A 57,671-nucleotide genomic window follows, 5' to 3' on the forward strand; every position below is an offset into this window, starting at 1 on the left:
ACTGCGCCTGTTTGGCTGCAAAGGATAGTGCATCTGCTGCAATAAAAAAATCTTTAGGCAGAATATTCACTTTTAGCCCATCAATCGCGCATGAAAATCCGGCTAAATTAGCACTTAAATAAATCTGATTAAAGCCACTCTGAGCAAAGCTAGCCTTAATTTGGCTAATCCGTGCCGCTTTAGCGGCCGCCAAATAAAAAAAGCTATCGCTCTGCGCAAAGCGCATATATTCACTGACCTGCTGGGCAGGTAAATCAGGATTAGCGATGCCAGCAAATAATTGCGCAATTGGGTTCAATTTTTAGCCTTTTAAGTTATAAATGATTACACAAAAGCGCCCCAGCGTCCTTATACCTCCTCGCCGTATTACACACACTGTCTGCGTCGGTACGCCTTGCTAGAAAACTTTTGCATAAGTACTTATCATCAATAAATTTTTGCATCGTTATCGGCGATTTCTTTCTTAAAATAAGCAATGGTTTCTTTTAAGCCATCTTCTAATGAAACCTGCGGCACCCAATCTAATTTTTCTTTAACCAAATCAATATCAGGCTTACGCTGACGTGGATCATCTGTAGGCAGAGGCTTATAAATTAATTTAGATTTTGAATGCGTAAGGCGTAATACCGTTTCGGCCAGGGCCAACATGGTAAATTCGCTAGGATTACCCACATTCACTGGCCCCGTAAAATCAGCAGGCCCTTCCATCATGCGCAGCATGGCTTCAATTAAATCATCCACATAACAAAAGCTACGTGTTTGCTGCCCATCGCCAAAAATCGTAATATCTTCGCCCTTTAATGCTTGAACAATAAAATTGCTCACTACCCGCCCATCATTCGGATGCATTCTTGGGCCATAGGTATTAAAAATACGAATCACTTTAATATCTAGCTTATGCTGGCGGTGATAATCAAAAAATAAAGTTTCTGCACAGCGTTTTCCTTCGTCATAACAGCTACGAATACCAATTGGATTAACTCTGCCCCAATAGGCTTCTGGCTGAGGATGGACTTCCGGGTCGCCATATACTTCGCTAGTGGAGGCTTGCAAAATACGCGCTTTCACTCTTTTAGCCAGCCCCAGCATATTAATTGCACCATGCACGCTGGTTTTAGTGGTTTGCACCGGATCACGCTGATAATGCACCGGGCTGGCAGGGCAAGCTAAATTAAAAATCTGATTCACTTCCACATAAAGAGGGAAAGTCACATCATGACGCATCATTTCAAAATGAGGGTGGGTAAATAAATGGGCAACATTTCTTTTGCTACCCGTATAAAAATTATCTACGCACAGCACATCATCACCACGGGCAATTAATCGATCACATAGGTGAGATCCTAAAAAACCTGCGCCACCCGTTACTAATACTTTATTCATAACCAGCCCCTATTTAGCGATTTATTTGATGCACGATTAGCCCGCGCTTTGCCCATTTAAATAGGGATTGGTATCTGTTCTTAAAAAACGCCAGCCGGGGTTTTGCACGGCAAGTAAATCAAATAGCTCTGCAGCCACCGTGTTTTTAAAAAATACTGCCTGCACATAATTGGGCTTTACCATGCCCTGGCTCACGGCCAGATCGGCTTCAGCGGTTTTTGCCTGTGTTTCCTCCCAGATACGATCACCTTCTGTGCAAAAAGCAAATTCACAATCAGGAATATAAACATCCACCATATGCTTAGTCGCTATCCCTCTGATATTTAAGCCATAGGCAATTTTCTCTAGCTCTCGGCTTGAGTATTGATAAACATAATTGCCTACAGATTCATAATGTGGGCTGGTTGCATCTGAGCGGCTAGGGAAATCAAGCCAGGGGTCTTGCGGCTCAATAATAACGATGCCATAGCGAGCTACGCGAAAGAACTCATAAATAGCCGCATAGGGGCGGCTCATATGGTGTAACGCTTCTTTGCATAAAACAAAATCAAATGAATCATCTGCAAAACTTAAAGCTTCTGCATTTTCTATACAGAAATCAGCAATATGCCCTGCGGCCTTGGTTTGCTTTAAAACGGTATCGTCTAAATCACTGGCCATGACTTCACGAAAACCTGCTTGCAATAAACGCCAAGCATCGGTGCCCGCACCATCCCCTACCGTAAGCCAAGAATGGTTCTTTAAACTGGCTAATACTTCTAGCACAGGAGAAAGCAAGCGTGTATGCCGCCAATAATTCACCGTGCCGGGTGTCCACCACGAGTCATACAGGGTGCGATGATGTGAATCAGCCATAAACTCAGACCAATGTTTTTCATGAATTTCATTCATCGACATCGTTATGGGCGCCTTATATGGTTTATTGCTTTTTTTCTAAAACAAATAAAATGCCACTATGCCCAAAGTCTTTTCTACCTGGGTAGCGTGCTTGCAATTGTGTTTTAACCTGCTCAGGCACAACGATTTCAAAAATAGGCTGGGCTTGCTGTATAACAAAGCCGCTGCGTTCAACCATTTCAATATAATCATCAAGGAAAAAACGATTGATATGCGGGGAGTTATAAACAAAATATACAATTTCTTTTGCTGTTTCCTGATCCATTTTAGAGCAAAGCAGATCATACAATTCTATGGGCCTAAACAGTAAATGTCCCCAAGGGGGAACAGGCGAGTTGCCAAAACTCCAATGCTCCCCTGCTGCATCCACAACTTCAGGTAAATGATGGCCATTATAAGAAGACCAGATGGGGGCAAACATTGAAAATAATTTTCCGCCTGGTGCCAAGGCCAACTTCATTTTTTCTAATGCCAACGGCAAACGGGCAATATGCTCAAATGCCGCGATAGAGAATATCAAATCAAACTGGGATTCCATTGCTGCGGGTAAATCTTCGATATGCCCATAGAAAATATTATAGGGTTTATTTAAAAGATGCGGCTCAGCCTGAGCAAGTAATACTTTTTCATTATTTTCTACTGGAGGAGTGCCTAAAACATAACCTGTGCTTAATGTTTCCGCCCAGTAATCCAGCTCCTCAAGCGCAGTCCATTGCGCGGCCCCAAGCTCTTCTAATACTAGCCTTGGAGGCAAACTTCCTCCAACTTCTAATACTCGTTTACCTTTAAATCCAATGATTTCTTGAGCAAAGGCAGCATAATTTATATGATAGCTGAGTCCAAACTCTTCTTGTAAGGCCTTCGTTTTTTCTGCATCCATACAGCCCCCTTAAAAAGATGAGTCTTATTTAAAGATCACAAATACGAATAAACATCCAAGCAATCCCAGCTATATTTATGCCCCCATTAACACATAGAAAACATTAATAATTATTGACTTGGCAGCTCTACTTTTTGTAAAACAGTGAGCAAATGTGGGCCGCGCCATTCCTGTAATTTAATTTCAAATGCGCCATTAAACCCATAACCTGCGGCCCAGCGATTTACATTATCAAAATAGGCTTGAAATGTTTGATCGGTAATAATATTAACGTGGGTTGGATCGCGAAAAGCTTCGGGGTGAGGATAGGCAGGGGTAAACGATAAAAACTGCCCGCCTACTTTAAGCACCCGATAAATCTCGTTCATTAATTCAACAAAGGCATTTCTGCGATGTGGCGCGTAAATAATTCGGGGGATATGTTCTAAAAAATCATGCGCGGTTACGTATTCAAAATAATCGCTTTCAAAGGGAATAGGCTCAATCACCAGATCTGCGCGTTTTATATTGGCATCTAAATCCTCCCTCACATCAATTCCGAATAATTCATCGGCATTAAATGGATTTTTGGGTGCAGGCCCGCAGCCCAGATCTAAACTTCGTGTCATATTCTCCCCTTTGCTTGCGCGTATTCTTTCACTATAGGATCTGCATGGGCTGATGTCATTTAATTGACAGCCCTAGTTCATCATTAAATGCGCCAAGCTCTTGAGTCCTCCACATCGAGATGTAAGCACTCTCCAGATTAAGGCAAAGCCTTTCAGTATCAAACAAAGCAAAGCTGGCTTTGTTGGCCCTAATTCGGGCTTTAAAGGCAGCCAATCGTGCAGGCTCAGTTGCCAATTGCAGCGCCAGCGCCTCATATGCAGCTAAAGAATCGGTAATCAGCTCTGGCACGCCCATGGCATTGAGCACGCTGCCCGCTACTCGAGATGGGAAGGAATTCCCCATATAAGTTACCACAGGCAGGCCAGCCATCAGCGCATCGGCGGCGGTAGTGTGGGCATTGTAAGGATGAGTATCTAAAAAGAGATCTGCCTGCCGGTAGCGTGCCAGATGGTCTTCTACCAGCGGCACCCGGCTGGCAAACACCAGCCGATCAGGATTCACACCTCTTGCCTCAGCTTCTTTACGTAAATTACGTTGTGATGCGTCGCCACGCGACATCAGCCATAGCACGCTGCCCGGCACTTGTGTAAGCAGCCGCATCCACACATCAAATACGGTGGGCGATATTTTGTAATCGTGGCTAAAAGAGCAAAACACAATGCCGCTATCAGGCAAGCCGCACTCACTGCGTGTGGGGGTACGATCAGAAATTTGCACGCTACTATCAGTAGGCAGATAAGTATCTGGCAGGTAAACCACTTTTTCGGTGTAATACTGCTGCTGCTCGGGCGGAATGATATAGCGATCGGCAATAATATAATCAATATAATCAGCGCCCATTGTGCCGGGGTAGCCTAGGTAATTCACTTGAATAGGGGCAGGCCTAAAGGCCAGAATATCGCTGCGGGTATCCGACGTATAGCCACCTAAATCAACGATGATGTCAACTTCCATATCGCGCAGCATTTGCGCTACTTGCTCCGAACCCATATCCCGCACATCAATAAATTGATCAAATGCTTTAATCATCCGCGCGCGTAAGCGGCTTTCATCATCAATACCCAACGAAATCGCAATCGTTTCAAAACGGGATTGATCATGATGCTCAAATACACCCGCCATTAAATGGCCAACAGGGTGCTCACGCAAATCGGGGGATAGATAAGCCAATTTAATTTTTTTATGCCGATATCGCTCACCCAGCCACAGTGATTTAGCGTTTTTAGGGCAGTATTGATCGGCAAATATTTTAGCTGCCAATAAATGATCGGCCGCATTATCAGAGGCCGACATAAAGGCCAGCGATTTACAAGTGCGCTCGCCTTTTCTGATTCCCTCAACAATGCGCTGGGTCATCACATCAAAGTCTGTCCAGTCGCAAATATGCATGCGCTCGTAAAACAATAAGCCCAAACCATAGTTATACGTAGGATCAAGTTGAATAAGCCGCTCAAAAATAGCAATGGCCTGCTCGCTCTGCTTGAATTCGGTTAGCAAAATACCGCTATTGCCTAAGGCTGCCACGTGATCTGGATTAATTCTTAATATCTGCTGAAATCTTTCCAGCGCTTCCAAATGCCGGTACATGCTTCTGAGTAATACACCGCTATTCAGTAATACACTGACATCATCAGGCTGCATCTCTAAAGCAAGATCAAAGCTTTTTAATGCATCCTCCCTATTACCCATACTTTGTAAGACAGAGCCATATAAATACCTGAGCGGTGCAAATTTTGGGGCCGCAGCGATTCCGCGCCCGCTTAATTGCAATGCCAGCGGCTGATCGCCCGAATTAAGCGCAATTAAACCCAGAGAATAAAGCGCAGCGGCATTGTTTGGATCTTCATCGAGAATCTCAATAAATAACTTGCCTGCAGCGGCTATCTCACCTTGATTTTGTAATTCAATCGCATGGATCAATTTATCAGCAACAGGCATTTTTATGCTCTTTTTAGCAAGATCAATAAAGCGAAATACATCATTAAGGCTCTCTGATTGCTTCTTCCATCGCCTTAGTCAGCGGCCAGATCAGATAGGAAATCACCGATCGTTTACCCACTACAATTTCTGCAGAAACCGTCATGCCAGGTAATAAACGCGATTTCCCCGTCATCATTTTTAGTTTATTCGGCCCTAAATTGATATGGGTAATATAAAAAGCATCTGCACCACGTGGGGCGGTTTCATTGCGAAATGAATCTTCACTGATGGTGCGCACTTTTCCTTCCAGCATGCCGTGCTTTTGAAAAGGAAAAGCATCTAATTTCATATGCACCGGATCGCCTTCTTTAATATAGCCAATATCCAGTGAATCAATTTTTGCCTCGACCTCAAGCACAGCGCCCAAAGGAACCAGCGTAAACATTTGCTCTGCTTCTTTTAAAATAGAGCCTTGTGACAACTTAGCAATATCCAGCACAACCGCATCCACAGGAGAAACCAGCGAAACCATTTTTCTGCGTTTATCTGATTTTTGTAATTGCTCATTCAAGCCATCGCGCTCCCGCGTGGCCGCCAGCATGTCTTCCATTACTTTTTGCCGCCAGCCTTTGGAAAAGGCCATTTTCTCGGCCTGTAAAGCGCCCTGCTCTTTTAATATTTCGTACTCTTTATTTTGCACTAGGCCTAAATCACGCTCGATTTCTAAACGCCTGTCTCTTACCTCCAGCAGGCGCAGCTTGGAATCGTATTGCTGTACAACCGCTTTTTCCTGCATCGATTCAATTTCAACCATCGATTTAAGCCGCTTAGATAACACTTGAAAATCATGGCGGTTCGATTGCAGCGACGCGCCTAAGCGGGCGAGATTCTGATCTATTTTGGCGGCTTGTGCCCGAAAATTAGCTTGCCGCTCACCTAAAATTTGCGCCTGCAAAATCGTATCTGCATCGGTATTGGCATTACTTCTGGCTTTACCGCTCAGCTCGGATTGCAAGCTCGCAATTTGCGTTTCCAGACTTTGTAAACGGGAGCGCAGCTGGGCGTCATCCGCCTGGGCAAAAGTAGGATCAAGCGTGGCCAGCAATTGCCCTTTGCGCACCACTTGGCCAACGCGCACTTCAATACGCTGAATAATCGATGTTTCAAAAGGCTGAACCACAATATTGGGGGAAGGATTAACCAGACGCCCCTGCGCCACCACCACTTGCTCTACTTCAGAAAAATTGGCCCATAGCAAAAAACTAACAAAGGAGAGCAATAAAACCAGCATGGTGCTGCGCACATAAAACGGCAGCTGCCTCTGCTCGATTTCATCGGCATCAGGCAAAAAATCAACCGCAGCTGAATCCTTTTTGCCTTTCTTTTCTACAGGTGGCTTGTTTGCTGATGCCATAGATGTTGGTATGTCTCGCAGCGGGTTAAGAGTTCTTCATGGCGGCCGCTATCCATCAGTTGGCCCTGCTGCATCACCAGAATAGTGTGTGCATTCACCAAGGTAGAGAGGCGGTGAGAAATCATGATCACCGTTCGCCCCACCGCAATTTTGGATAGGTTGCGGATAAAAATCGCTTCGCTTTCTGGGTCCAGCGCGCTGGCTGCTTCATCCAGTATCAAAATACGGGGCTTTGCAAGCAGCGAGCGTGCAATCGATAAACGCTGCTTTTGCCCGCCGGATAAATTAGATGCGTTTTCTTCCAGCATGGTGTCGTAGCCCTGCGGCATACGCTCGATAAACTCGTCTGCGCCAGCGGCTTCTGCTGCGGCTACAATTTCTTCAAATGAGGCATCGGGCTTGGTCACAATTAAATTTTGCCGCACCGTGCCACGGAACAAAAAGTTCTCCTGCAATACAACGCCAATTTGCCGACGTAAATGCGGCAATTCAATTTCACGCGCGTCCATGCCATCAAAGCGAACAATCCCGCCCTGCAAAGGATAAAGACCTTGAATAAGCTTGGTCACCGTGGTTTTACCCGAGCCACTGCGCCCCACAATCCCCACCACCGCACCAGAAGGAATCGTAAAACTGGCGCTATTTAAAGCCGTGGCAGTGGCACCGGGGTAGCGAAAACTCACTTCATCAAACACAATTTCACCGACCAGCTGCGGCCGTAAACCGCCTGCCCCAACCCGGCCTTCTGATGGGCGATTCATCACCTCACCCATCATTCGCACCGATAGCGCGGTTTCTTGGTATTCATTTACCAAACCAACAATGGCAATCAAGGGCTGCACCACCCGGCTAGACATCATTTGAAATGCAATCAGCGCACCCACTGTCAGCGTTTGATCAAACACATCCTGAGCACCAATCACAATCACCACCACCGGCAAGAGTTTGCCTAGAAAATCAGTAATTGCATTACCAATAATCGAAATCTGCCCCACTTTAAAATGTAAGGTAATGGCTTCAGCCGAAAGCTGATCCCAAGTGCGGCGCTGTTTTGGCTCAATCGCCAGCGCTTTTACCGTGCGCATACCGTGAATAGTTTCGACCATCATGGCTTGCCGCTGGCCTTCGGCAGAATAAAGACTATTTAAGCGGCGCTGATAGGTCGGCACCATTGCCGCAACCACACAGGTAATCAAAGCGGCAAACAACAAAACAATCATTGATAATTTGCCCGAATACGAAAATAAAATAGGCAAGAAAATAAGCAATGACATCAAATCAAGCGCAGTAAAAAACAATCGGCCAGTAAGAAAACTACGAATTTTCTCCAGCTGCTGCATATGCCGGGAAACCACACCGGCCGAATTGCTTTCAAAATAGTCAATCGGTAAAGAAAGTAAATGCCCAAATACACGCCGGGTAAGCCGCATATCTATTTTATTGGTTGCGGCTAAAGTCAGAATCTGGCGTAAAAAACCAAATGCAGTATCAAATAAAAGCGCCAGCACAATCCCTGCGGCAAGCACCCAAAGTGTAGACAGGCTTTGGTGAGTCAGCACTTTATCAATCACCAGCTGAAAGAAAATCGGCGACGCAAGCGATAAAAACTGCATCACAATCGCGGCAATAAAAATATCGCGAAAAGCACTTTTTTGCTTGGCAATTTCCGGAAGAAACCAGGTTAATCCAAAGGGTTGATCAGGGTCTGCCAGCTTATGCTCTCGCTTGGCAAAAAACACCTCACCAGCCCAGCGATTACAAAATGTGGCCTCGTCTTCCAATATCACCGCAGATTGGCTGGCCATCGGATCGATCAGGGCAACTTTCACCCCTTCCTCGCCATCAGAGCGAACCCCCACCACAATCACAGCATGATCAAATGCCGTGCGGGCAATCAGTGGAAACACCCCACCTTGAGCAATTAAGCCTGCCCAGGTGAGCTTATCGCTTCTAGCCTTTAGGCCAATATCATTGGCAATACGTAATAAAACAGGATTACCGGGTTCTTCATTACCCAAAGCATATTCATCAATCAAACGCTCAGGATTAATCTGTAAACCATGATGCTGAGCAATGGCTGCCAAACATTGGATCACAGTATGCAGTGGCTTTTCTGACATTATAAAAGGGTGTCTTTATATAAAATGGGCCAATCAAACGAAGATATCGTTATTTTTATCATAAAGGCGCTAAACGCGTTTTTCCTGCAAAGTACGCTTTAAAGGCCCGCGCTGCGGGCACCATAAAAGACGTAGCGATATGCAAGGAGTTTTTATATTAATACTTATAGCGTCTTAATCAGTATAACGTAGCAAATGCGGCATAGCCTTTATTTTTAGCGCCATTAAATATTTAGCAACAGATACAAATAAAAATATTAATCCACATAAAAAAACGGGCAGGACCATTGCGGCCTTGCCCGTTTTTTAGCAGCGAACCGCTCGTTTACTTGATGGCCAGAATACCGGCATCCGCAGCACTCGCCAGACCATTCAGGCGTAATCTCTGCTCAGCAGAAACCAGAGAATCACCCGCAGATTCGATCAGCTTGCCATTAGCGTCAAATTGCTTCATTAGATCGCTCATTTGGCCAATATGATCTGCCCCCGCATCGGCCAAGCCAAGCTCTGCAGTAAGATGAACCTGTAACTTACTTACATCAGCAACTGCGCCTTGTTTTTCATTTTCCTCAAAGGCAGAAATGGCCTGTACCAAATCAACCACTCTTGAGCGCATATCCGGCTCGGCCACCGTGGCAGCAGCAGGATTATCTGCCACAAACCAAACATCCGCCGCGGCATGACTTGTTCCATCGGTGCGTTGGTAAGTCGATTTCAGCCCGATAAAGTTGCCGTTATCTTTCTCTGCCGTCTTGCTCACATCCAGATTCAACTTGGCAATATCAAGCGAGGCTAAGGTCTTCAGCTCTGCAACCTGGCTGACCCCATCGGCATTTTCATCCAGCCATACACGCAGATCATTGAAGCCATCATCGTGAAGATCAACCGTGCCATCCTGATTACTATCCAGCTCGGCCAGAGCGGCATAACCATCGGCGGCCTTGTCCCCGCTGCTGAGCACCGTGGATGTACCAAACAGCTCTTTACCGTCGTTAATCGTGCCATCCTGATTACGATCCATCACCAGCAAGCCGTCTCCTTTGCCAACCCAGCCAGTATTGGTTTTATGGCCAGTTGCGTACAAGTCAAACTGAACACCGTCCGCAATGCTTGCCGTACTGACCCCATTACCATCCAAGTCCAGAATCAGCGGGCTACCTAAGGCCAGATGAGAAATCTGCTCGGTTGTAAACGCCCCAATCTGGGAAGAAGTCATCACCATCACTTGCGTGGTGGTCATGGCGGCAACCTGATCCGTTGTAAACGCCTGAATCTGGGTGGTTGTAAATTCCACAATCTGCACGGTCGTCAGCGCAGCAACCGCACTCGTCTTCAGGACAATCAGATCTGTTGTTTCAAGCGCAACAATGCCGCTCGTTGTTAAGGCTTTAATCTGCGTTGAGGACAAGGTAGCCGTCTGTGCTGTTGTCAGCGCCACCACCTGTGCTGATGTCAGCACATTGATTTGCTTAGTCGTCAAGGCAGAGAAGGCCGTTGTGACAAGAGCAGCAAAGTCTGTAGTTTGCAGCGCAGCAACATTATTAGTCGACAAGGCCGCTACCTGATTCGAATTCAATACCGCAGCCTGCACAGCAGTTAAGGCCACAATTTGATCGGTTGTAAAGCCTGTTGCAAAGCTTGCGGCTGTTAATGCGCTCACCTGATCGGTTGTGAAATTAGCAACCTGTGCAGTAGTCATGGCATTCACTTGCGCAGTGTTCAGGGCGGCAATGCCGCTCGTGCGCAATACCACCACATCGCGAGTTTCAAGCGCTGCCACACTGGTCGTTGAAAGCGCTGCAATTTGTGCCGAAGACAGCGTTGCAGCCTGATCGGTCGTAAGTGCAGCAGCCTGATCGGTGGTAAATACCCGCACCTGCGCCGTGGTCATGGCCGCCACTGCCGTAGTGGTCAATACAGCCAGATCGCGGGTTTCCAGTGCAGCAATATTGGTGGTTGAAAGGGCTGCCACTTGCCTTGATGTCAGCTCAATGGCTTGGGCAGTGGTCAGCGCCGCTGCTTGATCGGTCGTCATGCCCACCAAAGAGCTGGTCGTTAAGTTAATCACCTGATCCGTCGTCAGTTTGGATACTTGATCGGTGGTCAGTGCTTTGACTTGTGCGCTGGAGAGTGCAGCAATGGCCAGCGTGCTGATCACGGCCAAATCGCGAGTTTCAAGGGCTGCGATATTGCTGGTCGATAGTGCAGCCACCTGACGGGAAGTCAGCACTGCGGCCTGCGCCGTTGTCAGGGCTTCTGCCTGATCAGTCGTTAATCCCAGCAAGGAACTGGTTGCCAAGACCACAACTTGATCCGTCGTAAGATTCGCCACTTGTGCCGTAGTCAGTGCTTTAACTTGATTACTTGAAAGCACAGCCACTGCCGCTGTGCTCAATACGGCCAAATCACGCGTTTCCAGTGCAGCGATATTGTTTGTCGACAAGCCAGCCACCTGGCGGGTGGTCAGCACAGCGGCTTGTGCCGTAGTCAGCGCAACCACTTGCTCAGAGGTCAAACCACTGGCTACCGCTGCGGTACTCAACACAATCACCTGATCGGTGGTCAGGTTATTCACTTGCGCCGTGGTCATGGCATTCACTTGTGCTGTGTTCAGGGCGGCAATGCCGCTGGTTTTAAGCACAATCACATCACGGGTTTCAAGCGCTGCCACACTGGTCGTTGAAAGCGCTGCAATTTGTGCCGAAGACAGCGTTGCGGCCTGATCGGTCGTGAGTGCAGCAGCCTGATCCGTGGTGAATGCCCTCACCTGGCTGGTGGTCATGGCGGCCACGGCAGTGGTCGTCAATACAGCCAGATCACGCGTTTCCAGCGCGGCGATATTGGTGGTTGAAAGGGCAGCCACTTGCCTTGAAGTCAACTCAACCGCTTGAGCCGTCGTCAGGGCAACCACTTGATCCGTGGTCATGCCCACCAAAGAGCTGGTCGTTAAGTTAATCACCTGATCGGTGGTCAGCTTGGACACTTGATCCGTCGTCAGTGCTTTGACTTGCGCACTAGAGAGTGCAGCAATGGCCAGCGTGCTGATCACGGCCAGATCGCGGGTTTCAAGGGCGGCAATATTGGTGGTACTCAACGCCGCTACTTGGCGAGAGGTAAGCACTGCCGCTTGCGCCGTGGTAAGTGCTGCAGCCTGATCGGTGGTTAAGCCGAGCAAGGAACTAGTAGTCAGAACCAGTGTTTGATCGGTGGTCAGATTAGCGACTTGCGCCGTTGTCAGTACTTTGACTTGATTACTTGAAAGCACGGCCACTGCCGCTGTACTCAATACGGCCAAATCACGTGTTTCCAGTGCGGCAATATTGTTTGTCGACAAGACCGCCACCTGGCGGGTGGTCAGCACAGCCGCTTGCGCGGTAGTCAGCGCAACCACTTGTTCGGTCGTTAAGCCACTTGCTACCGCTGCGGTACTCAACACAATCACCTGATCAGTCGTCAGATTATTCACCTGCGCCGTGGTCATGGCATTCACTTGCGCGGTATTCATAGCGGCAATGCCGCTGGTTTTAAGCACAATCACATCACGGGTTTCAAGCGCAGCCACACTGGCGGTTGAAAGCGCTGCAATTTGTGCCGAAGACAGCGTTGCAGCCTGATCCGTCGTAAGTGCAGCAGCCTGATCCGTGGTGAATACCCGCACTTGGCTGGTGGTCATGGCCGCCACTGCCGTAGTGGTCAATACAGCCAGATCGCGGGTTTCCAGTGCAGCAATATTGGTGGTTGAAAGGGCTGCCACTTGCCTTGATGTCAGCTCAATGGCTTGAGCAGTGGTCAGCGCCGCTGCTTGATCGGTCGTCATGCCCACCAAAGAGCTGGTCGTTAAGTTAATTACCTGATCGGTGGTCAGCTTGGACACTTGATCGGTGGTCAGTGCTTTGACTTGCGCACTAGAAAGTGCAGCAATGGCCAGCGTGCTGATCACGGCCAGATCGCGGGTTTCAAGGGCTGCGATATTGCTGGTTGAAAGGGCTACCACCTGACGAGAAGTCAACACTGTGGCCTGCGCCGTTGTCAGGGCTTCTACCTGATCAGTCGTTAATCCCAGCAAAGAACTGGTTGCCAAGACCACCACTTGATCCGTCGTAAGATTCGCCACTTGCGCCGTAGTCAGTGCTTTGACTTGATTACTTGAAAGCACGGCCACTGCCGCTGTACTCAATACCGCTAAGTCGCGGGTTTCAAGGGCAGCGATATTACTGGTCGACAAGACCGCCACTTGGCGGGTGGTCAGCACGGCGGCTTGTGCGGTGGTCAGCGCCACCACTTGTTCTGTCGTTAAGCCGCTGGCAACCGCTGCCGTGCTCAGTGCAATCACCTGATCGGTGGTCAGGTTATTCACCTGCGCCGTGGTCATGGCATTCACTTGCGCAGTGTTCAGAGCGGCAATGCCACTGGTTTTAAGCACAATCACATCGCGGGTTTCAAGCGCAGCCACACTGGTCGTTGAAAGTGCTGCAATTTGTGCCGAGGACAGCGTTGCAGCCTGATCGGTCGTAAGTGCAGCAGCCTGATCGGTGGTGAATACCCGCACCTGCGCCGTGGTCATGGCCGCCACTGCCGTGGTGGTCAATACAGCCAGATCACGCGTTTCAAGAGCCGCAATATTGGTAGTTGAAAGCGCGGCCACTTGCCTAGAGGTCAACTCAATCGCTTGGGCAGTGGTGAGCGCCGCTGCTTGATCGGTTGTCATGCCCACCAAAGAGCTGGTCGTTAAGTTAATCACCTGATCCGTTGTCAGTTTGGACACTTGATCGGTGGTCAGCGCTTTGACTTGGGCGCTGGAGAGTGCAGCAATGGCCAGCGTGCTGATCACAGCCAGATCGCGAGTTTCAAGGGCGGCGATATTGCTGGTTGAAAGGGCTGCCACCTGACGAGAAGTCAACACTGCGGCCTGCGCCGTTGTCAGGGCTTCTACCTGATCAGTCGTTAATCCCAGCAAGGAACTGGTTGCCAAGACCACAACTTGATCCGTTGTGAGATTTGCTACTTGTGCCGTAGTCAGTGCTTTCACTTGATTACTAGAAAGCACGGCCACTGCAGCTGTGCTCAATACGGCCAAATCACGCGTTTCCAGTGCGGCGATATTGTTTGTCGATAAGACCGCCACCTGGCGGGTGGTCAGCACGGCGGCTTGTGCGGTGGTCAGCGCAACCACTTGTTCTGTCGTTAAGCCGCTGGCAACCGCTGCCGTGCTCAGTGCAATCACCTGATCGGTGGTCAGGTTATTCACCTGCGCCGTGGTCATGGCATTCACTTGCGCAGTGTTCAGAGCGGCAATGCCGCTGGTTTTAAGCACAATCACATCGCGGGTTTCAAGCGCAGCCACACTGGCGGTTGAAAGCGCGGCAATTTGTGCCGAAGACAGCGTTGCAGCCTGATCGGTCGTGAGTGCAGCAGCCTGATCGGTGGTGAATACCCGCACCTGCGCCGTGGTCATGGCTGCGACAGCTGTAGTGGTCAATACCGCCAGATCACGCGTTTCCAGCGCGGCGATATTGGTAGTTGAAAGCGCGGCCACTTGTCTGGATGTCAACTCAATGGCTTGGGCAGTGGTGAGCGCCGCTGCTTGATCGGTCGTCATGCCCACCAAAGAGCTGGTCGTTAAGTTAATCACCTGATCCGTTGTCAGCTTGGACACTTGATCTGTTGTCAGTGCTTTGACTTGTGCGCTGGAGAGTGCAGCAATGGCCAGCGTGCTGATCACGGCCAGATCACGGGTTTCAAGGGCTGCGATATTGCTGGTTGAAAGGGCTGCCACCTGACGAGAAGTCAGCACTGCGGCCTGCGCCGTTGTCAGGGCTTCTGCCTGATCAGTCGTTAATCCCAGCAAGGAACTGGTTGCCAAGACCGCCACTTGATCCGTTGTGAGATTCGCGACTTGTGCGGTGGTCAGTGCTTTCACTTGATTACTTGAAAGCACGGCCACTGCAGCTGTGCTCAATACGGCCAAATCACGCGTTTCCAGTGCGGCGATATTGTTTGTCGACAAGACCGCCACTTGGCGGGTGGTCAGTACGGCGGCTTGTGCGGTGGTCAGCGCAACCACTTGTTCTGTCGTTAAGCCGCTGGCAACCGCTGCCGTGCTCAGTGCAATCACCTGATCGGTGGTCAGGTTATTCACCTGCGCCGTAGTCATGGCATTCACTTGCGCGGTATTCATAGCGGCAATGCCGCTGGTTTTAAGCACAATCACATCGCGGGTTTCAAGCGCTGCCACACTGGTCGTTGAAAGCGCTGCAATTTGTGCCGAGGACAGCGTTGCGGCCTGATCGGTCGTGAGTGCAGCAGCCTGATCGGTGGTGAATACCCGCACCTGCGCCGTAGTCATGGCCGCCACTGCCGTGGTGGTCAATACCGCCAGATCACGCGTTTCCAGCGCAGCGATATTGGTGGTTGAAAGCGCGGCCACTTGCCTTGATGTCAACTCAACCGCTTGAGCCGTCGTCAGGGCAACCGCTTGATCCGTGGTCATGCCCACCAAAGAGCTGGTCGTTAAGTTAATCACCTGATCGGTAGTCAGCTTGGACACTTGATCGGTGGTCAGTGCCTTCACTTGCGCACTGGAGAGCGCGGCAATGGCCAGCGTGCTGATCACAGCCAGATCGCGGGTTTCAAGGGCGGCAATATTGGTGGTACTCAACGCCGCTACTTGGCGAGAGGTAAGCACCGCCGCTTGCGCCGTTGTCAGGGCCGCAACTTGTTCGGTGGTTAAGCCAAGCAAGGAGCTGGTCGTCAGTACAAGCGCCTGATCTGTCGTGAGATTCGCGACTTGAGCGGTGGTCAGTGCTTTCACTTGATTACTTGAAAGCACGGCCACTGCGGCTGTGCTCAATACAGCTAAGTCACGCGTTTCCAGCGCGGCGATATTGTTAGTCGATAGCACGGCGACTTGGCGGGTCGTCAAGACTGCTGCCTGAGCGGTTGTCAAGGCAACGACTTGATCAGAAGTTAAGCCGCTGGCAACCGCTGCCGTGCTCAGTGCCACCACCTGATCGGTGGTCAGGTTATTCACCTGCGCCGTAGTCATGGCATTCACTTGCGCGCTGTTCATTGCCGCAATGCCACTGGTTTTAAGCACGATTACATCACGAGTTTCTAGCGCTGCCACACTGGCGGTTGAAAGCGCTGCAATTTGTGCCGAGGACAGCGTTGCAGCCTGATCGGTCGTGAGTGCAGCAGCCTGATCGGTGGTGAATGCCCGCACTTGGCTGGTGGTCATGGCGGCCACGGCGGTGGTGGTCAATACAGCCAGATCACGCGTTTCCAGCGCGGCGATATTGGTACTTGAAAGCACGGCAACTTGCCTTGAAGTCAACTCGATCGCTTGTGCTGTGGTAAAGGCTGCAACCTGGTCTGTGGTCAGACCTGCTAATGACCCGGTTGAAAGATTGATCACTTGATCGGTGGTTAAGTTTGCCACTTGATCTGTTGTAAATGCTTTCACTTGCGCGCTGGAAAGCGCCGCAATGGCCAGCGTGCTGATCACGGCCAGATCGCGGGTTTCGAGTGCGGCGATATTGCTGGTCGAAAATGCAGCAACTTGGCGGGAAGTCAGCACTGCCGCTTGCGCTGTAGTGAGGGCAGCAATTTGATCTGAAGTCAGGCCCAGCAAGGAAGTCGTTGTAAATTGAACGGCTTGCTCAGTGGTTAAATTAGCCACTTGCGCGGTAGTCAGCGCTCTGACCTGATTGCTGGAGAGCACAGCAACGGGCAAGGTCGTAATCACCGCCAAATCACGGGTTTCAAGGGCTGCCACATTATTGGTCGACAACACAGCCACCTGGCGCGATGTCAACACAGCGGCTTGTGCGGTGGTCAGCGCAACCACTTGTTCGGTCGTTAAACCACTGGCGATCGCTGCCGTATTCAGAGCCACCACCTGATCGGTAGTCAGATTGGCCACTTGCGCCGTTGTCAGCACACTCACCTGAGCCGTGTTCAGCACGGCAATGCCGCTGGTTCTCAACACCACCACATCGCGCGTTTCAAGTGCTGCCACACTGGTGGTTGAAAGCGCGGCAATTTGCGAGGAGGACAAAGTGGCGGCCTGATCGGTAGTCAGCGCCACGGTCTGATCTGTTGTCAGTACCCGCACTTGGCTGGTGGTCATCGCCGCCACAGCTGTGGTGGTCAGCACAGCCAGATCACGGGTTTCAAGGGCGGCAATATTGGTGGTTGAAAGCGCGGCGACTTGCCTTGATGTCAGCTCAACAGCCTGCGCCGTCGTCAACGCCACAGCCTGATCTGTCGTTAAGCCACCCAGTGCTGTTGTATTGATATTAATGGTCTGGTCGGTCGTTAAATTTGCCACCTGGCTTGTGGTCAGCGCCCTGACTTGCGCGCTGGATAAAACGGCAACGCCCGAGGTGCTGATCACTGCTAAATCACGGGTTTCCAATGCCGAAACACTATTTGTAGAAAGAGCGGCAACTTGGCGAGTGGTCAAAACAGCAGCCTGAGCGGTCGTCAGGGCCGCCACCTGATCTGTTGTCAGCCCACTACCGACGACAGTCGTTGTCAATACCACGACCTGATCCGTAGTGAGATTATTGACCTGAGCGGTGGTCAGTGCCCTGCTTTGCGTGCTCGACAATACGGCAATGCCTGCTGTACTCAGCACAATCACATCGCGTGTTTCAAGCGCGGCAACATTATTAGTAGAGAGTGCAGCCACCTGACGTGTAGTCAGCACGGCGGCTTGTGCCGTGGTCAGTGCCACTACTTGCTCGGTGGTTAAACCACTGGCTACCGCTGCAGTGCTGAGCGCCACCACTTGATCGGTCGTTAAGTTGGCAACTTGTGCCGTGGTCATGACGCTCACTTGCGCGGTATTGAGTGCGGCAATGCCGCTGGTTCTCAGTACAATCACATCGCGTGTTTCAAGCGCGGCCACGCTGGTGGTTGAAAGTGCTGCAATTTGCGCCGAAGACAACGTTGCAGCCTGATCGGTCGTGAGTGCAGCAGCCTGATCGGTGGTGAATACCCGCACCTGACTGGTCGTCATGGCCGCTACGGCGGTGGTGGCTAATACAGCCAGATCACGCGTTTCAAGGGCCGCTATATTGGTGGTCGAAAGCGCAGCGACTTGCCTGGATGTCAGCTCGATAGCCTGCGCTGTCGTCAACGCCACAGCCTGATCAGTCGTCAATCCACCCAGAGCCGTTGTGCTGATATTGACAGCTTGATCGGTGGTGAGATTCGCCACCTGATCGGTCGTCAACGCTCTGACTTGGGCGCTAGATAAAACAGCAACGCCCAGCGTACTGATTACCGCCAAATCGCGCGTTTCCAAGGCGGCAATATTACTGGTCGATAGCGCAGCCACTTGGCGTGAAGTCAGCACAGCGGCCTGTGCAGTATTTAAAGCCGCCACTTGATCTGTTGTCAGTCCGCTACCGACTACGGCCGTTGTCAGCACCACCACCTGATCCGTTGTCAGATTGGTGATCTGAGCGGTGGTCAGCGCCCTGCTCTGCGTGCTGGATAAAGCGGCAATACCCGTCGTGCTCAGCACAACCACATCACGTGTTTCTAAGGCGGCGATATTAGCGGTAGATAGAGCAGCCACCTGGCGAGTAGTCAGCACGGCCGCCTGTGCGGTGGTTAGCGCCACCACTTGTTCCGTAGTTAAACCACTGGCTACCGCTGCCGTACTCAAGGCAATCACCTGATCGGTGGTCAAGTTATTCACTTGCGCCGTGGTCATCGCATTCACTTGCGCAGTATTGAGCGCCGCAATGCCACTTGTGCGTAATACCACCACATCGCGTGTTTCAAGTGCTGCCACGCTGGCCGTTGAAAGTGCTGCAATTTGCAAGGACGATAAAGTAGCCGCTTGATCGGTAGTCAGCGCAGCCGCCTGATCGGTGGTCAGCGCTCTGACTTGGTTGGTTGACATTGCGGCCACGGCCGTCGTGGTTAATACAGCAAAATCACGGGTTTCAAGGGCCGCGATATTGGTGCTTGATAAAGCCGCCACCTGACGGGAAGTCAGCTCAATAGCCTGAGCGGTGGTCAAAGCCGCCACCTGATCGGTCGTCAGCCCTGTTAATGAAGAGGTCGTTAAGCTGATTACCTGATCGGTGGTCAGCTTGGCAATCTGATCCGTGGTCAGCGCCTTGACTTGCGTGCTCGATAAAGCGGCAATACCCAAGGTGGTGATTACGGCTAAATCACGGGTTTCCATTGCGGCAAGATTACTGGTCGATAAGGCGGCCACCTGGCGGGAAGTCAGCACCGCAGCTTGCGCCGTGTTTAAAGACACCACCTGATCGCTGGTCAGACCGCTGCCCAGCACCGTAGTGCTGAGGGCAATCACCTGATCTGTTGTTAAATTATTAAGCTGTGCAGTGGTCAGCGCTTTTGTTTGCGTACTGGATAAAGCCGCAATACCCGCAGTACTGAGCACAATCACATCGCGTGTTTCTAAGGCGGCAATATTGCTGGTCGTAAGCGCTGCAATCTGCCGTGTGGTGAGCACGGATGCCTGAGCGGTAGTGAGCGCCGCAATCTGATCCGTATTCAGCCCTCTGTTCACTTGTGCCGTAGTGAGGACAACGATCTGGGCGGTGGTTAATGCCGCAAATTGACTTGTAGACAGCTCCGCAATATCAGCAGTACTAAAGCCGGAAACTTGCTGGGTAGTCAGCGCAGCAATCTGACTCGTATTCAGACCCGTGATATAGCTCATTTTGTTCTTCCTGAAGAGTGACTACAAACAGCGATTGCAGACATGATCACCAGCAGATGTCATTACATTCTGACGAATATTCTTACAAGAAATTTAATTTACTTTTTAATTAAAATATGATTTTTATTAAAATAAACTCAATAATCTCTTGATTCACAACTATCGACAAAAAGAAAGGTAACTTTAGCACAAGAATATACTTATTTTATCACGCATTTTTTTTGAAAAACAAATGACTTCCACGCGCTATGCTTCTGATTTTGCGCCAAAAATAAAGCAAAACTCAAGCAAGACGCCAAGTCGATCAGATCGGTGGCAAAGAAAGTGAGCAAGATCACATCACACTTCCGATGTCAGTTATTTCTTACAAAATATTACACCAATGTAATAAATTCCAGCTCTGCTGAAGGCGTATTACCTGCAAATGCGGATCTGGATTAACCACATAAGCGTGGCGAACAACAGACAGTAGCGGCACATCATTTCTTGAGTCGCTATAGCCACTGCTACCCACCAGATTTTCCCGCTCTTTTTGCAGCCAAGCCTCTAATCGCAGCACCTTACCCTGCTGATACGTCAGCACACCTCGAGTCTGCCCCGTATATAAACCATCCTGACTATCTAACTCAATGGCGAGGTAATCTGCCACGCCTAAAAAGCGCGCAATAGGCCCAACGATATGATCCCCGGTTGCAGAAATAATCAGCACCCTATCGCCTTGAACGCGATGCTGTGCAATCACCTGCCGTGCCTCTGCAAATACAATAGGGGCAATCATTTGCTCAATAAAATCAGCGACCCACTGCCCCACCTCATCAATCGAGCGCCCTTTTAAGGCTTGCAGCGTAAAAGACATATAGTCTTCCATTTGCAAAAGCCCCTGATGGTAGGCCTGCATCAACTCAGCTTCTTTGGTCAGCATGCTGGCGTCGGCGAGGCCTTTATTCACTAGAAATTGTAAAAACAGGCTGGCGCTATCGCCCTTAATTAATGTGTCGTCTAAATCAAAAATTGCTAATGCCATTACTTATCCTTGCTCCGCCATTGAGTGGCTTGGGGTGATTGGTTTAATAAAAAATCGATGGGCATCAAATGATCGTAGGGCGGGTGAAACCCGCGAGCAATGCTAAAAATACGCGGGTTGCACCCGCCCTAAGATGGGGTACGCCCTGCACACTCTATAAATTTAGGCTTTATCAGACTTACCCGCAGCAGCAGCAAAGCCCGCCAGCTTGCAATCCAGCAACCAGGGTTGCGCACCTTTGTCTTCAGCATTTTCTTTGCGGCGAATGGCGTTTCTCACCATATTGGCCCCTAGCCAGCGTATGGGCTCTGGCGGAAAAAAGCCCCTAGGGCCAGTAACGAGCGGACTGCGCGTCCATTCATTATCTGCATTCAGCACGAGGGAAGATAAAATCTGCCCGCCCAGATAAGTTGGCCCCACCCCATTGCCCGAATAGCCAAAGCCATAAAAAATGCGTGGGTGCTGATTAAGCACGCCGAAAAAAGGAATGCCCGTTACCGATCGATCAGAAGGACCATTCCATGAGGCGGCAATCGCCACATCTTGCAAGGCGGGGAAGAATCGTCTCAAAGTATCCGTGAGCGACTGCTGATAAGCGCTCGGCTGATCAAAAGCGGCCAGCATCCGATTACCATAGGCAAAGGTATTACCGCCCTTGCCCAGCATTAATCGCCCATCTGCGGTACTGCGATAGTAATTCACAAAAATACGCGAATCGCACACCGCCACACCCCGCGTGAGGCCTGTGCGCTGCAATAAATCAGGGCAAGGCTCAGTGATAATCATATCGGATGAAACCACGGCAATGCTGCGTGATAGAGCAGGAAACATCGTCGCCATCGAGGCATTCAACGCCAGCACCACGCTGCCCGCGCTGATCCTGCCATGCGCCGTCACCACCACCGGTTTGGCGCTTTCGATCAGGCGCTCCATAGGCGTGGCTTCAAAAATCTGCACGCCCATTGCTCTTGCCACCCGCGCCAAACCCCGCACCAACAAGCCCGGCTGCACGCTGCCACCTACTGGTGAAAAAGCCCCTGCAATATGCAGATCCGAACCTGCCATCAGTTTGACTTCGTGCTCGGGCAAGCCCACCCAAGTTGAGGCCTGATGCCGCGCCAGCTCGTCCATCACGCCATCCATACTGCCCAGCTGAGCGGCATTGGTGGCGGTATAGAGCGTGCCATCGACCCGCACTTCGGCATCAATCTGATGATCGCGGCAAAATTGTGTAATCTGATAAACCGCGTCTTCCGAAGCTTTAACGATACGCAGCGCTTCTGCCTCGCCAAACAGCCTTTTCAGCGTCAAAAACTTGGTCGCCAAAGTGAGCAGACAGCCGCCATTACGGCCCGATGCTCCGCTGCCGCAAAGATCTTTCTCGATGATGACCACGCTTAATTCCGGCTTAGCCATTTTGAGCGAAATCGCAGTCCATAAGCCGGTATAACCGCCACCCACAATGCACACATCTGCCTGTAAATCCTGCTTGAGCGGCGCGGCTGGCTGCGGATTCTCTTTAATCAAAGCCTGCTCAAACCACCAAGGGCGAAATTCACTCATCAGAGCCTTCCCAATATATAAAACATCAAATTTCAGCGCGTCTTTTGAGGGGGCTACGTCTTTAAGCACAGAGGACACAGAGAGCACAGAGTTTCACAGAGGAAAGCACTTTTTTAATAAACGCCTAGTGCATTGAGAGGTTTTCTCTGTGGACTCTGTGTCCTCGTTTTACTCTGTGGTTCAAGATTTAACTCAACCCCAAACATCACCAAGCAAAATCAAGGACGCTCAGACCGGGCCATGCGTGCTTCAATATCGGCCAGTACCGGCAGCAGATCAGCAATACTGTCGATCACATAATGCGCCCCCGCCCGTGACAACGTATCTACCGCCACGGCGCGTTTTTTAGCTTGCTCGGCAGGGCTTAAATCGGCCCATTCTGCGGCAGTTACGCCCACTTCATTGCCGGTTACCGATAGCCCTACCGTCCACATACCGGCATTTAAGCCTTCATCAATCCCCACGGCGGTGTCATCGACTTTGACACAAGCGGCCACATCGCTCACGGCCAGCTCGATCACATTTTGCAATGCCATCCACGGCCCCGGGCGGGCGCCTGCTTTTAGATCATCGGCAGCCACCACGCAATCCGGTGCGTAGCCGCGCTCACGGGCAATCGGCAGCAAGGCTTTCATCACTTGGCGCGGGTAGCCGGTGCAACTGCCAATTTTGATACCCTTGGCACGCAGCGCGGCCATCACATCGAGCGCACCATGAATCGGCAAGGAATACTGGCCCACTTTAGCAATCTGCAAAGGCATAAACGCCGCGTAAAGCGCATCCACATCGGCATCCGTCATGCTGCGATCAAACTTCGCCTGCCAGCGTGCGGCCACCGTCGGCAACTGGCCCAAAGCCTTGATGTGATCCCATTTCGCCATCCCCATCGGCACACGGGCCTCGGCAAGGGAAATCTCGATGCCAAAGCCCGCAAAGGCCTCGATCAAAACCTGAGTCGGCGCAAAAGAGCCAAAATCCAGCACAGTGCCAGCCCAGTCAAAAATCACAGCCTGAATCGGGCCAAGATAAGCGCGGGTGTAACGATAGTTCATGGTTATTCCTTGATTAATTGTTCTGATGAGTAAGATTCTTCAGTGAGTTTTGATACAGAGCTAAATCTTGAACCACCGAGGGCACAGAGAGCACAGAGAAAATAAAGTGTCGAATAGTTTTCTCTGTGGCCCTCTGTGTCCTCGTTTTACTCTGTGGTTCAAGGTTTAGCTCACGCAAACTTGCGCCCCTTAATCAGCCCACCCCAGCTCCGCCAACACCTCAGCAATCACCGCTATGGCTTGCTGGATTTCAGCCTGATCAATCGCCCCAATGCAGCCCACGCGAAAGGTTTCTACTTCGGTGAGTTTGCCCGGATAAAGTAGAAAGCCTCGGGCACGAACGGCTTGGTAGAAACGCTGAAAATCGTACTCAGGGTGATTCGGCGCCAAAAAGGTATAAATAATTGGCGCTTGCAAATCAGCGGGTAAAAAGGATTGCAGGCCGAGTTTTTTCATCCCAGCAAGCAGCGCATCGCCATTGGCTTGATAACGGGCCAAACGTGCAAGCTGGCCGCCTTCTGCCCAATATTGATCGAGCGCCACCCTGAATGCCGCTACCACATGAGTTGGCGGGGTGAAGCGCCATTGGCCAGTTTTTTGCATATATTCAAATTGATCGCATAAATCCAGCGATAGCGATGGACTTTGCCCCTGCACCAAGGCCGCTTGCTTCACAAGCACAAATCCCATGCCCGGCACGCCTTCCAGGCATTTATTGGCCGAAGAAATCACCGCATCCACCGGCAAACCATCAACTGGCAAAGCGCCAAAAGCCGACATCGAATCCAGAATCAAAGCCCGCCCGGCGGCCTGCACCACGGCGGCCACTTCTGCCACGGGGTTGAGTAGGCCCGTCGCCGTTTCGCAATGAATCATGCCCACATGCGAAATCGCCGGATTGGCCGCCAGTGCTTCGGCCACGGCAGCGGCGCTGACTGGTGTGCCATCGCTGACTGCCAGTACGCTGACCTTGCGCCCCATTACGGTAGCGATTTTGGCCATTCTTTGCCCGTAAGCACCGTTGACCAGCACCAGTATTTCGCGATCTTTGGGCACCATGCTGCCAATGGCCGCCTCCACCGCAAAGGTTCCTGATCCTTGCAAAGGCACGCAAACATAGCCGTCCCCCAGATTGGCAATACGCAGTAAATCGGCGCATACACTGGCCGTAAGTGTATTAAATTTGGCATCCCATGAGCCCCAATCAACCAGCATGGCGGCTTTAGTTGCCAGCGAGGTGGTCAAAGGGCCTGGCGTTAATAAGATCGGTTCACGCATGATTACTCCAATCATCTAGATGAATTTTTTGATACAAAAAAATGGCAAAAGCCAAAATAGATAAATTTCGCAGAGTGGGCAACGACACTTCAGCTACCTTGATAGAGCGTTAAACCTTGAACCACAGAGTAAAACGAGGACACAGAGCACACAGAGAAAACCATTAAATCCTTCGACTCCTCTGTGGAACTCTGTGCTCTCTGTGTTCTCTGTGGTTCAAGATTTAGCTCCCTTAGCTTTAAACAGAAGTATCGTTATAACTAAGAAACACTTTATCGCACCAACCTACCTTCTCCACGCTTGCGAGCGCTTGCCCAATAGGGCCGAGGCGATGGCGAATAGCAGGCACACTAGTGCCGAAGTCATAACAATCAGAGTGGCCATTGCTGCTGCAGCGGCGGTGTCGCCTGCGTCGTCCATATTTAGCACCGCCAAGGAAGAGAGCACGGTGTCTGGCGTGTAAAGGAAAATCACGGCAGAGACGGTGGTCATAGCGGAGACAAAATAATAGCGGGCGATATCTAAAATTGCGGGCAGGCAAACCGGCACGGTGACGCGGCTAAAGGTGGTCCAGAACGGTACTTTGAGCGAGGCGGCGACGGCTTCAAATTCAGTATCCATCTGCTTAAGTGCGGTCGTGGCGGTGAGGTGTGCCGTGGTATAAAAATGCGTCACGGTACAGAGCACCAACAGACCCATCGTGCCGTACAGGCTGTGCATCGGGTTTTGCGGGTGATTAAAAAAGAACACATAGCCCAAGCCCAGCACCAAGCCCGGCACCGCCATCGGTAACATCGCCAAGACGCGCAAGATGGCCAGGGCCAGCGGCGCTACTTTTAGCTTTTCATTTAAATACGCGCCGATAAATACCAAAAGCACGCCGCAGATCGCCGTCCAGAAAGCGAGCTTTAAGCTATTAAAATAAGCCAGCCAACCACCGCCATCCATTTGCTCAAAATCAAAATGCGCCAGCGTCAGGCTCAAGTTATACGGCCAGAGCGTGATTAAAGACGCCGCCACGGCCACGCCCAGCATCACCAACAGCCACAGAGAAATCGTGCAGCAACACAGAAATGCGGCGGCATCTCTAAGTACAGAAGGCTTCGCCACTAAAGGCTGGGCACGCGCCGTCAGCAACGCCTTCTGCTTTTTTTGTACAAAGTAATCAACCACAAACGACAGCAAGGCCGGAAAGAGCAGCAAAAGTCCAATCACCGCGCCCTTAGGGAAATTCTGCTGACCAATCACCTGCTTATACGCCTCTACCGCCAGCACATTAAACTGCCCACCGATCAGCTTAGGCACACCAAAATCGGTCATCACCAGCGTAAACACTACAAACGCCGCCGAGATCAGGCCGTAACGCACCGCAGGCAAAGTTACGGTAAACCATTGCCGCACCCGCCCTGCCCCCAGCGAAGTCGCTGCCTCATAAAGCCGCGTATCGGCAATCGCCAGTGCGGTGAGCAAAATCATTAGGGCGTGCGGAAAGGTATAAAACACCTCGCCTAGCACGATGCCCAGCGGACCATAGATGCTGACTCCCAATGGCAGCCAGCTTTTAATCAGGCCTTGATTGCCAAATAAATAAACCAGTGAAATGCCCGGCAACAGGGAAGGTGCCAAGAGCGGAATCAAGGCCAAATAGCGAAATACCGCCTTGCCCGGCATGGCGCTACGGCTAAGCGCGGCGGCAAAAACATAGGCCAGCGGCAGCACAATCGCCGTAGTCAGCGCCGACACCCACAGGCTATTGCCCACCGCAGACCAAAAGCCTGCCACATTGGTGATTTCAATAAAGTTACTTAAGCCAGTGAACTCACCGCTTTGCGCGAGTAACGATTTGCCCAAAATCGCCAGCAACGGGCCAGCTACACCAATCAGCAAAAATGCCGCAATCAGATAGCTAATGCTGCCCGCCATTCTTTCCCGAATATCAAGCTTTAAAGTGAGACCCGCGCTCATTCTGCATCCTTGCTACAAAAAACCCGCAGCTGATCGTGCGGCAGAGAAACAGGGATGCGCTGGGTTAATGAAGGCTGGTAAAGGGCGAGCTGATCGCGGCTGAGATCGACGATTAAATCGCTGTTCCATACCGGCACATGCAGGCTAATACGGTAAAAGCTGCCTAATAGCTCAATCTTGCTGACATCGGCCAGCGCGGTATTCGGCTCCCTCAAGAGAGCCACATCCCAGGTGGCGTGCAGGCGCACCGCTTCTGGGCGGATAAAGAGTTCCACTTCCTCACCCTGCGGCAAAGGCGGCAGATGTAGAGCGTAAAGCTCGGCATCTGCGACGCTCAGGCATTGATTGCCGGTCACGCGGGCCTTAATCCAATTCGATTTGCCAACAAACTCGGCCACAAAACGGCTTTGCGGATGGCTGTAGATTTCTTCAGGCGTGCCGACCTGCTCGATCACGCCGTGGTTCATCACCACAATGCGATCGGCCATCGTGAGCGCCTCATCCTGATCGTGTGTCACCAAAATCGTGGTAATGCCCAGGCGTTGTTGCAGGTTGCGAATTTCGCAGCGTAAGTGTTCGCGCACGCGGGCATCCAGCGCAGACAGCGGCTCGTCTAATAATAAAAGCCCAGGAGACGTGGCCAAAGCGCGCGCCAAAGCCACCCGCTGCTGCTGGCCACCGGATAATTGCGCTGGATATTTGTCTTCAATACCGGCAAGGCTTATCAGCTCAAGCAAGCTGGTGACGCGCACGGCCTTGTCACTACTGCGCCCTTTCAAGCCGTAAGCGATATTGTCTGCCACATTTAAATTAGGGAATAAAGCGTAGGACTGAAACACAATGCCGTAATCACGCTTGGCGGCAGGCAGGCAGGTGATGTTTTTGCCCTCAACCCTGATTGCGCCCGCGTCGGCAAACTCCAGCCCCGCAATCATGCGCAGTAAGGTGGTTTTACCGCAGCCCGACGGCCCAAGCAGGCAAAGCAACTCGCCTTTTTTAACATTCAGCGAGATTTGCTTTAAGGCCACAAAAACACCAAAGCGCTTCGCTAGGCCTTCTATCGATAAGTAATCAGCGCTGGCTACAAGGGGCAATTCAATATTTCTATTCATTAATCAGGCCTGAAGCGGTAAACGTTTTGGAACAAGTGATGAAGTTTTGCTTGAGCGGATAAAGCGTGTTGCCCGCTCAAGAAAACTACAAAGCTTTTTTAGTGCCTTCGGCACCTTGATTTTGGAGCGGTAGCCACCGCGGGGGCGTTCTTTTCTTGAACGGCCAAGAAAAGAACCAAAAGAAGGCCGCCCCGGCCAGCACGACATCCCCTCGCTGCGGACAATCGAGGTGGCGTCAATTCAACTCGCTTCGCTCAAACACGAATTGACGACTGCCCCACCCCGCTTGTTCCTCGCTCGGCGTGCTTCAAGGGGAGATTTAAGCCCTGTCCCACGAATCACAACAACAATTCATATAACTGAGTTTGATAATATTTAAAATCTAAAACAAAAAACTCAATTTAAACCTCATTTTTCTCCGTGAAACTCCGTGTTCTCTGTGGCCTCCGTGGTTCAAGATTTGGGTTTTACTCTGCATATCATCAATGACTTTATTTACAGCGCCAAAAACCGGTCCACCTCAGGAGGCAAGCCGGTCTGTGCAGCGTTTTTTATTTCTTTGCTTCAGACTTTGCGTCGTAACGACGTGTCCATTCGGCCAGGATTTTGTCGCGGTTTTGTGCAGACCAGCGCAGGTCTTGCTTAATCAGCAATTGCTCGTAGTTAGCAGGGATATGCGTGTTGGGTTTAGCCACGCCAGGATAGGCCACCACGGCGAAGTTTTTCTCATAAAGCTCATTTGCGCTTTTTGATGCGGCCCAATCCGCCAGCTTTTTAGCGGCATCCAGATTTTTGGTGCCCTTCATGATGGCGGTGGCTTCTACATCCCAACCCAAGCCTTCCTTAGGGAAGACCAGATCAATCGGCGCGCCGCCTTCTTTTAGCTTGGCTGCACGGTATTCAAAAGAGATACCAATCGGGAATTCGCCTGCAGCGGCTTGTTTGCAAGGCTTGGAGCCTGAGTGCGTGTACTGCGCCATGTTTTCGTGCAGCTTGTCCATAAAGGCCCAGCCTTCTTTCTCGCTGCCAAACACTTTCAGCCATGCAGTGACATCAAAATAACCTGTGCCGCTGGATGCCGGATTAGGCATCACAATTTTGCCTTTGTATTCAGGCTTGGTCAGATCGCGCCAGCTTTCTGGTTTTTTCAGGCCCAGCTTGGCCGCTTCTACCGTGTTAAAACAAACCGTCGCACCCCAAACATCCATCCCTACCCATGCAGGTGGATTGCTGTCGTCAACGTATTGCTTGGAAAGCTTCTCAACACCCTTGGCCGCATAAGGCTGCAACATGCCTTCTTTTTCCATCACCAACAGGCTGGAAGCCGCCACGCCCAACACCACATCGGCTTGCGGGGCGTTTTTTTCTGCCAGCAGTTTAGCCGTGATAATACCGGTTGAATCCCGCACCCATTTCAGCTTGATGCCCGGGTTTTGTTCTTCAAATTGCGCTTGATAAGGCTTGAGCTGATCCGCTTCAAGCGCGGTATATACAGTCAGGGAAGTGTCAGCAAAAGCGTGTCCGGCAAGCAGCGCGGAGAGCAATACAGCAATACGTGTCATTCTTCTATCCTTTCACGATCGGTAAAGTAGCAAGGGAGCGTGAAGGATTGTAGGAAAACAACATTACACAGGCATGACGTCTAGACGAATTTTATATGACGATAAGGGAAGGTTGCTGAGGGCGGTATGGCGAGCACTTCGTAGGAGCGGCTTTAGCCTCTTCTTATAAGCATCACTAAAAACAAAAAATAACACAAAGGCTGATTTTTCGTAGGGTGTGCAAGTCGATTTTCTTGCGCACCATCCTTCGATGCATAACGACTCCGTCGTTTCACACCCTACGAAATGACGGTTTTAAATGTGGAATCTGATTACCTTAATGCTTATAGGAGCGATGAGGCCGTGTCTTTTATCGCCAGCAAGGGCCTGGTTAAATCAGACAAAGCCAACCGCTGCCGCCCTGCTTCATCAAAATTATCTGCCGACAACCATTGAGCAAATGCCTCTTCAAGCGCTGGCCACTCCTGATCCAGCACAGAAAACCACGCCGTATCACGATTGCGCGCCCTATTTACCGTGGCTTGGCGGAACACGCCTTCAAAGCTAAAACCCAAACGCTGCGCCGCCTTGCGCGAAGGCAGATTCAAGGCATTGCACTTCCACTCATAGCGCCGATAGCCCAGCTCAAAAGCATTTTTCATCATCAGCAGCATCGCCGCCGTAGCAAGGCGCGTGCCTTGCAATGCAGGAGAAAAATGCAGCCAGCCCACTTCAATCGCCGCTGCGGCCGGATCAATCCGCAAATAAGCAGCCAGCCCCAAGGCCTTGCCACTGGCCTCGTCCACAATGGCGTAAAACTGCGGATCAACCCCGCTACTTACCCTATCCAGCCAGGCATTAAAAGCCTGCACATCGGCAAAAGGCCCGGACGTTAAATAAGTCCACATCCGGCCATCGTCCGCCGAAAAAGCCTGCCATAAAGCGTCAGAATGCCGTGCTAAAGACAAAGGCTCCACCTGACAGCCCCAGCCATTAAGTACCTTAGCAGGAGGAAAAACAGGGGGAATCCAGTCTTGCAACAGCAGGCCAACAGGCTGGCCGAATTGGTTTAGTTCGTAGTCCATACAAGTTCCTCAAATTAATAACTGATGCCGCGCAACGGAAACCCAAATCTTGAAACACTTCGGCCCCAGAGAACACGGAGTTTCACGGAGGAAAATAGGTATTAACGTAAGTTGTTTTTGATTGGGTTTTTAGTATTTTAAAACCTTAAAAATTTGGATTCATATTGCAGCTCGTGGCACGGGGCTAAAATCCCCCTTGAAGCACGCCGAAGCGAGGAATAAGCGGCTCGGGGTTTCGGAAAAGGGGTAGCGGGCTTGCTCCCGAGCAGCCTTTTTCGCCGAGCCGATTATCCGCAGTGAGGGGCCTTCGTGTTTTGAGTTTGTGGCTTGGCTTCGTTTCTTGGCCACACAAGAAAGGAAGATCCAGCGGGACGCCCGCACCTAAATTAATGTGCCGAAGGCACTAAAATGATCTTTTTGATTTAGATCTTTTATATTTTCTTCAGAGCACATAGCCCCCGCCCTCAACAATCACACTCAATCTTCCCGCCTACCAACGTCCCTGCCTCTTTCCCAATGGCAATCGGATGCCCATCCCGCTGCCAAAAATCTAGGCCACCAATCAGCTCTTTCACCGTAAAACCAAGGCTGGCAAGCTTATAGCTACCCCATGTCGAGCCATTACAGCCTATGCCATCGCAGTAGCACACATAAACTTTGTTGCGATCAAGCTGCGCCGTGCTTGCTTCGCTCATTAAGCGATGTGGAAATGAGATGGCACCGGGGATATGGCCGCGCTCATAAGTCTCACTACTGCGGGTATCCAGCGCAATAATTTCCGGATGCTGTGCATACAGATCGCTGACTAAATCGGCCACATCGGTATAAAAACGCAGTTTCTCTGCCAAATACGCTGCGGACTCAGCTGGGCTAGCCAAGCCACTACTTTTAACTACAGATTGATCGCTCATCACACTCTCCGAATTAATTGTTCACCGCACTAATTTAAAGGTAAATTGGCCTGCTGCTACCTACCAATTTAGCCACCATGAGCAAACCACTTTCTGCGCCAGTCTGGCCGACCCTTTTTGCTGCAAGCGCCAGCATAGGGATGGGAATTCAAGCACAACTGATCCACACCCTGCGTAAAGCCTTGCTTGCCGGGCGATTACCTCAGGGCAGCCGCTTGCCAGCCAGCCGAATGCTCGCCAAAGGTTTAGCCATTTCTCGCAGCAGCGTAGAGGCCGCTTATGCGCAGCTGGAGGCTGAAGGCTATCTTGAGCGGCGGGCGGGTGCAGGAAGCTTTGTTGCATTTACGCCGCAAGCGCGGCCCGCAAAAAAAGCCACCAGCGCAGCAGCAAAGCTCTCACTGAGGGGGCAAGGAATTGTGGATGCGGGCGGCTGCCGGGATAGCACGCTGCCAAGCCTCGCTTTTAATGCAGGCCAGCCCGACGCCCTCGCGTTTCCGCATGCCTTGTGGCAAAAGCTGATGCAACAGCGCTGGAGTAAAAGCAGCGCAGCACTCGCCAACTATGGCCCTGCACAGGGCTTGCCGGAGTTGCAATCGGCCATTGCGGGCTATCTGGCGCAATCTCGCGAGGTGGATTGCCAGCCAGAGCAGATCATGATTTTAAATAGCTCGCAGCAAGCCTTACAAATGATTGCCCAACTGCTGATTGATCCGGAAGACACCGTCTGGCTGGAAGACCCCGGCTATCTAGGCGCTAGAAACGCCATGCTGGCGGCAGGCGCGCAGATTGTGCCGGTGCCGGTAGACCAAGAAGGTTTTAACACCAACATCAGCCAAACACTGGCCGCGCCCCGGCTGATTTACACCACGCCATCGCACCAATATCCGCTTGGCATTGCGATGAGTTTGCCCCGGAGGATGGCGCTGATTGCGCAAGCTGCGGCGCATCAGGCATGGATTATTGAGGATGATTACGATAGCGAGTTTTATTACGACCAACGCCCGCTGCCTGCGCTGCAAGGGCTGGATCAGCAGGGGCGAGTGATTTATGTCGGCACCTTCAGCAAGGTGCTCTTCCCTTCATTACGGCTGGCCTACATCGTCTTGCCGCCAGCCTTAGTCCCTGCATTTATTACCGCAAGAATCGCTTTTGATGGGCATAGTGCGCAGTTTCTACAAGCCGTTACGGCTGACTTTATAAGGCAGGGCTACTTTGCCGCGCATTTACGCCATATGCGCCTGCTTTACCGCAGCCGCCGGGATTTACTACTGGAAAGCCTGCAGCCCATATCCGATATCATCCAGCCCGTTAATACAGCGGCGGGCTTGCAATTTGCACTGCAACTCCCCAAGGGCTTAGAAAAACCGTGGACGATTAAAGGATCTGCTGCGGGACTGGCGCTAAGGCCGCTATCGGCGTTTTATCAGGCCGAGGCAAAAATCGAGGGCTGGCTCATCGGCTATGCCTCATTAAGCAATGAGCAGATTCGCGCCGCTTGCGATCACTTAATCAGCAGTTACAAGGCTATTTAAAAGAATACAGGCCGTGCCCTATCAACGCAGTAACGATAAGAGCCTAAGAAAACAGGCCGTATTTTCAGCTTAGGAAAAATGGCGCTGCGAATAGCTGTCCTCGCCCATATTAGGCGGGGTAATCGGCAGGTGCTTGCGAGAATCAGCCATGCACCAGAGTGAAAACGCATCAGCAGGCATGGGTGCTGCAATTAAATAACCTTGCGCCTCATCGCAGCCCATCACCGCTAGGGCTTGCCATGCAGCTTCGGTTTCTACCCCTTCTGCAATCACGGATAAACCCAGAATATGCCCCAGCTCAATAATCGCGCGAACGATAGATACATTCTCAAAACGCTCGCTCATCGACATCACAAAGCTTTGATCAATTTTTAATTCATGCACCGGCATTTTGGCTAAATAGGCAAAAGACGAATAACCCGTACCAAAATCATCAATCGATAATTTAACGCCCATGGCACGTAAATACTCTAAATTGCGCATTAAATCCTTGGGGTTTCTCATCACCCCTGTTTCGGTGATTTCCAAGCATAAATTCTGTGGCGGCACTTGGCATTGTGCCAGTTGCCGCTCTAAAAAAGACACAAAACTAGCATCTTCAACATCGCTCACGCCCACATTCACCGAGATACACAGCTCCAGCCCTTCTTCAATCCATACCGCAGCCTGCATCAATACATCGTGTACCACCCACTCGGTAATCGCCCTTAATTTGCCTGTTTGTTCGGCAAAAGGAATAAACACACTGGGGGGAATAAAGCCCCGCACCGGATGCTGCCAGCGCACCAGCGCTTCTGCTTCGCTCACCACGCCGTCGATCATTTTGACCTTGGGCTGGTAGTAAACCAGTAAATGCCCTTCGGCCAATGCCTCGCGCAGATCGCCCATCAAGGTGAGCTGATTACGTGAATACGCTTCTTGCTCCGGATCATAAAAAGCAAAGCTGCGCCGGGCAGATTTGGCCCCGCAAAGCGCCACCTCTGCATTACGCAGCAAAATATCGGCACTGAGCCCATGTTCCGGAAATAAAGCCACGCCCGAACTGGCACTAATATCTAAGCGCTCTCCTCCCATCAAAAGAGGCTCGGTCATGCTGGCATCCAGCCGCTCTAATACCTTAAGCACATCATCGCTTAATACACGCTCCAGCAATACGCCAAAGGTATTCGCCCCCAAACGAGCCACTTTAATCACAGGGCGGCGAAGCACATTTAAGCGCTCAGCAATATGCCGTAAGACCTCATCTCCCTGCTGATAACCCAGATATTCATTAATAAAATGAAAATCATTGATATTCAGCATCAATAAAGCAAAAGAGCCTCTTTCCGGGTTTAAATGCTCTGCTGCGTAATGCAAAAAACCCACTCTATTGGCAAGGCCTGACAATGAATCTACATAAGCCAATTCTCGTAAGGACTGATCTCTTGCCGAAACAAGCTCACCCAAGGCATTAAATGCTCTTGCAATATTACCTAATTCATCTTTTCGCCCAGCCTGAATTCTGACCCCAAAATCGCCCGTAGCCATTCTGCGTACTGCCCTGGAAAGCGTGGCAAGTGGTGCAGAAAAATGATGGGCCACCAAATAGCAGACCGCGCATGCCGCAATAAAAAGAATTAACCCCATACTCAATGCTTGCCATCTTGCTTGCATCAGCGACTTATGAAAAAGATCACTATCAATATCGGCACCAATTAAATAATGAGACCCATCGGCCAGCGGCATAGGAAACAAATAGGTTCTGGACTCTCCCCAGGCTTCACTCACAATCACTGAGCGGGGATGCCCATCTTTTAAAGCCAGTAAAGCAGGGCTGGTTTGATTTCCATTGAGTTCTTGATAACGACCATAGTTTGCTTTAGCAAGCAAGGGTGGCGTAGCACTATCAATCAAATAGGCAACCTTGCCATTCTCCAACTTAAAGGCATAGAGATCTCGTAAGCCAGCAATCTGGCAATAGCGCTCTAAAATCGCCAATTGCTGAAGATACTCTTCAGAAGAGATCTCTTCCCCTGCCAGCGCACGAGTTAAATAATGATTAGGCAAGATCATAGGCAAGGTTTGCACCGCGGCAGACAGACGACGATCTGCATCACGGCGCACCTCATCACACATCACTGACTGAAGCAGTAGCGTGAAAATAATCATCAGCAATAGATTTAACAGCAGCAGCACCAGTAAAATTTTTACTCGCGCACTATTGAGCTGACGAAATCTAAGTTTCATAAACTGAGCAACCATCTGAAACGACATTTCAATTGTCATCCCAAATTGATAGCAGTCAGATGCTAGCAAGACAATGTCATTTCCTAGTTAAGCAGCCAATCAGCATACGTAATATTGCCCTCATCACTTCCTGAGGTTAACCTTAAGCCGCAGGTATTGGCCTCTGCAGATTGCAAATGCACATTAAAATGCATCAACTCATCACGGCGAAAAGCCACAATCTCGACTTCGCCATTAGTCGGCTGGCTAGCCAGCAATGCATCCAAATTACCACTGGTCACACGCAAACGATTCATTGCTATCAATAAATCGCCCGCAGATAAACCTGCTTTTTGCGCAGCACCGCCATCCAGAACATGGCTTAATTTTACAAAACCACCCTCATTGCTGGTACGCACACCCAGGCTATTGCTGGGCGAAAGCACTTTATCCAGCCAGCCGCCCTTGTCAGCAGAGCTCACTGGGGCACGCATCTGCCAATCCACGCCAAATTCTGCCAGTAAGGCTTGCAGGGGCAGCTCGTCTGTTGAACGCAATGCCGAATCAAAGAACGACTTCAGATCAAGACCACTTACTTCAAAGGCCAGCTCCTCCCAAGCCGTTTCTGTCACGCCTTCGCCCTGAGTAGCAAAATCTTTGCCATAACGCAGCCACAGGGCACGCATCACATCATCTAAAGATTTCTGCCCCTGTGTTTGCTTTCTGATCAGCAAATCCAGACAAAGCGCAACAAGCGCGCCCTTGGTGTAATAACTCACCAGACTGTTCGGGCTGTTTTCATCCTGACGATAAAACTTTACCCAGGTATCAAAACTTGAATCTTCTAAAGATTGCTTGGTGCGGCCATTGCCTCTTTGCACGCCCGTAATCGTTTGCGCCAATAAATCTAAATAGTCTTGCGGGCTAATTAAACCCGTGCGCACCAAGGTTAAATCGTCGTAATAAGAGGTAATTCCTTCAAAAGCCCACAATAAACGTGTGTAATTCTCTTGCTTTAAATCATAAGGCGCATAAGCGGCTGGCTTAATCCGCTTTACATTCCAGCTATGGAAATACTCATGGCTGCAAAGGCCTAAAAATTGGCGGTAGCCTGCCTTAATTTGCGTTTCGTGCGCTAAAGGCAAATCATCACGATTACACATTAATGCCGTGGATGAGCGATGCTCTAATCCGCCATAACCATCACCCACCGCCATGGTCATAAATACATAGCGATCAAATGGGGCAGGCTCGCCAAAAAGCCGAATCTGGTATTCGCAAATTTGTTTTAAATCTTTTTTCAAACGCTTTAAATCTGCCTGATGCCGGCCCGCAATCACAATATCATGCGGGATACCGCAAGCTTTAAAGCTAATCTGGCTAAATTCGCCCATTTCAACCGGATGATCGATCAGCTCGTCATAATTAGCAGCCTGATAGCTGCCAAACTGGCCCTGCTTCGCATTACGTGCAGCTAAAGTAGTCGCCACTTTCCAGTTTTTATATTCCTTACCTTCCGGCGCAACAATTTCTACATTGCATGGTGCATTTTCTTGCCCTTGCACCGCTAAAAAGACGCTGGTGCCATTAAAAAAACCACGTGTCTGATCTAAATAAGCACCACGCACAGATAAATCCCAGGCATAAACACTGTAATGAATTTCTAAAGGCCCTTTAACAGCCTCAGCCTGCCAGCTATGCTTATCGCTTTTTGTAATTGCAACGGCTTTGCCTGCCGATTCAGCGCGAATCTCAACAATATTGCGGACAAATTCCCGAATTAAATAACTACCCGGTATCCACGCAGGCAAATACACAGCCTGGCCATCCGCGCTGGGGTTTTTAATTAAAACAGAAACATGAAAAATATGGGCGTGCAAAGACGCAGGGGAAATTTTATAAGAGATGGTCATGAATAGTCTTTAAACAAAAGTCGATAAAAACAGCCGTTTTATTTCACTACACTTTTAAAACGATAAAATATCAATGCTTAAGCTTGATGCAAACCCACCTGATTACGCCCTGCATGCTTAGCCTGATAAAGCGCAGTATCTGCAGCGTCAATCAGCTGAGCTGCATCCATACTATTTTTTAAAGCGGCAACACCTGCGCTAAAGGTAACTTGAAACTGAATATCATTCGATGATTGTATTAATTCAGAAAAACGCTTGCGCCAGTCGTCTACCTTTTGCGCAGCACGAACCAAGCTTGTTTCTGTAAAAACCACGGCAAATTCTTCGCCGCCATAACGCCCTGCTGCACCTTCACCATTAATCGACTGACGCAATAAACGCGCTAAGCTTTTAATCACTTGATCGCCAATGCTATGACCATAATTATCATTTATTTTTTTAAAATGATCGATATCAATCATGGCAAAAGATAAAGAAAAGGCTTCTTTTTTAGAGCGCACAACACAGCGCTCTAAAAATTCAATAATATGCGTATGATTCAATAAAGTAGTCAGGCTATCACAACTCATCCAGCGTCGTAATGAGCGATAGCGCGCACAGGTCATATTCACCGAAGCAATTAACTCTTCTTCTGGCATGTTTTTAACCCAGAAATCATCCCCCCCCATACTGCGGGCCATTAATTGCTTAATGCGATTTGTTTCAGTCGATAAGAAAACAATAGGAACACTATCAAATTGCGTATATTGCCTAATCACTTTTGCTATTTCATCTCCTGAACACTGAGGCATATAAACATCCATCAGCACAATATCAGGAGAAAATCGCTCAAGGGGAAAGAAAACATCCAGCGGGTTTTTAAGCACCTGAACTTCCATTCCTGCCTTGATTAAAATATTGGCACTCACTTTTCCCATCGCATCTGAATCATCAACAATCAAAACGCGATACGGTATGCTCAGACTTTGCTCTAATAAAACATCTAATCGATCAATCAACTTTTGAATATCTAAAGGAAAATAAACAAAATCGCTCACGCCAATTTTCATCAGATGAATTTGCTGCACCACACTTAATGACGAAGTTAAATATAAAAGTGGCCCGCGGGATAGCTTGCCAATCAAAGGTATAATTTTCTCAGCGGCGCAATCTTCTAAGCCTGCTTCACCCAACAACACCGCAAAAGGCGCTCTTGTATACATGGCGGCCAGCAACGCACTTTGTTTTGAGAATGCTTGGCATTCAAAACCAAAAAATATCAACTGCCTTGCTAATTCAGCGCCCCCCTGAACCTGCCTCGCGGATAAATAAATAATGGGTTTCTCTTGATTAGCATTCATATTGGCCCGGCTTTACGCTTCTTAAAGTAACTCAGCAAAACACCAGCTCAAAGCTTACAAAAAGAGTTGATGCATTCTTATATGGTTTTTTTTACATCTGTCTCTATCAGAATATCAGTCTTTATCAAAATTTCCGCAAATCCTATTCGCTTGAGCTGTTTTTTTGCTCAAACTGATGCAATTGCCGCCGCCATTTTTTACTAGGCCGCCCCTCTCCTGCCGGATGCTCAAAACGGGGAGCAAGCTGGCGCGCTTCTTGATCACGTTCTCGCCGCAACACACTCTCTTCACTTTCCTGATAAAGCATGCGTGCCACCGTAGCCGGCCCGCGCTGCTCAGACAAGGCCAGCACGCTGATTTCAAACTCGCCTTGCTCGGTGCGTACCCGTAATACATCGGCTAATTTGAGCAAACGCGCGGGCTTGATTCGTTCTTTATTAAGATGTACATGCCCTGCATCAATTGCGGCACTTGCTAATGAGCGCGTCTTAAAAAACCGCGCAGCCCATAACCATTTATCAATCCGAACGCTTTTTACCTCGATCATTTTACTCCCCTGAAACAAAAACACCCCGCATCAGCGGGGTGTTGTGTATCCCGAAAAAACGGAATAAAAGCTTAGTGTGTTTTTGCTTTAAAGTGACGACGACGATCTGTTTCGTTTAAGTAACGCTTACGAATACGGATGCTTGTTGGTGTGATTTCAACCAATTCATCATCATCAATAAACTCAACCGCTGATTCCAGTGTCATTTTGATCGCTGTAGTCAAACGAACCGCTTCGTCAGTACCCGACGCGCGAACGTTAGTCAGTTGCTTACCCTTAACTGGGTTAACAACTAAGTCGTTATCACGGGTGTGAATACCAATAACCATACCTTCGTACAATTTGTCGCCTGGGGCTACAAACATACGACCGCGGTCTTCCAGCTTCCACAATGCGTAGGCTACAGCTTCACCGTTTTCTTGTGAAACCAATACACCATTATGACGACCTGGCATGTCGGCTTTAGCCGGTGCGTAATCATCAAATACGTGGCCAATCAAGCCAGTACCGCGAGTCATGGTCATGAAATCGCCTTGGAAGCCGATCAAACCACGTGCTGGAATATGGTATTCCAGACGAGTACGGCCATTACCATCGGATTCCATATTAGTCAGCTCACCACGGCGACGACCAATTTCTTCCATCACTGCACCTTGATGCTCATCTTCAAGGTCGATAGACAGGTTTTCGTAAGGCTCACATTTTACACCGTTGATGTCTTTGTAAACAACACGTGGTTTAGCCACGGCCATTTCAAAGCCTTCACGGCGCATGTTTTCCAGCAAAATAGTCAGGTGCAATTCACCACGGCCTGAAACGCGGAAGATATCAGCGTCTTCGGTGTCTTCTACTTTCAGCGCTACGTTGATCAGCAGCTCTTTAGTCAGACGGTCACGAATTTGACGGCTAGTAACGAATTTGCCTTCAGTACCGGCTAATGGTGAAGTGTTCACCATAAAGTCCATGGTCAGTGTTGGCTCATCGATGGTTAACATCGGCACGCCTACTGGCATTTCTTTGTCACAGATGGTTACGCCGATACCGATTTCATCCAGACCGGAGATAATAATAATATCGCCAGCTTGTGCTTCTTCAACCGCAACGCGTTCCAGACCACTGAAACCCAATACTTGATTGATACGGCCTTGACCAACTTGATCATCGTGATTCATCACAACAACAGCTTGGCCTGGCTTGATACGGCCATTCAGTACACGACCAACCCCAAGGCGGCCGGTGTATGTGGAGTAATCCAGCGCAGAAATTTGCAATTGCAATGGCGCATCAGGATCGCCGATAGGCGCTTGAACGTGTGTCAGTACAGTATCTAGCAATGGGCGCATGTTATCGGACTCGGTTTCGAGTTCGAGCTTAGCGTAGCCATTCAGAGCAGATGCGTAGATAACCGGGAAATCAAGCTGTTCGTCTGTAGCGCCGAGCTTGTCGAATAAATCGAAAGTTTGGTCTACAACCCAATCCGGGCGCGCGCCAGGACGGTCAACTTTATTAATCACAACAATAGGCTTCAGGCCAAGCGCCAAAGCTTTTTTAGTTACGAAACGGGTTTGTGGCATAGGGCCATCAACCGCGTCAACAAGCAGCAATACGCCATCAACCATACCCAGAACACGTTCCACTTCACCACCGAAATCGGCGTGACCTGGAGTGTCTACGATGTTGATATGGTAGCCTTCGTATTGAAGCGAAGTGTTTTTAGCCAGAATAGTGATACCGCGCTCTTTTTCGATATCATTACTGTCCATCACGCGTTCTGTAACCTGTTGGTTATCGCGGAAGGTGCCGGATTGGCGGAGGAGTTTGTCAACGAGGGTAGTCTTACCGTGGTCAACGTGGGCAATAATTGCAATATTACGAATGGCGCGGGTTGTCATTGTCTGGGCTGCAGATTTTAAAAAAGTGCGCGATTGTACCACGCGAAGTGGATTCCGCGACTAAGTTCCGACGCATTAGGAAATAATTCATAATAATCAGTCGATTACTGGTCAATAAATTTTCCACACTGCTCGTTTTCTGCCAAAAAACCACCTCACATTACAAGCCCGACACCTCCATTTGCTGCTTTGCCACATTAAATATCAGGCCCAGCTGGCTGGCAGAGCGTGAGCCTGCTAGTGGCTGATTACTGCTGGCATGATAACTATAAACCAAAGAATATTTAGTATGCGCTGTGCGATTTCTGCTGGCTGCATGAAAAGTACGCGCATCAAACAGCACCACATCCCCGGCTTGTAAATCCGGGAACACTGCGCGCGCCACCCAAGGTGCCGCCAGCGGGTGGCTGGCCATTAAAAACTCGCGCTCGTCATAAGCATGCTCAGGAAAATCGACCTGATGTGAGCCTGCAATAAAACCCAAGCCGCCGTTCTCACTGGTTTCACTGCCCAGCGCCAGCCATGCAGAAACCAACTCAGGACGGGCAAAGCGCCAGTAACGCACATCCCGGTGCCATCGGGTATCGCTGCTAAAACTAGGCTGCTTACTCATTAAACTATTATGGTGCACTTGGGTCAGCGTGATTTTCGGCGTGTCCAACAAGTAGCTCACCATGGTAAGCAATTGCGGGTCCCCCGCCCAAGCAGCAAACACAGGATTTCTTGCTGCCATATTTCTTAAGCGCCGAATCGTGCCACCGCCCTCCACTGCCGTCGATACCGGCGCTCCGGGATAACCCAGCTCGGCCTCCAATTCAAAAGGGGGCTGCCGTGCTGCTACCGCATCCATTGCCACCCTACGAATTTCATTCACTCGATCAGGCGATAGCAAGCCGCGCACCAAGACGGCACCATCGGCCTGAAAACGTTCACGCAACGAGGCTAAATGAACAGGCAAGCAAAATTCAGCAAACAAGACCATCACTCCGACTATATAAAGTCAAATTGTAACAGTCCCTATTTAGTCACGTCCTGCCTACCGCCTGTATTTCATACCTTGGAAATCCCTAACAAAGAAAGCTTTTTTTGATACAGATCATCTTTTTGAATTTCCCCAGACAGTGCCAACTTCTTCAAACTCAAACCACAAGAAAAAATTTACGCCTGCTGAAGTAAAGCCAGTTCTGCCATGTTATGGCGCTTTTATTTCTTAAGCAGCACACTTATTTTTCAAAGTTGCCGCGGGCTTCTTTCCTTTTGAAAACGAATTGCGCTTTTGAAATACTCTGTTAATATTTCTTAATACCACCTGTCTTTTTTTACCCGCCAGCTTGTCCCGATCCTGATTACTTTGCTCATCTTTGGTGCCAGCCGTCTTACCCGAACACTTACTTAAGCTGTATTGTTTGCGGAAGTGCATATGTCGATCATCGGTACAGAAGAAGGCGAAAAGCCAAGCAGCCAAGATGGCGTTACGGAATTTCGTCGCCAAAAAACCCTACTGAAAACAGGGGCCCTACAAGACGCTATTTTCAATAGCGCCTATTTCTCCAGCATTGCCACGGATGAAAAGGGAGTGATTCAGATTTTTAATGTCGGTGCCGAGCGCATGTTGGGCTATGAGGCGCTCGATGTAGTCAACCGTATCACCCCTGCCGATATTTCTGATCCGCAAGAAGTAATTATGCGGGCCGCCGCCTTAAGCCTAGAACTCGACACCCCCATTACGCCCGGTTTTGAAGCTTTGGTCTTTAAAGCCTCACGCGGTATTGAGGATATTTACGAGCTCACCTATATCCGCAAAGATGGCAGCCGTTTTCCCGCCGTGGTTTCAGTTACGGCACTGCGGGATGAGCAAGATGCCATCATCGGCTATTTGCTGATTGGTACCGATAATACGGCGCGTAAGCAGGCTTCGCAGTATGCCCGCAGCCTGCTTGAGGCCAGTCTTGATCCGCTAGTAACCATCAGTGCCGAAGGCAAAATAACAGATATTAATGAGGCCTCGATTAAGGCCACCGGCGTGGCACGTGAGAAGCTGATCGGCACTGATTTTTCTGACTACTTTACTGAGCCCGCCAAAGCGCGTGAAGGCTACCAGCAGGTTTTTGCCCAAGGTTTTGTAACAGATTATCCGCTGACGATCCGGCACAGCGATGGCCGTCTTACCGACGTGCTTTATAACGCTTCCGTTTATAAAGACGTGCGCGGCAATGTGCTCGGTGTGTTTGCTGCGGCCCGGGATATTACCGATCGTAAGCGAATAGAAGCCGCGCTACTTAAAACAGGGGCCTTGCAAGACGCTATTTTCAATAGCGCCTATTTCTCCAGTATTGCCACCGATGCCAAAGGGGTGATTCAGATTTTTAACGTCGGTGCCGAACGCATGCTGGGCTATGCCGCCGTAGAGGTCATGAACAAAATCACCCCCGCAGATTTTTCTGTCCCAGAGGAGCTAGTCGACCGTGCTGAGGCGCTGAGTCTTGAGCTGGGTACGCCCATTACTCCAGGGTTTGAGGCGCTGGTATTTAAGGCGGCACGCGGCATTGAGGATATTTATGAGCTCACTAAAATTCGCAAGGATGGCAGTCGTTTTCCTGCGGTTGTTTCCGTCACCGCACTGCGTGATGCCGAAGATGCCATCATCGGCTATTTACTGATTAGTACCGATAACACGGCTCGTAAACTGGCAGAAGAAGCGCTGCTTAAAGCGGGCGCACTACAAAGAGCGATTTTTAACAGCGCCAACTTCTCCAGCATCGCCACCGATGCCAAAGGCGTGATTCAGATTTTCAATGTGGGGGCCGAGCGCATGCTGGGCTATACCGCAGCCGAAGTCATGAACAAAATCACCCCCGCAGATATTTCCGATCCGCAAGAATTAATCGCCCGCGCCGCAGCCCTCAGCTTGGAGCTAGACACCCCTATCACCCCCGGCTTTGAAGCCCTCGTTTTCAAGGCCACGCGCGGCATTGAGGATATTTACGAGCTAACTTACTTTCGCAAAGATGGCAGCCGTTTTCCCGCCATTGTTTCGGTCACCGCACTACGCGATGCGCAAGATGCCATTATTGGTTATCTACTCATTGGCACGGACAATACCGCACGCAAACAAGCAGAAGAAGCACTGCTTAAAGCAGGCGCCTTGCAAAGTGCTATTTTCAATAGTGCTAATTTCTCTAGCATTGCGACCGATGCGAAAGGCGTAATTCAGATTTTCAATGTAGGGGCCGAGCGCATGCTGGGCTATACCGCGGCCGAAGTCATGAATAAAATCACGCCTGCAGATATTTCTGATTCGCAAGAAGTGATTATGCGGGCCGCCGCCTTAAGCCTCGAACTCGATACGCCCATTACCCCCGGCTTTGAAGCTTTGGTATTCAAAGCATCGCGTGGCATTGAGGATATTTACGAGCTGACCTATATCCGCAAAGATGGCAGCCGTTTTCCCGCCGTGGTTTCAGTCACCGCACTACGTGACGATCAAGACTCCATTATTGGTTATCTACTCATTGGCACGGACAATACCGCACGCAAACAGGCCGAAGATGCCTTGCTTAAGGCTGGCGCCTTACAAAGAGCTATTTTTAACAGCGCCAATTTCTCTAGTATTGCCACCGATGCCAAGGGCGTGATTCAGATTTTCAATGTGGGGGCCGAGCGCATGCTGGGCTATACCGCAGCCGAAGTCATGAACAAAATCACCCCCGCAGATATTTCCGATCCGCAAGAATTAATCGCCCGCGCCGCAGCCCTCAGCTTGGAGCTAGACACCCCTATCACCCCCGGCTTTGAAGCCCTCGTTTTCAAGGCCACGCGCGGCATTGAGGATATTTACGAGCTAACCTATTTTCGCAAGGTAGCCGCTTTCCCGCCGTGGTGTCCGTCACGGCACTTCGTGATGCGCAAGATGCCATCATCGGCTACCTATTGATTGGCACAGACAATGCGGCCCGCAAGCAAGTTGAAGAAGCCCGTACCGTGCTCGATCAGCGCTTACGCGATCAGCAGTTTTATACCCGATCTTTGATTGAATCCAATATCGATGCGCTGATGACCACCGATCCGCAGGGCATTATTTCCGACGTAAACCAACAAATGATCGCGCTCACCGGGCGAACCCGTGATGAGCTAATTGGTGCGCCCTGCAAAAATTTCTTTACCGATCCGGTACGGGCTGATGCCGCCATTAAACGTGTGCTCACAGAAAACAAAGTCAGCGATTACGAGCTCACCGTCAGAGCGCAAAACGGCCTAGAAACCGTGGTGTCCTACAACGCGGCCACTTTTCATGATCGGGATCGCAAGGTACAGGGTGTGTTTGCTGCCGCACGGGATGTAACCGATCGCAAGCGCTTTGAGCGCACCTTACAAGAAAAAAATATTGAGTTAGAACATGCCAGCCGGATGAAATCCGAGTTTCTCGCCACCATGTCGCACGAGCTGCGCACGCCGCTTAACGCCATTATTGGCTTTTCTGAAGCCTTAAAAGATGGCTTTATGGGCCCGACCAGTGACATTCAGCACGAATACATCGGTGATATTTTTACCAGCGGCCAACACCTGCTCTCGCTGATTAATGACATTCTCGACCTATCCAAAGTTGAAGCGGGCATGATGACGCTGGATTTAGAAACGGTTGATTTGCACAGTCTGCTGACAAGCAGCCTGACTATCGTCAAAGAAAAAGCCGCTACTCAACGCATCCGGCTGGAGCTAGACGCCAGTGAAGACCTGGGCATTCCTCAGTTCGATCAGCGTAAAACCAAGCAAATTGTTTATAACTTGCTCTCTAATGCGGTCAAATTCACTGCTAATGGGGGTTGTGTCACCCTCAGGGCACGTCGTGTTTTCCGTAGCAGCGTAGGGCAGTTATCGGGCACATGGCCGGTGCATAGCTTTCCTCTGCTCAATAATGAATACAACGAGTTTCTTGAAATTTGCGTAACCGACAATGGTATTGGTATTTCTAAAGCCAATATGGCGAAATTATTTCAAGCTTTTAGCCAGATCGACAGCCGCTTAGCGCGTAAATTTGAAGGAACAGGCTTGGGGCTGGCCATGGTTAAACAACTGGCAGAGCTACATGGCGGCACCGTAGCCGTCGCAAGTGCAGAGGGTGAAGGCGCAAGTTTTGCTGCTTGGCTCCCTTTGCGCAATATGCAACCTGCAACACTCCCTTGCACCGCAAACATAAACTTTGCTGATGCAAAAGGATGTATTGCGCTGATCATCGAAAATGACGAGCAATCGGCCAATTTGATTGGTCTACAGCTTGAAGCAGAAGGCTTTTCCATACTCTATGCATCGACGACAGAGGCTGCACTACAACTCGCCCCACAAGCAAACTTGCGCTTAATTATTCTCGACTTAGATTTACCGGCCACAGGAGAGGCTTGGGAATTTCTTTTACGAATCCGCGAAAACCGTCACTTAGCCCATGTGCCTGTCGTCATTATCTCTAATCTTAGCGATAGCAAAATGGCCTTACTTGAAGGTGCCTCCGCCGTTTTACAAAAGCCAATCAGCCATACCGAATTAAAAACCGCCCTTGCCAATTTGCGCCTAAGCCCAGGCCCGCAAAATCCTTACACCGTATTGATCATTGATGATGATGCCAAAGCGATTGATGCGCTGACCGTCTTTTTATCAGCTCCAGCCTATATTGTCGTGCAGGCGCTCAGCGGCAAGGAAGGGCTAAAGCTAGCGCAGCAGCTTAATCCTGACTTAATTTTACTTGATCTGCTCATGCCAGATATGAGTGGCTTTGAGGTCGTAGACGCATTAGAGCTTGACCCTGCTACCGAGCATATTCCCATCTTAGTGGTTACATCCAAACGGATCACAGAGCAAGATCGGGCGGCGCTCAATAGCAAGCCTGAGCGGCAGATCCAGATTATTGAAAAAGCGGGGTTTAATCACCTTGGCTTTATCGCCAAAGTGAAACGCGCATTACGCCCCCCATTAGAAAGGACACCCGATGGCCAGAGTATTAGTCATTGAAGACAACGCAGCGAATATGAAACTCACCGCGCTACTACTACGAAATGCAGCACATACCGTGCTATGTGCAGTCGATGCCGAAACCGGCCTGACACTGGCACGCACCGAGCAGCCAGATCTGATCTTAATGGATATTCAACTACCAGATATGGATGGCTTAGCCGCAACGGCCTTGCTCAAACAAGACCCCTGTACCGCCGCGATTCCAGTGATTGCACTCACGGCACTCGCCATGAAAGCCGACAAGGAAAAAAGCCAGATCGCCGGTTGCGATGCCTATATCGCCAAACCGCTACGTTACCAAGAGCTGTATGCCGTCATCGACAGCTTGTTGGCTAAGGGCCAGAGCAAGCCAGCAGATCAGATGCCATGAGCAGCACTACCCCCACTATTTTGATTGTGGATGATGAAATTCAGAATCGTAAGTTGCTCGAAGCATTGCTCAGGCCAGAAGGCTACTTTACGCGCTGCGCAGCCAGTGGCGAAGAAGCACTGGCCTCGATTGCCGAGCATGCGCCAGATTTAATCTTGCTCGATATCATGATGCCGGGCATGGATGGCTTTGAAGTGGCGGTAATCCTCAAAGCCAACCCTGCCACTTCCAACATTCCCATCATCATGGTTACGGCACTCGACGATAGAAGCGCTCGACTAGCAGGACTGAATGCGGGGGCTGAAGAGTTTTTAAGCAAGCCTGTTGATCGCGCCGAATTATGGCTAAGAGTGCGCAATTTACTGCGCTTAAAAGCTTTTGGGGATTTTCTACAAAACCACAGCCTTATTCTGGAGCAGGAAGTACAGGCACGCACCGCAGATTTACAGCGCTTTCGCTCTGCGATGGATGCCACGGCCGATGCTATTTTCTTGGTCAGCCGCAATACAATGCGCTTTGTTGAAATCAATGCCACCGCCTGCAGCATGCTAGGCTATACCCGCCAGGAATTACTTGACGCCACCCCTGCTGAAATCGGCGAAGTCTCGCTTGAAGCCCTTGAAACCACCTACGACAGCATCATTGCGGGCCAAGATATTAATGTGCTGGTGGACACCACGATACGGCGTAAAGATGGCTCTTATTTACAAGTAGAAGTTCATCAACAAGCCCAAAAATCAGAAAACGACTGGGTTATGGTTGGCGTAGCACGCGACCTGACCGAGCGTAAGGAATCAGCGCAGCGCCTGCACCAACTGGCCCATTACGATGTACTTACCGGCTTACCCAATCGCACCCTGTTTTATGAAGCACTCAAAAACGCGCTGATTCAGGCCACAGACAGCAATGGCCAGCTGGCCGTGCTCTTTGTTGATTTAGACCTTTTTAAAAATGTAAACGATACCTTGGGCCATGCAATCGGCGATGAGCTGCTCAACCAGTTTGGCAATCGCTTAGTTCAATGCATGCGTACTGGTGATACGGTGGGGCGCTTGGGCGGCGATGAATTTGCACTCATCTTGGTTATGCAGAACGAGCCCTTCTATCCCACACTGGTTGCCAATAAAATACGTGAGGTATTGCGTGAATCTTTTGAGATTCAAGGCCAGGAAGTGACGGTCAGCGCCAGTATGGGCATCACTATTTACCCTGATGACGCCACCGCCCATGAAACACTCATCAAATATGCAGATACCGCGATGTACCGTGCCAAACAAGCAGGGCGCGATACCTATCGTTTTTTTACCGCGCAAATGAATGCCGAAGTTTTAGCCCGGCATGATCTTGAAGTGGCTTTACACAAGGCCGTAGAAAACAAGGAATTTGTACTGCATTACCAGCCCAAAGTGCACCTCAAAAGTGGCCGTATCGTAGGACTTGAAGCCCTATTACGCTGGCAGCGCCCCGGACATGGGCTGGTGCCACCCTACCTTTTTATCCCTGTACTCGAAGAAACAGGGCTGATTGTGCGAGTAGGAAGCTGGGCCATCACAACCGCTTGCCAGCAAATCGGACAATGGCTGCACGCCGCAATTGGCCCAATGCAAATTTCTGTCAACGTGGCTGGCCGTCAATTTATTGAGGGCGATTTAGAAGGAGATGTCATTAAAGCACTGCTTGATCATGACATCCCTGCCAATTTGCTCGAATTGGAGTTAACAGAAGGATCGTTAATGGTGAATACCAAACGCACCATCACCATCTTGCAAAATCTAAAAACACGCGGCGTACAAATTTCTATTGATGACTTTGGCACCGGTTACTCAAGCCTCGCCTATTTACGGCGCTTTCCGATTGATAAGCTCAAGATTGATATCGCGTTTATTCGCGAAGTGACCACCAATCCCGACGATGCAGCCATTGCACTAGCCATTATCCGCATGGCCCATAGCTTAAAACTTGAAGTGATCGCTGAAGGGGTAGAAACCGAAGCGCAGCTCACGTTTTTACTACGCTACCACTGTGATCAAATCCAAGGCTATTACTTCAGCCCGCCATTACCCTTACACGAGCTAGAACAAGTATTACTCTCGGAAACACTGGATCTGGCCGGGCTGGCAGATCCAAACACCAAGGAGCAGGATGAATAACGCCCCCTTGCTCCCTGATTGATAGTCAAACAATCCTGAGCACAGACTTCCACACAGACCCGCAATACTTCAACCCTGTACTCCTCAGACACCGGCTAAGGTGTAACTAGCCAAAAAGCCTGCTCATCGGCATGATCAAAGCTCTTCACCTTTTGAGCCACAGCCATGCGACAGACCTCCAGCTCCTTGCCGCTTTTGACCGCCGGCTTTGTCACTGTGCTAGTAGGCTTTACCAGCTCTGCCGCCATTGTTTTTCAGGCCGCCACCGCAGCGGGTGCAACACCGGGGCAGCTTGCCTCGTGGATGTGGGCGCTGGGCATGGGGATGGGCCTCACCTGTATTGGATTATCACTACGTTATAAAAACCCGGTTGTCACGGCATGGTCCACGCCGGGCGCGGCGCTGCTGGCGAGCAGTTTGCAGGGTATTCCTATGGGGGAAGCCATTGGCGCATTTATGTTTTGCGCTGCGCTGATTACCTTAAGCGGCATAACAGGTTGGTTTGAACGCATCATGAGCCGCATTCCGCTGCCGATTGCAGCCGCCATGCTGGCAGGCGTTTTAGCACGATTTGGCATCAATATTTTCACCGAAATGCAAGGCCAGTTCACCCTTGTCTTTGCCATGTTCATTGCTTATTTAATATGTAAAAGATTTTGGCCGCGTTACGCCATCATGATGGTCTTGGCGCTAGGGATTGCGATTGCTGCAGGGCAAGGTTTATTGCATATCAAAGAAGTGAATATCGCCTTTGCCAAGCCAGAATTCATGATGCCGGTTTTTAACTGGCAGACCATGCTTAGCATTGGCGTGCCGCTCTTTGTCGTCACAATGGCTTCGCAAAATATGCCCGGTGTGGCGGTGATTCGAGCTAATGGCTACAACACACCCATTTCGCCCTTAATCAGCTGGACCGGCATCACCACCTTGCTACTTGCCCCTTTTGGCTGCTTCTCGCTCAATTTAGCCGCCATTACCGCCGCCATTTGTATGGGTAAAGAAGCACATGAAGACCCCGCTCAGCGCTTTAAAGCCAGCATTGCCGCAGGCTGTTTCTATTTATTACTGGGCGTTTTTGGCGCAACCATTGGGGCGCTCTTTACTGCGTTTCCTAACGCTTTGGTGTTAGCCATTGCAGGCCTCGCTCTACTGGGCACGATCGCCAACGGCTTGAGCGCAGCGATGAGCGATGAGAAAGTTCGCGAGCCTGCTCTAGTGACATTTCTAGTCACGCTTTCAGGGATTTCACTCTTAGGAATTGGCGCGGCTTTCTGGGGGCTTATTGCGGGCGCAATAGCGATCCTTATTATGAAAAAAAACTGATGAAACAACGAACTACAAGACATACCCCTTGATTATTTTATGCTGTGCCAATGCGCTAAATAAGCGGGCAACGGCCATGACATTGCAATGAAAATAAACGTAACAATTAATTACAATGTCTTACATTTACATTGCGATTTTACTTAGCATCATGATAAAAACTGTCCTCTTCTATTAAAAATCACCCTCAGAAAGTGGTGATCAAGGCCAAAAGCCTCTCTCTTTGCACTGACGATATCGTGGCGCTAAGCCTTTAGGTTTTATCGAAACAAGCTAAGAAGCATCATCTTGGCTCCAGTCAGTGCAATTCATACTGCGATTTTTATTTTACAAAATCGCCAGGCTTTGTTGCCGCTTGTTTCCACAGCAGTGCGAAACAAGCCTCAAACAAGCTCAAGCAAGGCAACCCTCAACACTTAAGTTGTCACTCTCATCATTGCGAGCGGATTTTTACGCTCTACAAGAAAGGAGTCAGCACATGTCTGTGCATCTAAAACGCGGCCTGTTCATTGCCTTTTTGGCCGCGATCTTCGCCCTTATTCAGTCGCAACCCGCGTGGCTAAAAACCTACCAAAGCGATCTGATCTACCTTGGCCAGCAGCATCTTCGCCTTGCTGGCTACTCTATGTTTTTAGCTTTGATTGTTGGTCTGCCTGCGGGCATTGTGCTGAGCAGAAGCTGGGCCAGACGCTATGCCGAGCCCTTATTGCAGATCTTTAATGTTGGGAACACCCTCCCTCCGCTCGCCGTGCTGGCTCTGGCGATGGTACTGGTTGGCATTGGCGACAAGCCTGCCATTATTGCGCTCTTTTTAGCCTCTCTCCTCCCTATTGTCCGCAACACTTATACCGGCCTTTGCGGTGTATCACCTGCTTTACTTGAAGCCGCTCGCGGCCTTGGCATGACTCCCAGACAAAGCCTTTACTACGTTGAACTACCCAATGCCGCGCCGGTTATTTTGGTGGGCGTACGTCTGGCTTTAGTCATCAATGTGGGCACGGTACCCCTGACTTTCCTCATTGGAGCCAGCAGCTATGGCGAGCTGATTTTCCCCGGCATCTTCTTAAATAATCAGACCCAGCTCTTAGTGGGTGCAGGTGCAACCGCCATTGTGGCACTGGCACTTGATCAAACCGTTGCCCGTATTGGCCAGATTTTTGCCAAACGCGCATCAAACTAAAAGGAGCGAATAATGCAACGATTTTTCCTCTCTATCAGCCTGATGCTGATTGCCAGCTTGGCCCACGCAGCACCTATCCGCTTAGGCAGCAAAGACTTTACCGAGCAGCATTTACTTTCGTCGATGACCAAGCAATATCTAGTGAGCAAAGGCTTCGAGGTCACCACCACCACGGATTTACCCAGTGTGATCATGCGTGGTGCACTCATCAATAAACAGCTAGACATGGTCTGGGATTACACCGGCACGGCGCTGATCGTTTATCACAAGCTCACCGAAGTAAACCCCAAGCAAAGCTATGACAAAGTAAAAGAGCTGGATATTCCTAATGGTTTGATCTGGCTCAAGCCCGCCGCCATGAACAATACCTATTCCTTTGCCATGCAACGCAAGCGGGCTGAGGAACTGGGCATCACCACCATGAGCGGCATGGCAAAAGAATTTAACCAGCATAAAGATTGGAAACTGGGGTTGGATATCGAATTTGCAGGCCGGCCCGATGGTTTAGCCCCGATGAAAGAGAAATATCAGCTAGAGCTTGAACGCCCGCAAATGAAGCAGATGAATTCTGGTTTAGTTTACAACGCCATTCGTGATGGCTTTGTTGAAGTGGGCTTGGTCTACGCCACAGATGGCCGGGTCAAAGGTTTTGATTTTATTATCCTCGAAGACGATCAGCATTTTTTCCCTAGCTATGCGGCAACACCCGTTGTAGAGAAATCTGTGCTTGCTGCCAATCCTGGCCTTGAAGAAGCACTCAACACCTTGTCTGCGCTGCTCGACAACGACACCATTTCTACCCTCAACGCCAAAGTAGATATTGAGCACCAGCGCATTGAAAAAGTAGCCGCCCAATTTCTAAAAGATCAGGGCTTACTTCAAGGAGATTAAGATGGAAGTCATCCACTATTTTTGGGAAAACAGCAGCATTATTTTAAGCTTAACCCGTGAACATATGATGCTGGTCTCCATTGCGGTGGGCTTTGCAATTTTGCTAGGCGTACCAATCGGCGTGCTGATTGTTCGGCTCCCCTCGCTTGCACCCTGGGTGCTGGGCCTTGCCACGGTTATTCTTACTACGCCATCAATTGCGCTGTTTGGCCTGATGATTCCGCTATTTTCGATGATCAACCAGGGCATCGGCTATGTGCCGGCGATCTCGGCGGTATTTTTATACTCGTTACTGCCGATTATTCGTAACACCCACACCGCTTTGCAGCATATTGATCCGGGCGTGCGCGAATCGTGCAAGGGCCTTGGTATGAGTTTTTTCCAACGGCTTTGCTGGGTAGAGCTACCACTGGCTGTACCGCTTATTTTTGGCGGCATCCGCACCGCCGTAGTCATGAATATCGGCGTTATGGCGATTGCCAGCACCATCGGTGCAGGTGGCCTTGGCCTCTTGATTTTGCATGGCATTAGTCAGAGTGATATCCGTCAACTCATTGTTGGCGCAGTGATGATCAGTCTGCTCGCCATAGTGATGGATCTTATCCTCAATCGTATTCAGCACTACCTCACTCCTAAAGGTATCCGCTCATGATTCAGCTAGAAAATCTCAGTAAGACATTTACCCAAAAAAATGGCCAAACCGTAACTGCGGTCAACAATGTTAATTTGCATGTTGAAGAAGGCAAAATCTGCGTCTTGCTCGGGCCATCAGGTTGCGGTAAAACCACCACGCTTAAAATGGTGAATCGCCTCATTAACCCTAGCTCGGGCCGAATTCTGATTAATGGCCAAGATACCCAAGAAATGGATGTAGTGGCGCTGCGCCGCCAGATTGGCTATGTCATTCAGCAGATTGGTCTATTCCCAAACATGACCATCGAAGAAAATATCTGCATCGTGCCCCGCCTTTTAGGTTGGGATAAAAAGCGCAGCCGTGAGCGAGCCAGAGAGCTGATGGATATGGTGGCACTCGACCCCAATCGCTTTCTAAGCCGCTACCCGCGTGAAATGTCAGGTGGCCAGCAGCAGCGCATTGGCGTAATCCGCGCACTGGCAGCAGATGCTCCCGTACTTCTGATGGACGAGCCCTTCGGTGCGGTTGATCCGATCAATCGTGAATCAATTCAGAACGAGTTTTTGCTGATGCAGCGTAAGCTCAATAAAACCGTACTGATGGTCAGCCACGATATCGACGAAGCCATCAAATTAGGCGATAACATTGCCATCTTCAGGCAGGGGAAAATTGTGCAACACGCCACGCCTGATCAACTGCTCGCCGCCCCGGTGGACGATTTTGTGGGCTCTTTTGTAGGGCAAGATCGCACACTGAAACGCCTGCTACTAATTAATGCGGGCCAGGTCTGTGATGGCCAAACCACCTTGACGGCACAACCTTCTACCGACTTAAAAGAAGCATTTAGCTTAATGGACGATAACGAGCAGCGCTTTCTGACCATTGTTGACGATAAAGCCACGCCACTGGGCTATGTTTCCCGCAAGGAAATCCGCAATGCCAGCGGCACCTGCCTTGATAAGCTTCATCCTTTTGAGGTCACTGCCCAGGCCAGCGACAATTTGCGCGTTATCCTTTCCAAGCTCTACGAACACAACCTCGTCTGGATGCCGATTGTGGATGATGAGAATAATTACCAAGGGGAAATCTCGCAAGACGATATCGCCCGCCATTTAAGTACGCCAGCGCTATAAAGAGAACAGCCATCACCATGCTGGCGATGGCTGTTTCAAGGGCTCTCATTTCAGCAAGATAAACCGCTGATGCACCGACAATACAATTGGTAACCATTATCATTTATACTGCGGTATCGTCATCGAGATGTCGCCAAAAAGTGAGCTGCCATGAGTCAAGAATCGCCTCCTAAACAAGCCCCGCGCAAATTGCAAGTACTGCAAAGCGTGCCGCTTACTCCGCATTTGCAACGTCTTACTCTGGGAGGACCAGAGCTACAAGGGTTTCCCAGCCCGAGTAATGGCGCACATATCAAGCTGCTGTTGCCCCAGGAAGGCCGGGCACTCACCCTGCCTACCGTTGGCCCCAAAGGCTTAATCTGGCCCCCCGCGCAAGACCGGCCTGTGGTGCGCACTTATACGGTTCGCCAATTTGATGCCAAGCAACAAAAACTAGTCGTTGATTTTGTGATTCACGATGAATACGGCCCTGCTTCCTACTGGGCGCAGCATGCACAAATAGGCGACGATGTCGGCCTGGCAGGCCCCAGTGGCCCGGCACGTTTTAATCCAGACGCAGATTACTTTTTATTAGCGGGTGATTTATCGGCCCTGCCAGCACTCTGCACAGTGCTTGAAGCATTGCCTGCAAACGCCATTGGCACCGCTTTGATCGAGATTCCTACAGCAGAAGACCAGCAGCCTCTGCAACACCCAGCTGGAGTTAATATTGTATGGCTAATCAGCACCACGCCTAGTGCTCTGCTACCTCAGGCTGTTTTGGATCTGCCGTGGCCAGAAGGATCCGTCTCTGCCACCGTGGCAGGCGAAACAGAAGCCGTAGTGCAAATCCGAAAATATCTGCGTATTAATAAAAAGCTCAATGTAAGTCAGTGCTACGCCGTGCCTTACTGGAAATATCAGCACAGCGAAGAGGCCTACCACGACGAGCGCCATCGCATTATGGATGAAGTACTGACACCAGCGTAAGCTATAGACCAGATAAATCGGCGACAACTCCTGTCACAAGCAGAAAAAATGAAGAAAGCAAGGCGTTGATTTACTACTTTGCTGCATGCAGCCCACCACATTCATAAAATGGCGGGCTGCTCATTTATGCTTTAAAAACAAATTATTACAGAATAAAGACATGGGAAAATTCTGTAATTTGCACTTTTTTATCAAAAAATACAAAAAACTGTTGACAAGAAACAAGAAGACAGCAACAATCACTCCACTAATTTGATTGAGCATAACCTTGTAAAGCGAATATCTTTATTCGCAATGTGTTTGTAGCAGTACTATCCAGCAAGCCTTCTCAGCTTTTCTGCAAGTTCTCCCCGAACCAGGTGCTCTTCTTTTGGTGCTTTGCCATCCAACCTTGGATGGCCATTTACTAGGAGCCATCATGGCACAATTTGATTTTATCGTAGAAGCACGTCCCTCCACCCGCCACACAGGCATGGAAGGTTGGTACCAAATCGTCGTTTGTCACGGCAAGCAAAAAAAGCCAGTCACCGACTGGCAAGCAGCACCCCAAGCACACGACAATAAGTTGCACAGCGTATTAAACAGCGCCGCAGCTTTAGCCAAACAACAGATCCAAGTGCAATTTCACTAAATCTGCAATGTAAGCTAAGTAGTTCACTCAAAAGCCCACGACAACGTGGGCTTTTTACATTTCGCCCAAGCTATTCCCAAAACCTGCAATACCGGCTCGCATGGTAGAATCTTGGCTTAATTGTTCATCTGCCAGCCCATGCCCTATCTCGCGCTCGACACCTCTACCGAATATCTTTCACTCGCAATCAGCACCAGCAAGGGCATTGTTGCCCGTGATTGGCCTGCCGGTCAAAAACATGCCGAGATGATTCTTCCCTCCTTAGCGACGCTACTGGAAGAATGCCAGCTCAGCATGAAAGACATCGCAGGGGTCGCCTTTGGCAATGGCCCCGGCTCTTTTACGGGCCTGCGTATCGCGGCGGGGATCACCCAAGGCTTAGCCTTTGCGCAAGATATCCCCGTATTGGGAATTTCTACCTTAGCAGCGCTGGCTGAAGGCTGTCAGGCCAATCAGGTTTATGTATGTCTGGACGCCCGAATGAACCAAGTTTATTGCGCGGCCTATCGCAAAGAAGCGGGCGTGTGGCAAACCATTATCGAGCCTTGCCTGAGCGATCCTGATGCGATCCCGCTTCCGGATGGTAGTAACTGGCTAGGCGCAGGCAGCGGCTTTGCGGCGTATGGCGAGGCACTCAAGCAGCGCCTTGGCGCTCAGCTAAACGGTGCAAATGCAGCGCGTTTTCCACAGGCCAAAGATATTCTAACGCTAGCCCTGCCTGATTTTGCCGCAGGCAAAGGCATGCCCGCAGCAGAAGCAGAGCTGGTATATTTACGCAATAAAGTGGCCCTCAAAACCCACGAGCGAATCAAGAAATGACAGTACGCGAGTTAAATGCCAGCGATATTCCACAACTCATGGCACTTGATGCGGCCACCAATTCGCACCCTTGGGATATCAGCCACTGGCAGCATTCTTTAAAAGCCGATGTTTGCCTTGGCATTGATGGCGAAGCGGGCCTGAATGCCTTTGCTGTAGCGATGAAGATGGTTGATGAAGCCGAGCTACTATTGATTGCCGTTGCGCCAGCATTACAAGGCAAGGGCCTTGGCCAGCGTATTTTTAGTGCGCTAAGCGAAAAGCTAGCCAACAACGGCGCGCAAAGCCTGTTTTTAGAAGTGCGTGAATCCAATCGCCAAGCAAGGCGTTTTTACGAATCAGCGGGCTTTGCTGAAACTGGCATCCGCCCTGCTTACTACCCGGCAGCCAGCGGCTCTGGCCGTGAAGATGCTTTAATTTTTGCACTGAGTATTTTTAAATGAGCCGCCGGGCGCTGATACTGGATGAGCTGGGCCTTAGCCCGGTCTGGATACGCAAAGATATTCTGGCTGAGCTGCAAGCGGCTGAGCCCGCTCCCATCCGCCCAGCCAGCAACGCTGCTCCTGTGCCTCGTCCGCAAGGCTTTTCACCTGTGGCAGTAGCGGCACATCAAGCGCTTGCGCCATTAGTGAGCTCGCCTAAATTTACGCCGCCGCCCGTTATCGCTCCTGCTA

39 protein-coding genes (2 of these 39 running past the window's edge) are annotated in these 57,671 nt (G+C 50.1%); 15 read left to right on the forward strand and 24 right to left on the reverse strand.

Going from position 1 to position 57,671, the window contains the following annotated elements:
• From VN23_RS09345 to VN23_RS09430, 18 genes are all read right to left on the reverse strand, one after another.
• Positions 1–298 carry the beginning of a hypothetical protein gene (locus VN23_RS09345; protein WP_052746672.1) on the reverse strand. 815 nt of this gene lie to the left of the window's left edge, so only the first 298 of its 1,113 coding nucleotides appear in the window; its start codon is at positions 296–298; the stop codon falls past the left edge of the window.
• A gap of 128 nt (positions 299–426) precedes the next feature.
• The gene (locus VN23_RS09350; protein WP_046352668.1) at positions 427–1,383 is read right to left on the reverse strand and encodes a UDP-glucuronic acid decarboxylase family protein; all 957 of its coding nucleotides are present in this window, start codon (positions 1,381–1,383) and stop codon (positions 427–429) included.
• Between the two features lie 36 nt (positions 1,384–1,419).
• Positions 1,420–2,280 (reverse strand): class I SAM-dependent methyltransferase, encoded by an 861-nt coding sequence (locus VN23_RS09355; protein WP_052746671.1) that lies wholly within the window; start codon positions 2,278–2,280, stop codon positions 1,420–1,422.
• A gap of 22 nt (positions 2,281–2,302) precedes the next feature.
• Entirely contained in the window at positions 2,303–3,160 is an 858-nt protein-coding gene (locus VN23_RS09360) for a class I SAM-dependent methyltransferase (protein ID WP_046352667.1), read from the reverse strand.
• Between the two features lie 110 nt (positions 3,161–3,270).
• The gene (locus tag VN23_RS09365) at positions 3,271–3,768 is read right to left on the reverse strand and encodes a methyltransferase domain-containing protein (protein ID WP_046352666.1); all 498 of its coding nucleotides are present in this window, start codon (positions 3,766–3,768) and stop codon (positions 3,271–3,273) included.
• A 55-nt stretch (positions 3,769–3,823) separates the two neighbouring features.
• The gene (locus VN23_RS09370) at positions 3,824–5,707 is read right to left on the reverse strand and encodes an O-linked N-acetylglucosamine transferase, SPINDLY family protein (protein ID WP_046352665.1); all 1,884 of its coding nucleotides are present in this window, start codon (positions 5,705–5,707) and stop codon (positions 3,824–3,826) included.
• A gap of 43 nt (positions 5,708–5,750) precedes the next feature.
• Positions 5,751–7,103: an HlyD family type I secretion periplasmic adaptor subunit gene (locus VN23_RS09375; protein WP_046352664.1), complete on the reverse strand. Its 1,353-nt coding sequence runs from the start codon at positions 7,101–7,103 to the stop codon at positions 5,751–5,753.
• Complete coding sequence (locus VN23_RS09380) at positions 7,076–9,223, reverse strand: peptidase domain-containing ABC transporter (protein WP_046352663.1); 2,148 nt, start codon at positions 9,221–9,223, stop codon at positions 7,076–7,078. The genes VN23_RS09375 and VN23_RS09380 overlap by 28 nt, the downstream gene beginning before the upstream one ends.
• 325 nt (positions 9,224–9,548) lie before the next feature.
• Positions 9,549–19,931 (reverse strand): beta strand repeat-containing protein, encoded by a 10,383-nt coding sequence (locus tag VN23_RS09385; protein WP_052746670.1) that lies wholly within the window; start codon positions 19,929–19,931, stop codon positions 9,549–9,551.
• 364 nt (positions 19,932–20,295) lie between these two features.
• Positions 20,296–20,955 carry an HAD family hydrolase gene (locus VN23_RS09390; RefSeq protein WP_046352662.1) on the reverse strand — a complete coding sequence of 220 codons (660 nt, stop codon included), beginning with the start codon at positions 20,953–20,955 and terminating at the stop codon, positions 20,296–20,298.
• Positions 20,956–21,117: 162 nt separating this feature from the next.
• On the reverse strand, positions 21,118–22,518 hold the full coding sequence (locus VN23_RS09395; protein WP_046353045.1) for an FAD-dependent oxidoreductase: 1,401 nt from the start codon (positions 22,516–22,518) through the stop codon (positions 21,118–21,120).
• A gap of 218 nt (positions 22,519–22,736) precedes the next feature.
• Positions 22,737–23,570 carry a phosphonoacetaldehyde hydrolase gene (phnX, locus tag VN23_RS09400; protein WP_046352661.1) on the reverse strand — a complete coding sequence of 278 codons (834 nt, stop codon included), beginning with the start codon at positions 23,568–23,570 and terminating at the stop codon, positions 22,737–22,739.
• Between the two features lie 189 nt (positions 23,571–23,759).
• A complete protein-coding gene (locus tag VN23_RS09405) occupies positions 23,760–24,848 on the reverse strand; it encodes a 2-aminoethylphosphonate--pyruvate transaminase (protein ID WP_046352660.1) in 1,089 nt (362 codons plus the stop codon).
• Between the two features lie 285 nt (positions 24,849–25,133).
• Positions 25,134–26,813, reverse strand: coding sequence for a putative 2-aminoethylphosphonate ABC transporter permease subunit (locus VN23_RS09410; protein ID WP_046352659.1), 1,680 nt, complete (start codon positions 26,811–26,813; stop codon positions 25,134–25,136).
• Positions 26,810–27,925, reverse strand: coding sequence for a putative 2-aminoethylphosphonate ABC transporter ATP-binding protein (locus VN23_RS09415; RefSeq protein WP_046352658.1), 1,116 nt, complete (start codon positions 27,923–27,925; stop codon positions 26,810–26,812). Before VN23_RS09415 ends, VN23_RS09410 begins: the two co-directional genes overlap by 4 nt.
• Positions 27,926–28,476: 551 nt before the next feature.
• Positions 28,477–29,487: a putative 2-aminoethylphosphonate ABC transporter substrate-binding protein gene (locus tag VN23_RS09420; protein WP_046352657.1), complete on the reverse strand. Its 1,011-nt coding sequence runs from the start codon at positions 29,485–29,487 to the stop codon at positions 28,477–28,479.
• 323 nt (positions 29,488–29,810) lie between these two features.
• Positions 29,811–30,551: a GNAT family N-acetyltransferase gene (locus VN23_RS09425; protein ID WP_046352656.1), complete on the reverse strand. Its 741-nt coding sequence runs from the start codon at positions 30,549–30,551 to the stop codon at positions 29,811–29,813.
• 464 nt (positions 30,552–31,015) lie between these two features.
• On the reverse strand, positions 31,016–31,462 hold the full coding sequence (locus tag VN23_RS09430) for a rhodanese-like domain-containing protein (RefSeq protein ID WP_046352655.1): 447 nt from the start codon (positions 31,460–31,462) through the stop codon (positions 31,016–31,018).
• 77 nt (positions 31,463–31,539) lie between these two features.
• On the opposite strand from VN23_RS09430, the gene pdxR reads away from it, so the two are divergent.
• Positions 31,540–32,994 (forward strand): MocR-like pyridoxine biosynthesis transcription factor PdxR, encoded by a 1,455-nt coding sequence (pdxR, locus tag VN23_RS09435; protein ID WP_046352654.1) that lies wholly within the window; start codon positions 31,540–31,542, stop codon positions 32,992–32,994.
• A gap of 69 nt (positions 32,995–33,063) precedes the next feature.
• Here the strand turns inward: pdxR and VN23_RS09440 are convergent, their stop codons facing one another.
• From VN23_RS09440 to VN23_RS09465, 6 genes are all read right to left on the reverse strand, one after another.
• Positions 33,064–35,220: a bifunctional diguanylate cyclase/phosphodiesterase gene (locus VN23_RS09440; protein WP_197433074.1), complete on the reverse strand. Its 2,157-nt coding sequence runs from the start codon at positions 35,218–35,220 to the stop codon at positions 33,064–33,066.
• 83 nt (positions 35,221–35,303) lie between these two features.
• On the reverse strand, positions 35,304–37,112 hold the full coding sequence (locus VN23_RS09445) for a M61 family metallopeptidase (protein WP_046352653.1): 1,809 nt from the start codon (positions 37,110–37,112) through the stop codon (positions 35,304–35,306).
• A 77-nt stretch (positions 37,113–37,189) separates the two neighbouring features.
• A complete protein-coding gene (locus tag VN23_RS09450) occupies positions 37,190–38,452 on the reverse strand; it encodes a diguanylate cyclase (RefSeq protein WP_052746668.1) in 1,263 nt (420 codons plus the stop codon).
• A 142-nt stretch (positions 38,453–38,594) separates the two neighbouring features.
• The gene (locus tag VN23_RS09455; protein ID WP_046352652.1) at positions 38,595–38,999 is read right to left on the reverse strand and encodes an RNA-binding S4 domain-containing protein; all 405 of its coding nucleotides are present in this window, start codon (positions 38,997–38,999) and stop codon (positions 38,595–38,597) included.
• A gap of 71 nt (positions 39,000–39,070) precedes the next feature.
• Entirely contained in the window at positions 39,071–40,891 is a 1,821-nt protein-coding gene (gene typA / locus VN23_RS09460) for a translational GTPase TypA (protein ID WP_046352651.1), read from the reverse strand.
• 160 nt (positions 40,892–41,051) lie between these two features.
• A complete protein-coding gene (locus VN23_RS09465) occupies positions 41,052–41,867 on the reverse strand; it encodes a phytanoyl-CoA dioxygenase family protein (RefSeq protein WP_231743382.1) in 816 nt (271 codons plus the stop codon).
• A gap of 444 nt (positions 41,868–42,311) precedes the next feature.
• Between VN23_RS09465 and VN23_RS22100 the strand changes: the two genes are divergently transcribed.
• The 14 genes from VN23_RS22100 to VN23_RS09540 form a co-directional block, all read left to right on the forward strand.
• Positions 42,312–44,825: a PAS domain-containing protein gene (locus VN23_RS22100; protein ID WP_231743383.1), complete on the forward strand. Its 2,514-nt coding sequence runs from the start codon at positions 42,312–42,314 to the stop codon at positions 44,823–44,825.
• On the forward strand, positions 44,771–46,894 hold the full coding sequence (locus VN23_RS22105) for a response regulator (protein WP_231743385.1): 2,124 nt from the start codon (positions 44,771–44,773) through the stop codon (positions 46,892–46,894). The genes VN23_RS22100 and VN23_RS22105 overlap by 55 nt, the downstream gene beginning before the upstream one ends.
• The gene (locus tag VN23_RS09485; protein WP_046351328.1) at positions 46,872–47,267 is read left to right on the forward strand and encodes a response regulator; all 396 of its coding nucleotides are present in this window, start codon (positions 46,872–46,874) and stop codon (positions 47,265–47,267) included. The genes VN23_RS22105 and VN23_RS09485 overlap by 23 nt, the downstream gene beginning before the upstream one ends.
• Positions 47,264–49,417, forward strand: coding sequence for an EAL domain-containing response regulator (locus VN23_RS09490; RefSeq protein WP_046351327.1), 2,154 nt, complete (start codon positions 47,264–47,266; stop codon positions 49,415–49,417). Before VN23_RS09485 ends, VN23_RS09490 begins: the two co-directional genes overlap by 4 nt.
• Positions 49,418–49,582: 165 nt before the next feature.
• Positions 49,583–50,740: a benzoate/H(+) symporter BenE family transporter gene (locus tag VN23_RS09495; RefSeq protein WP_046351326.1), complete on the forward strand. Its 1,158-nt coding sequence runs from the start codon at positions 49,583–49,585 to the stop codon at positions 50,738–50,740.
• 478 nt (positions 50,741–51,218) lie between these two features.
• Positions 51,219–51,920, forward strand: coding sequence for an ABC transporter permease (locus tag VN23_RS09500; RefSeq protein WP_046351325.1), 702 nt, complete (start codon positions 51,219–51,221; stop codon positions 51,918–51,920).
• A gap of 12 nt (positions 51,921–51,932) precedes the next feature.
• Positions 51,933–52,811, forward strand: coding sequence for a glycine betaine ABC transporter substrate-binding protein (locus VN23_RS09505; RefSeq protein ID WP_046351324.1), 879 nt, complete (start codon positions 51,933–51,935; stop codon positions 52,809–52,811).
• A gap of 1 nt (position 52,812) precedes the next feature.
• The gene (locus VN23_RS09510; RefSeq protein ID WP_046351323.1) at positions 52,813–53,463 is read left to right on the forward strand and encodes an ABC transporter permease; all 651 of its coding nucleotides are present in this window, start codon (positions 52,813–52,815) and stop codon (positions 53,461–53,463) included.
• A complete protein-coding gene (locus VN23_RS09515) occupies positions 53,460–54,578 on the forward strand; it encodes an ABC transporter ATP-binding protein (protein WP_046351322.1) in 1,119 nt (372 codons plus the stop codon). The genes VN23_RS09510 and VN23_RS09515 overlap by 4 nt, the downstream gene beginning before the upstream one ends.
• 150 nt (positions 54,579–54,728) lie before the next feature.
• A complete protein-coding gene (locus VN23_RS09520; protein WP_046351321.1) occupies positions 54,729–55,547 on the forward strand; it encodes a siderophore-interacting protein in 819 nt (272 codons plus the stop codon).
• Between the two features lie 418 nt (positions 55,548–55,965).
• Entirely contained in the window at positions 55,966–56,178 is a 213-nt protein-coding gene (locus VN23_RS09525) for a hypothetical protein (protein ID WP_046351320.1), read from the forward strand.
• A 138-nt stretch (positions 56,179–56,316) separates the two neighbouring features.
• Positions 56,317–56,997 carry a tRNA (adenosine(37)-N6)-threonylcarbamoyltransferase complex dimerization subunit type 1 TsaB gene (gene tsaB / locus VN23_RS09530; protein ID WP_046351319.1) on the forward strand — a complete coding sequence of 227 codons (681 nt, stop codon included), beginning with the start codon at positions 56,317–56,319 and terminating at the stop codon, positions 56,995–56,997.
• Complete coding sequence (gene rimI, locus VN23_RS09535) at positions 56,994–57,440, forward strand: ribosomal protein S18-alanine N-acetyltransferase (protein ID WP_046351318.1); 447 nt, start codon at positions 56,994–56,996, stop codon at positions 57,438–57,440. The genes tsaB and rimI overlap by 4 nt, the downstream gene beginning before the upstream one ends.
• A protein-coding gene (locus tag VN23_RS09540) for a uracil-DNA glycosylase (protein ID WP_046351317.1) crosses the window boundary here: on the forward strand, positions 57,437–57,671 show its beginning. Its footprint extends 605 nt past the window's final position; only the first 235 of its 840 coding nucleotides appear in the window; the start codon lies at positions 57,437–57,439; the stop codon falls past the right edge of the window. Before rimI ends, VN23_RS09540 begins: the two co-directional genes overlap by 4 nt.

The organism is Janthinobacterium sp. B9-8 (assembly GCF_000969645.2).
Taxonomy (GTDB): Bacteria; Pseudomonadota; Gammaproteobacteria; order Burkholderiales; family Chitinibacteraceae; genus Iodobacter.

What these genes read in the sequence shown, in the direction of transcription:
- VN23_RS09455 (WP_046352652.1), bottom strand. Translation starts at nt 38,999, where the DNA reads ATGATCGAGGTAAAAAGCGTTCGGATTGATAAATGGTTATGGGCTGCG.
- pdxR (WP_046352654.1), top strand. Translation starts at nt 31,540, where the DNA reads ATGAGCAAACCACTTTCTGCGCCAGTCTGGCCGACCCTTTTTGCTGCA.
- VN23_RS09520 (WP_046351321.1), top strand. Translation starts at nt 54,729, where the DNA reads ATGAGTCAAGAATCGCCTCCTAAACAAGCCCCGCGCAAATTGCAAGTA.
- VN23_RS09395 (WP_046353045.1), bottom strand. Translation starts at nt 22,518, where the DNA reads ATGAGTGAATTTCGCCCTTGGTGGTTTGAGCAGGCTTTGATTAAAGAG.
- typA (WP_046352651.1), bottom strand. Translation starts at nt 40,891, where the DNA reads ATGACAACCCGCGCCATTCGTAATATTGCAATTATTGCCCACGTTGAC.
- VN23_RS09385 (WP_052746670.1), bottom strand. Translation starts at nt 19,931, where the DNA reads ATGAGCTATATCACGGGTCTGAATACGAGTCAGATTGCTGCGCTGACT.
- phnX (WP_046352661.1), bottom strand. Translation starts at nt 23,570, where the DNA reads ATGAACTATCGTTACACCCGCGCTTATCTTGGCCCGATTCAGGCTGTG.
- VN23_RS09405 (WP_046352660.1), bottom strand. Translation starts at nt 24,848, where the DNA reads ATGCGTGAACCGATCTTATTAACGCCAGGCCCTTTGACCACCTCGCTG.
- VN23_RS09410 (WP_046352659.1), bottom strand. Translation starts at nt 26,813, where the DNA reads ATGAGCGCGGGTCTCACTTTAAAGCTTGATATTCGGGAAAGAATGGCG.
- VN23_RS09415 (WP_046352658.1), bottom strand. Translation starts at nt 27,925, where the DNA reads ATGAATAGAAATATTGAATTGCCCCTTGTAGCCAGCGCTGATTACTTA.
- VN23_RS09500 (WP_046351325.1), top strand. Translation starts at nt 51,219, where the DNA reads ATGTCTGTGCATCTAAAACGCGGCCTGTTCATTGCCTTTTTGGCCGCG.
- VN23_RS09355 (WP_052746671.1), bottom strand. Translation starts at nt 2,280, where the DNA reads ATGTCGATGAATGAAATTCATGAAAAACATTGGTCTGAGTTTATGGCT.
- VN23_RS09365 (WP_046352666.1), bottom strand. Translation starts at nt 3,768, where the DNA reads ATGACACGAAGTTTAGATCTGGGCTGCGGGCCTGCACCCAAAAATCCA.
- VN23_RS09445 (WP_046352653.1), bottom strand. Translation starts at nt 37,112, where the DNA reads ATGACCATCTCTTATAAAATTTCCCCTGCGTCTTTGCACGCCCATATT.
- VN23_RS09390 (WP_046352662.1), bottom strand. Translation starts at nt 20,955, where the DNA reads ATGGCATTAGCAATTTTTGATTTAGACGACACATTAATTAAGGGCGAT.
- tsaB (WP_046351319.1), top strand. Translation starts at nt 56,317, where the DNA reads ATGCCCTATCTCGCGCTCGACACCTCTACCGAATATCTTTCACTCGCA.
- rimI (WP_046351318.1), top strand. Translation starts at nt 56,994, where the DNA reads ATGACAGTACGCGAGTTAAATGCCAGCGATATTCCACAACTCATGGCA.
- VN23_RS09360 (WP_046352667.1), bottom strand. Translation starts at nt 3,160, where the DNA reads ATGGATGCAGAAAAAACGAAGGCCTTACAAGAAGAGTTTGGACTCAGC.
- VN23_RS09505 (WP_046351324.1), top strand. Translation starts at nt 51,933, where the DNA reads ATGCAACGATTTTTCCTCTCTATCAGCCTGATGCTGATTGCCAGCTTG.
- VN23_RS09515 (WP_046351322.1), top strand. Translation starts at nt 53,460, where the DNA reads ATGATTCAGCTAGAAAATCTCAGTAAGACATTTACCCAAAAAAATGGC.
- VN23_RS09495 (WP_046351326.1), top strand. Translation starts at nt 49,583, where the DNA reads ATGCGACAGACCTCCAGCTCCTTGCCGCTTTTGACCGCCGGCTTTGTC.
- VN23_RS09375 (WP_046352664.1), bottom strand. Translation starts at nt 7,103, where the DNA reads ATGGCATCAGCAAACAAGCCACCTGTAGAAAAGAAAGGCAAAAAGGAT.
- VN23_RS09425 (WP_046352656.1), bottom strand. Translation starts at nt 30,551, where the DNA reads ATGGACTACGAACTAAACCAATTCGGCCAGCCTGTTGGCCTGCTGTTG.
- VN23_RS09370 (WP_046352665.1), bottom strand. Translation starts at nt 5,707, where the DNA reads ATGCCTGTTGCTGATAAATTGATCCATGCGATTGAATTACAAAATCAA.
- VN23_RS09350 (WP_046352668.1), bottom strand. Translation starts at nt 1,383, where the DNA reads ATGAATAAAGTATTAGTAACGGGTGGCGCAGGTTTTTTAGGATCTCAC.
- VN23_RS09485 (WP_046351328.1), top strand. Translation starts at nt 46,872, where the DNA reads ATGGCCAGAGTATTAGTCATTGAAGACAACGCAGCGAATATGAAACTC.
- VN23_RS09420 (WP_046352657.1), bottom strand. Translation starts at nt 29,487, where the DNA reads ATGACACGTATTGCTGTATTGCTCTCCGCGCTGCTTGCCGGACACGCT.
- VN23_RS09525 (WP_046351320.1), top strand. Translation starts at nt 55,966, where the DNA reads ATGGCACAATTTGATTTTATCGTAGAAGCACGTCCCTCCACCCGCCAC.
- VN23_RS09430 (WP_046352655.1), bottom strand. Translation starts at nt 31,462, where the DNA reads ATGAGCGATCAATCTGTAGTTAAAAGTAGTGGCTTGGCTAGCCCAGCT.
- VN23_RS09380 (WP_046352663.1), bottom strand. Translation starts at nt 9,223, where the DNA reads ATGTCAGAAAAGCCACTGCATACTGTGATCCAATGTTTGGCAGCCATT.
- VN23_RS09440 (WP_197433074.1), bottom strand. Translation starts at nt 35,220, where the DNA reads ATGAAACTTAGATTTCGTCAGCTCAATAGTGCGCGAGTAAAAATTTTA.
- VN23_RS09510 (WP_046351323.1), top strand. Translation starts at nt 52,813, where the DNA reads ATGGAAGTCATCCACTATTTTTGGGAAAACAGCAGCATTATTTTAAGC.
- VN23_RS22100 (WP_231743383.1), top strand. Translation starts at nt 42,312, where the DNA reads ATGTCGATCATCGGTACAGAAGAAGGCGAAAAGCCAAGCAGCCAAGAT.
- VN23_RS09490 (WP_046351327.1), top strand. Translation starts at nt 47,264, where the DNA reads ATGAGCAGCACTACCCCCACTATTTTGATTGTGGATGATGAAATTCAG.
- VN23_RS09450 (WP_052746668.1), bottom strand. Translation starts at nt 38,452, where the DNA reads ATGAATGCTAATCAAGAGAAACCCATTATTTATTTATCCGCGAGGCAG.